Source organism: Streptosporangium sp. NPDC023825, from assembly GCF_040639575.1.
GTDB lineage: Bacteria > Actinomycetota > Actinomycetes > Streptosporangiales > Streptosporangiaceae > Streptosporangium.
The window spans coordinates 1-57671 of sequence record NZ_JBFAAE010000012.1 but is presented as its reverse complement, the minus strand read 5'-3'; the positions used below and the strand labels follow the sequence as shown (position 1 = coordinate 57671).

Below are 57671 nucleotides of genomic sequence, written 5' to 3'. Positions count from 1 at the left end.
TTGCCGACGTCGGCGGGCACCCGCGCCTCACCGATGCCCGCGTCGACCAGGACGACGTCACAGTCGAGGGCGAGCAGCCGGTCATGGAGCCAGGCGTACTCCCATCCCTTGGTGTCCAGCGTTCCCACCAGGCCTATCGTCGGCATCTCGCGCCACGCCTCTCTGCTCGCGGACCTTCTTCGCCACGTCGATCGTGTTGACCGTCCCGGGAGACACGCGCCGGACCCGATGGACGATCCCGCGGGCGGGAGACCCGTTCCGGTTCCCGCCCCGAGAGTCCTCGTGGTCCGCGAACCGTGTCCCCGTCGCCGGCCGGCGACGCGACCGCCTGGCGGGAGGGCCCGGTGGCGGGCGGGCTCTCCCCGGCGCTGTGCCGTCTCGTCGCCGCGTGCTGTGCGGTGGTGCCGTCTCGCGTACCGGTCAGAGGGCGGCGGAGAAGGTGCCGTAGTAACCGCCCAGCTCCTGGCGGTAGACGCTCTGCCGGTATGTCGCCGCGTCGTACTCCGGCGCGTCCTGGATCTCCTGCTTGGTCCGCGAGATGTAGATCTTGCGCTCCTCGCGGTCGATCCGGGTCACCGTGCTGGCCGGGAGCACGACCTTCCTGCCGGAGAGCCAGGAGCCGACGTCGGCCACGACGTAGCTGTCGTCGGTCACGTTGCTCTCCTCCTCCACCAGACCGACCTTGCCGTCGACGGCCTCCACGTCGAAGCCGATGACGCTCATCGTCTCGTCGGGACCGTAAACGCCCTCGCGATAGCTCCACAGTCCTTCGCTCGTCATGTGCGGGCTCTCCTCGTCGCGATGTGTGTGGCCCCCCGCCTACCCGTGGCGGCCGAGGTAAACGGTGCATCGGATGGCCGTCTCGCGCCAGGAGGCGGGCCGTACAGCGGGCGAAAAGGCGGCCATGACGGCTTGACGAGCGGTACCGGCCGAGTCGCCCGCGACCACCAACCGCTGCGGGCTGACACCGGAGTCCAGCAGCTCGCGGTCAGGCCGCCAGGCAGTCGTCGGGCGCGGCCGGGAACGCGTGCTCGGGCGCCGGCCGGTAGCCGAGCGAGACCGGCCGTCCAGGTGCGGCGGTCGGGCCTGCCGCTCGGTCCTGAGCGGCCTCCGGCGCGACCTCGGACGGTCACCGCCGGGCGGTGACCACCCAGAGCTCTCCGCCCAGGCGGACGCCTTCAGGACCCGCGTAAGGCCGCAGCGCATCCTCCAGAACGGTCCGGGCGGCGTCGGCCGTCATGACCGCGTCGTCGAGGATCGCACGAACAGGGCCGGTGCCGAGAAAGAAGCCGGCGGCGCTCTCGGCGTCCTGGCCGAAGAACAGGGAAACGCCGGCGGAGGCCGCCGTGACCGTCCGGAATCCGGCCCCGTGGAGCACGTTCTCGATTCTCCCCCGGTCGGCGAGCGAGAACATCCCGGGTTCGCACGCGTTCGGGGAGGGCTCGGGAGGCCCGGTCAGAGCGGAGATCGGGATGGTGTACCACTCGCACCGGGTCATGTTCCGGGGGCACACGAAGACGAGACGGCCCGCGGGTTTCAGGGCGCGGCCGATATTGGCGAAGGCGGCCACGGGGTCGGCGAAGAACATGATTCCGAACTGGCTGACGGCCACGTCGAACTCGCCGTCGCCCAAGGGATGGACCTGGGCGTCCCCTTCCTCGAACCGGAGGTTGGTCAGCCCGGTTCGGGCCTGGTCCGCGCGGGCCCTTTCCAGCATCGGCCGGGAAAGGTCGAGACCCACGGCATATCCGCAGGACGCCTGACGAGCGGCCAGGACGGTCGTCTCGCCCGCGCCGCACCCGATGTCCAGGACCTTGTCCGTTTCCTCTATCGCCGCGGCCTCGAACAACAGCCGGTGCAAGGCGGCGTTGCGGCCCGTGGTGCGGTCAGTGCTCGCGGCCCAGTGGGTTCCTTCGGGCCCGTTCCATGAATTCGCCTGTGCGGCGTTCGGGAGGGACATGGATCTCCTTTTCGTTCGTGTTGGCCGTTCGGGGCGCCGTGGTCGCCGCCCCGGCCCAGCGGGAGACCCGGCGGGAGACGTCGGATCGCGCCCGGCCGCCACGGTCCGGCCGGGAAACCACGGGCCGAGTCGTCGCGCGGTCGCGCCGCCGGCCGCTCCGTGCCCGCCGACGACGACGATCGACTTGCCCGCGCCGGGCCACTCCCGGCGTTCGCCGGCGCTTGTGCGCATGCTGTGCCCTCGCAGTCCGGTGCCGGGAAATGCCTTCACAGTCCGGTGCCGGGAAGTGCCGAGGTTCCCAGGATCACGTGAGAGTGATATGCACACCACTGCGGATGCCTTATGGGGGACATGCGTGGCCCGCATGGCAGGCCGATCGGAGGGAGTGGCTCGCACATGCTCGATCCCTGGACGTTGCGGGTGATGGTCGAGGTGGAGGAGCGCGGGTCCTTCTCGGCGGCGGCCGAAGCCCTGTCGATGACCCAGCCGGCCGTGTCACGGCAGATCGGCGGTCTGGAGCGCAGGCTCGGCGTGTCCCTCTTCCGGCGCACCGCGCGCGGCGTCAAGGTGACGGCGGCCGGTGAGATGGTCGTCAGGCAGGCGCGGGACGTCCTGGCGCGCCTGCGGGCTCTGGAGATGCGGGTGAACGCCTTCGCCGGCGCCGAGACCGGGCATCTGCGCCTGTCGGCGTTCTCCAGCGCGAACACCTGGTTGATGCCGGAGGTCATCAGGCGTTTCAGCCGATCCCACCCCGGAGTGCGGCTGAGCCTGATGCGGGAGGACGCCGCGGGGCCGGTGGCCGCGATCAGAGAGGCCCGGCTCGACCTCACCTTGGTCACCACCTGGAGTCTGTACGCGGATCCGACGGCGGCCAAGCACGACTCGTCGGCCGAGCCCCTCGATCCCGCCGATCTCACCGGGGTCGACCTGCTGCCGTTGCTGGATGAGGAGTTCCAGGTCGCCTTGCCCGCCGGCCATCGGCTGGCCCGGCTTCGCCGGGTGCCACTGCCCGATCTGCGTGACGAGGTGTGGATCGAAGGCGGTTACCCCGACTGTCTCGGCCCGCTCCCGCAGCTCGCCGAAGCCCTGGGCCGACCCCCTCGGATCGGGTTCTTCTGCGAGGACTGGAACGGCAGGCAGGCCCTGGTCGCGGGCGGATCCGGCGTCATGCTCGTGCCCACGCTGGTGCGGGGCGCCGTACACCCGGGGGTGGTGAGGAGGCCGACCGCTCCCTCGCTCCCTTCCCGCCGGTTGTACGCGGCCTCCCTGGCGCCGCCTTTCCGCCTCCCGGCCGTGACCGCCCTGCTGGACGTGATCGCCCGCGTGAGCCGGGAGCAGGCCCGGGCCTGATCCGCCGGGCAAGGGGTGGATCTCTCAGCGTCGCAGCCGGCCGCGGTACGCGGCGCTCTTGGCTCGGGCGGTGCAGGCCGGGCCGCAGTATCGGCGCGATCCGTTGCGCGTGAGGTCGACGTAGACGGCGTCGCACCGATCGGCCGAGCACTGTCCGAAGCGGCCGGCCCCGTAGCCGTCCACGATCAGCGCCAGGGCGGTGGCGAACTCACCGCCCATCGCCTCCACGTAGGTGCCGCCCTGCCCGTGGAAGTGCAGGTGGAAGGGCTGGCCGGCGTCCTCCACCAGGTACGGTTGCGCTCCGTACCTGCGGATCATGGCGTTGATGAGCGCGGCCTGGTCCGCCGCCCGCTCCGCCAGCAGCGCCTCCCTCAGTTCCCCGGCCAGCTCGGCGAGACGTTCCCCTGCGCCGGAATCGCCCCGAAGTGCGGTCGCGGCACGGTCTCCGGCGGTGGCGGCGAACGCGGCCACCAGGTCATCGCCGCGAGGGCACGATGTGGCGACGCCGCCCCGCCGCCGAGAGGTCGCCAGATTGACCAGTTCGGTGATCAAAGGCACCTGGCGGGTGACGTTACAGGCTATTTCCACTTGACCAGTAACACCTTCTCGTGATGCGTTATGGGCTAAACAAGATTCGATGGTAACGGAGGTGTCGTGGTCACGTCCTATCGCCGCTTCCTCTCCCATCCGGGGGTCCCCTTCCTGCTCGCCGTGGAGGTGATCGCCAGACTCAGCACTCCGATGCTCGGTCTCGCGCTGCTGCTGGCCGCCGCCGGCCAGACCGGCACGTACGCGACGGCCGGGCTCGTCCTCACCGGACACGCCCTCTCCCTGGCCGGGTGCGCCCCCCTCGGCGGCCGCCTTGCCGATCGTCACGGCCCGCGCCGCACCCTCACGGCCTACCTCGGAGCCCATGCCGTCGCCTACGGGCTGCTCCTCGCCGTTCAGCGGGCCGGGCCCGCCGCGATGATCGGCGCGGCGGTCCTGCTCGGCGCGACCACACCGCCCGTCTCGGCCGTCATCAGGGCCAACTGGCCCCGGCTCGTCCCGCCCGGCTCGCTGAAGACCGCCTACGCCGTGGACAACGCCGTCAACGAGGTGACGTTCATCCTCGGCCCCCTCCTCGTCCCCGTCCTGATGCTGGCCATGCCGGCGTACGGCGTGACCGTCACGGCGGGTGCCGCCCTGCTCGCCGGCGGCGCGTTGACACTCCTCGCGCCATCCGTCCGGCAGGCCAGACCCTCGAACACGCCGGCGGCAACCGGGTCCGGGCTGACAAGACTGGCCGGGCCGCTGGCCCATCACCCGACCCTGACCCTGCTGGTGCTGGCGGCATTCGGCACCTTCACCTTCGGCTGCCTGCGCATCGCCACCGTGGCGGCGGCCACGGCATCCGGCGCACCGTCATCGGCCGGAGTGCTGATGGGCCTGCTGTCCGCCGGCGCACTCGCCGGCGCGCTCGGCTTCGGAGCCCGCGACCGGCCCGTCTCCGCCAGACGATTGCTCGTCGTGACCTCGGTGGCGGACGGCGCCGTCATGGCGACCGCCACCCAGGCCCCGAATCTCCTCGCGCTGGCCGCGCTGATCACCATGGCCGGACTGGCGACAGGACCCCGTGACGCGCTCCATCCCACCCTGCTCGCCGAACACGCTCCCACCCGCCACCGAACCGAGGTCTTCGCCTGGTTGAACACCTTCATGTGGACGGGCTACGGCCTGGGGACCGCCGTCGCGGGCCATCTGAGCGAGCCGGACACCGGCGGAGCGGCGGCGTTCACGGCGGCCTCGGTGGTCGCCCTGTCGAGCGCGATCGTCGCGGCCGTCGCCTACCGCCCGCACCACACGCCGCCGAACGAGCGGGAAACGATCCGCCCCGTTCCGGGAAACGATCCCTGAGCGTCGGATCCGTCCCAGGCCAGACCGCCGATCCTCCCGCCCGGACTCCGCCGGCGTCGTGGTGGCCCCGGCACGATCCCGCACATCGGCCGGACACATTGGCCGGACGCCACCATCACCGCCGGTCCTCCCGCGAACCCTCCGACGCGGCGCGTCCACGGTCCGCCGGGACGGAAGCCGGAGCCGGGGGCGCGCATTTCACAGGGCCACGCGTAGTTTCACAGGGCCACGCGCAGAGGGTCACGGGTAGAGGTCCACGCGTAGAGGGTCACGGGTCACGCGTAGAGGAAGTCACGGGTCACGCGTAGAGGAAGTAGTAGCGGTACCGGCCCTCCCACTTGCACGAATAGCCGTCCCACCAGCCCTGGGCGATGCCGTGGGTTCCGATCCGCTCGCATTCCGAGTGGTCCCTGAAGACTCCGGCCAGGCTCTCGGCGTGCGCCGGGGTGGCGCCGATCGTCAGCGACGCTCCGAGGATCACGACGGCCGAGACGAGAACAGCGCGTACCTTTCGCATTCGTCCTCCTGTGACTGTGAAGATCATAAAGGTGGACATTATCACTCACCGGGCGCCAGGAATATTGTCATGTCCGAATCAGTCATGGAAATGAGCCGAAACTTCCAGCGGCATTGTCGCCGGGTACGCGCCTCACGGGTATTCGCCGTCGGTAAAGCCGGTATCGCCTCCCGGATCACCCGTTCCCGGGGATCCCGGCCGTCGTCCAATTCCAGACACGGCGGCCGCGAAAGGCCTCGCAGGCGCGTATCCGACCGCCTGTGCACGCCATGGATGATCTGTAGCGCCTTCGTACCACATGATCCATAAAGTACGATTTATGTCTCTTTTTCGGTTCGGCGAAAAAGACATGCCGAAAACTTTGACCATCGTCGCTTACGTGTCATATCGTCGCCCCGCCCATATCGATGTAAGTCGCACCACTCGAGCAGGACGTTGTTCTCGCAGGCGCTACGGCCGACGTGCCGATCGCGACCGCCCCGGCACGGGAGAAGACACGGACGGTCACCGGGGAAGCGGCGATCATCCGACCCGACCGGAGTCGCACCATGCAAGCTCAAATCCGCAGGGCCATGATTGTCGGCATTGCGATGACCGTGCTGGCCGCCATCGGCCTGTCACCGGCCGTCGCGCCACCGGCTCACGCCATGCAGGTGATCACTGACATCGCTTACGCGCCCGCACAACCGGCCGGCAGCAGGGGGCATCTGCTGGACCTCCACCTGCCGTCCACCGGCATCACGCCCCGGCCGTTGATCATCTGGCACACCGGCTCGGCGTGGACGAGCGACGACGGCAAGGCCGGCGCGGACGCCATCGCGAGCATCTTCAACCCCCTGGGCTTCGCCGTGGCCGGCGTCAGCGTCCGGTCCAGCGCCCAGGCGATCTTCCCGGCGCAGGTGCACGACATCAAGGCGGCCATCCGCTGGCTGCGCGCGAACGCCGCCACCTACAACCTCGACCCCAATCGCTTCGCGATCATGGGCGACTCCTCGGGGGGCTGGCTGACGGAGATGGCCACCCTGTCCGGCGGCGTGGCGGCGATGGAGGGCACCGTCGGCACGACCGGCGTCTCCAGCGCCGTGCAGGTGGGGCTCGCCTTCTACAGCCCGACCGACTTCCTGCAGATGAACGCGCAGAACCTGCCGACCGGCGGGCTCGACCACAACTCCCCCGCCTCCCCGGAGTCCCTCCTGGTCGGCTGCCCGATCCAGACCTGCCCGGCCACGGTGGCCCAGGCCAATCCGATGACCTACGTCGACGCCAACGACCCACCGCTGCTGTTCCTGCACGGCCAGGCCGACTTCCTGGTGCCGCACGGGCAGAGCGTCCTGCTCTACAACAGGATCAAGGCCCAGTGCGGCGACGCCACGTTCGTCTCGGTACCCGCCGCGGACCACATGATGGTCCAGATCATGGACCCCGCCCAGTACGGCCTGCAGACCGTCCGCACCACCACCGACTGCGGCGAGACCGTCGGCACCGGCACGCTGAACCCCACCTGGGCCAACTTCGCGAACTTCCTGCGCGGCGGGCTCAAGATGGGCACCTCCTGCGAGGTCACCTACGCGGCCACCGGGGCCTGGAACGGGGCCTTCAACGGCAACGTGGCCGTCAGGAACACCGGCACGACCCCCGTCGACGACTGGACCCTGACGTGGGCCTGGTCGGGAAACCAGCAGATCACGACCGCCTGGAACGCCGCGGTGACCCAGACCGGCACCCAGGTGACCGCCCGCGACGTCGGCAGTAACTCCTTCATCGGCCCCGGCTCCAGCCAGAGCTTCGGATTCACGGCGACCGTCACCGGGACGAACGCCATTCCGGCCCAGTTCAAACTCAACAACACCGTCTGCACGAGAGTCCCCGCCTGAGACGACGCCGGGCCCGAGCCGAACGGCGACGGCCCGGCACCGTTCTCCCGTCGTCCGGATTATGAAAGTTTCATTCGGAGAAACCGCGGCCCGGAGCGGAAAGGCGCATTTCCAAAGCCAAACACGTTCCGTCGGACCCCGATCACGGAATGTCGCCGACCGGATTGCTCTCGTTCATATTGCTTTACCCGACGGGCCGCCCCTATTCTTGCCCCTGACGGCCCGCCGGCCCATTTTCCGTTGTTTTCATCGACCGGCCGCGGGTCGCTTGACATCCCGGCGCCCGAGATAAATCGGATAAGCCGCCTTTTCGCTGCCCGAAGACCGTTGTCCGGGACCGTCGATGAGTTGATGAGTTAGGGGACGTGTGCGTACATCCAACATGTTCGTCAGGAGTCTTGGCGTCTACGTGCCCGACAGCGTGAGCGTCGAGCAGGCGGTTCGTGAGGGCTGGTACCCGCCCGAGGAGGCCGAGAGGTTCCAGCAGATCGGCGCGGCGGTGGCCGGCGACATGCCCGCGCCCGAGATGGCGCGGCTCGCGGTCCTGGACGCGTACGACCGCTGGGGCGAGTCCTCCCCGCGCGATCTCGACCTCCTGCTCTACCCGTCGGTCTGGCACCAGGGCCCGAACGGCTGGCAGCCCCAGCACTACCTGCAGATGCACCTCCTCGGCGGGAACGTGCCGGCGTTCGAGATCCGGAGCGGCTGCGTGGGGATGATCAGCTCGCTCGAACTGGCGGCGAGCTACCTGCAGGCCGACGCGAACCGGGAGACGGCGATGATCGTCTCCTCGGACAACCACGGCACCCCGCTGGTGGACCGCTGGCGGATGACCCCCGGGGCGCTGATCGGCGACGCCGCGGCCGCGCTCCTCCTCGGCAAGGGGTACGGCATGGCCGAACTCCTGTCGGTGAACGCGACGGTGATCCCGGAGGCCGACGCGGTCAACGACGGCGCCTACCCCCTGTTCCCCCCGGACGCCACCGTCGGCAGGGGGCTGAGCTTCGGGGACCGGCACGAGGAGTTCCGCCAGAGGCTGCTCAAGGCGCATGGGACCGGGATCCACCTGACGATCCAGAAGACGATGATGCAGCAGGTCGAGCGGACCCTGGACGAGGCCGGGATCGGGCTCGCCGACATCACGCGGGTGGCGCTGCCGCACGGCCGCCGCGAGGACCTGGACGGGCAGATGTCCTGGCTGGGCATCGACGAGGACCAGACGACCTGGGACTACGGGAGGCGGGTGGGCCACTGCGGCGCGGTGGACCAGTTCATCGCCTTCGAGCATCTGCTCGCGACCGGCGGGCTCGTGGCCGGCGACCACCTGCTCATGGTCGGGTTCGGCTCCGGGACGTCCGTCGCCGCGGCGGCGTTCAGGATCCTCTCCCCCTCCCCCGTCACGGAAGGGGCACGCGCATGACCGAGCTCACGCACACGCGCACGACCGAGCTCACGCGAAGGCTGGTCGACTTCGTCCAGGAGAACCTCGTCCTGGACGGCGACGACATCGAGGTCGACGAGACGACCCCGCTCCTGCTGTCGGGTCTCCTGGACTCCCTGCGGACGGCGCGGCTGCTGAACTTCCTCCGCAAGGACGTCGGCGTCCCGATCCCCGCCGCGAGGCTCGACCCCGAGAACTTCCGGGACGTCGTGACCATCGTGGCGATGGTCAGAGAACTCGAATCCGTCTAGCCGGGGCGAGGACAGAGTCATGCGGTTGACGGACACGTACATCAGCGGAGTGGGAGCGTTCCTCCCCCGGACCGTCGTCAGCGTCGAGAAAGCCGTCGCCAAGGGCTGGTACCCGGCCGAGGAGGCCGAGCTGCACAACCTGGCCGGGGCGGTGGTGGCCGGTGACGTACCGGCTCCGGAGATGGCCCTGCACGCGGCGCGGAGCGCGCTCAAGCGCAGCGGGCGGGCGCCGGCCGACCTGGATCTCCTCCTGTACGCCTCGACCTGGCACCAGGGGCCGGACGGCTGGCCCCCGCACTCCTACCTGCAGCGTCATCTCGTCGGCGGGGACGTCCTGGCCACCGAGATCCGGCAGGGCTGCAACGGGATGTTCATCGGCCTGGAACTCGCGGCCGCCCACCTGGACGCCGCCCCCGGCCGGCAGGCCGCCCTGCTGGTCGCCGCCGACAACTACGGCACCCCGCTGATGGACCGGTGGCGAATGGGCCCCGGCTACGTCGGCGGGGACGCCGCGAGCGCGCTCGTGCTCACCAAGGAGCCGGGTTTCGCACGCCTGACGTCGGTCTGCACGACGACGGTGACCGAGGCCGAGGAACTGCACCGGGGCAGCGAGCCCCTGTTCCCCCCGGGCGTCACGGTCGGGCGCAAGATGAGCTTCGCGGCCAGGAACGAGCAGTTCCGGCAGCAGGTCATGTCCAAGGGCGAGGCCACCGCGGCGCTGTTCAAGATCCAGCGGGCGTTGATGGAGGTCGTCGAGCGGGCGCTGGCCGAGAGCGGGATCGAGGCCGGCGATCTGGCCCGGGTGGCGTTCATGAACTACTCGGAGGAGATCGTCGAACAGCGGTGCATGGCCATGCTCGACCTGCCCATGTCCCGCTCGACCTGGGACTACGGCCGCACCATCGGCCACTGCGGGGCCAGCGACCAGGTCCTTTCCCTCGACCACCTGCTCCTGGCCGGGCGGCTGGGCCCCGGCGACCACATGCTGATGCTCGGCACCGGGCCGGGGGTGACCGTCTCCAGCGCCGTGATCAAGATCATCGACAATCCTCAGTGGGCTTGACCGAAGGGAAACGAGAGCAGATGGCCGACAGCCCGCGCGGAGTCCGGGTGGAACCAGTGGCGGTGGTCGGGATCGGATGCCGCCTTCCCGGCGACGCCCGCTCACCGGACGAGTTCTGGGACCTGCTGTGCGCCGGCCGGAACACGACCCGGCCGCTACCCGCCGAACGCTGGCGCCGGTACGAGAACCGGAGCCCCGAGTACGCCGCCGCGCTGCGCGACGCCGTGCGTCACGGCAGCTTCCTGAGCGACATCGAGGGCTTCGACGCGGAGTTCTTCGGCCTGTCGCCCCGCGAGGCCGAGCTGATGGACCCGCAGCAGCGGATCCTGATGGAGACCGCGTGGGAGGCCCTGGAGCACGCCGGCCTGCCGCCGCACCGGCTGGCCGGCACCGACGCCGGGGTGTTCATGGGAGTCTGCACCGCCGACTACGGAGGCCGCCTCCTGGAGGACCTGCCCCAGATCGAGGCGTGGACCGGGATCGGCGCCGCGACCTGCGCCGTCGCCAACCGCATCTCCTACTCCCTGGACCTGCGCGGGCCCAGCATGGCGATCGACACCGCCTGCTCGGCGTCGCTGGTCGCGCTGCACCTGGCCGCGCAGAGCCTGCGGCTCGGCGAGAACGACGTCGCCCTCGCCGGCGGGGTCAACCTGCTCGTCACCCCGGGCCAGACCCTCACGCTCGGCACGGCCGGAGCCCTCGCCCCCGACGGGCGGTCCAAGTCGTTCGACGCGTCGGCCGACGGCTACGGGCGCGGCGAGGGCTGCGGCGTGGTCGTGCTCAAGCGGCTGTCCGACGCGCGGCGCGACGGCGACCGGATCCTCGCGCTCGTCGTCGGCAGCGCCGTGAACCAGGACGGGCACACCAACGGCATCATGGCGCCGTGCGGGGAGGCCCAGGAACACGTGATGGTCCGGGCCTGCCGGCAGGCGGGCGTCGAGCCGTCCACCGTCGACTACGTCGAGGCGCACGGCACCGGGACCCGGCTCGGCGACCCGCTCGAAGCCGGAGCGCTCTCCTCCGTGTACGGCACGGGGCGGCCCCCCGGTGACCCGTGCCTCATCGGCTCGGTCAAGTCCAACATCGGGCACCTCGAAGGGGCGGCCGGCATCGCCGGCGTCATCAAGGCGGTGCTCACCCTCCACCGTGGCGAGATCCCCCCGAGCGTGCTGACCAGCCTGAACCCGGCCATCCCGTGGGAGACCTCGGGCCTTCGCGTGGTGACCGAACAGTCGGCCTGGCCCGAGCGCGACCACCCCCGCCGGGCGGGCGTCTCCAGCTTCGGGTACGGCGGCACGGTCGCGCACATCGTGCTCGAGCAGGCTCCCGCCACTCAGGAGGTACCCGCGGGAGAGGTGACGGGGGAGCGGCTGTTCCCGCTGTCGGCCGCGTCGGAGCAGGCCCTGCGGCAGTACGCGGCCAAGCTCGCCGACCACCTCGGCAACGGGCTCGACCTCGCGTCGGCGGGGCACACGCTGGCGCTGCGGCGCACCCACCTGGCCCGTCGCGCCGTCGTGGTCGGGGCGGACGCGGGCGAGCTGGCGGCCGGCCTGCGCAGGCTCGCGGAGGACGTGCCGGGCGAGGCCGTCATCACCGGTGACGTGCTGCCCGAGCCCGGCCCCGGGCCGGTCTGGGTCTTCTCCGGGCAGGGCTGCCAGTGGCGCGGAATGGGACGGGAGCTGCTCGCCGTGCCGGAGTTCGCGTCCCTGGTCGACGAGGTGGAGCCGATCTTCGCCGAGGAGATCGACTTCTCCCCCCGGCGAGTCCTGGCCGACGGCGAGCTCGACACCATCGACCGCGTGCAGACCATGATCTTCGTGATGCAGCTGGGCCTGGCCAGGCTCTGGAACGCGTACGGGGTCACGCCGAAGGCCGTCATCGGCCACTCCGTCGGCGAGCTCGCGGCGGCGGTGACGGCCGGCGCGATGAGCGTCGCCGACGGCGCCCGCCTGATCTGCCGCCGTTCCCGGCTGCTGCGCCGGGCCGAGGGCAGGGGGGCCATGGTGATGGTCGACCTGTCCTTCGAGGAGGCGGCGGAGAGGCTGGCCGGCCGCAGCGACCTGGTAGCCGCGATCGCGTCGGCCCCCGGCTCCACCGTGCTGTCCGGCGACGTCGCCGCGGTCGAGGAGGTGGTGAACGAGTGGCCGGTCGAGGGCATCGTGGTGCGCCGGGTGGCGTCGGACGTCGCCTTCCACAGCCCGCACATGGATCCGCTGGCCGTCGAGCTGGCCGCCGCCGTCGCCGATCTCTCGTTCGGGGCGCCGCGCATCCCCATGTACACGACCGCGCTGGCGGACCCCCGGTCGGCGCCCGTCCTGGACGGCGCGTACTGGGCGGCGAACCTCCGTGACCCCGTGCGGCTGGTCGCGGCGACGACGGCCGCGGCGCAGGACGGCCACCGCGTGTTCCTGGAGATCTCCCCCCACCCCGTGGTCGCGCACTCGGTGACCGAGACGCTCTCGGAGAACGGGTTCGAGGACGTGTTCGTCGGCACGTCACTGCGCAGGAACCAGCCGGAGCCGCTGACCTTCCTCGTCGCGCTGGGCACCGCGCACTGTCACGGCGTCGAGGTGGACTGGAGCCGGCTGCACCCGTCCGGCGGCCTGGCCGACCTGCCGCCGTACGCCTGGCAGCACCGCCGCCACTGGCGCGAGGAGTACGTCGGGGAGGACAACCGGGGGCACGACGTGCACTCCCACGCCCTGCTCGGAGCCGTGAGCAGCCTCGCGGGCAGCCGGACCCGGGTGTGGCGGACCAGCGTGGAGGACGCCAACCGGCCCTACCCGGGCAGCCACGCCCTCAACGGGGTCGAGATCGTGCCCGCCGCCGTGCTGGTCAACACGTTCCTGAACGCGGTCGAGGACGAGGACGTCACGCTCACCGACGTGGAGATGATGCATCCGCTGATGACCGCGGAACGCAGGCAGGTCCAGGTCGTGCACGAGCCTCCGGCGGTACGGCTCGCGGCCCGCACCCCGGGCGGCCCCGACGAGCCGGAACCCGCCTGGCTGGTGCACGTCACCGCGAACGTGGCCGCTCCGGGCCAGGTGAAACCCGACGTGCTGCCGGACACCGGCGCGCTCGCCCCGATCGATCCCGGGTTCGTGCACAAGCGGCTGGCCACCGTCGGCGTGCCCTCGACGGGCTTCGACTGGACGATCGAGGCGCTGCTGGGCGGGGACGGCGCGCTGCGGGCCACTGTCCACACAGCCCGTACCGCCCGCACCGGGGAACCGGGAAGCTGGGCGCCGGCGCTGGACGCGGCGATGTCCGTGGCGCCCTGCGTGTTCCCCGGCGATCCGGTGCTGCGCATGGTCGTGCACATCGACGAGGTGGTGCTGACCGGCACGCCCCCCGCGACGGTGATCATCGACGCGTCCGTGGACCCGTCCGCCGACGACACCGTCCGGGCGCTCCTGGCAGACGTGGACGGCCGGGTGGTGGGACACCTCACGGGACTCCGCTATCCGGTGATCGACGCGCCCGCCCCGGCCGAGGAGGATCTCCAGGGGCCCGCGGAGGCGTTCGCCGGCCTGGCGCCCGAGGACCTGCGCGAGCGCGTCCTGCCCGAGATCCGCGCGGAGATCGCGGCCGTGATGAGGCTGGACCCCGAGGACCTGGCGACCCGGCGTCCCCTCGTCGAGCAGGGGCTGGACTCGGTGATGACCGTCATGGTCCGGCGGCGCCTGGAGAAGCGCTTCGGCCGCCGTCTCCCCGCGACCCTGCTGTGGCAGCAGCCCACCATCTCCGCGATCGCGGACCACCTGGCGGGGCTTCTCGCGGCTCCGAGACCGGACGCGGCGGCGGGGGCCGTTCCCGAGAGGGAGTCCGTTCCCGAGAGCGCACCCGTGATCGGGGGCTGAGGCCGCCGGCCGGGCGGCCCGAGGGTGCGATCCCCCCGGGCCGCCCGGCTGTCGCGTCCGGCCGGAGCCGGCCGCACCACCCGCCGCGTCCCAGCCGTTCGTATGGCGCTGAGGGCTCCGGGCCGGCCATCGCCGCCGGCGCTGAGTTCTCCTCGCCACGCGACGCGGCCGGCCGTCCCGGATCAAGGCGATGAACTCCTCCCCGGCTCGCCGCCCACGAGCCCCTGCCAACTTGTGTTCGGCACGCTGCTCGTCAAATGACGCGCTTCGCCGCCGACGGCGAGCGGAGCGTGGCCGTACCCCGGGCGCCCCCGAAGAAGTGGCCGCCGTCGATCTCGGCCGTCAACCGGCCATGCCGAGGAGCACGGCTGCGGTGCCCACACCCAGCGCGAGCGGATAAGCCCACCACCTGGGCGCGGGCCCGTCCTTCAGGATGCGCGTCCCCAGCGGCACCAGCGCGACGCACAAGCCGAGAGTGGCGACGATCGACATCGGACCTGTGCCCTTGAGCACGCCGATCGGCAGCACGCTCATCGATGCCAGGGCGAGGGACCTGACGATCCCCAGCACGCCTGCCCGCCATACGCCGACGGCCAGCACGACCCAGCCGAAGAAGATCGCGATCGACAACGGTTGAAGCACGTGGAACGCACCGTAGTAGCCGTCGACCGCCTTCCGCCCCGCCCCCACCCCCTGAGCGTCGGCAATCTGGAAGATCAGGTGATTGATCCCGGCGTGGAAGGCGCGGGCGAACAACCCGAGCATGACCATCACACCACCCCACAGCGCCCACCGCGGCTGGGTCGCCCACGCGCGCCGGACAAGCGCGATGACGGCAGGCCACAGCAGGACGTTCCCCGCGGCGAAGGCGCTGTAGGAGGCGGTCATCCTGCCGGGGTTTGCGGCGAACGCCGCGAGTTGCCCGGGGAAAAAGTCGTCGAAATCGACGCGGAGCAGCACTCCGGCGAGCATCAGAACCGGACCGAGGACAAGTCCGGCACCTTCAACCCAGCGGCCGGGGAATTCAAAAGAGGTCGTTGCCATGCCGTCGATCCAACCGGTGCAGCGCCCGCCGCACATTGGCGCGGGGACCAGATCCCGGGGTAGATCTGGCACTACCTCGGCTCGGCCTGCAAGTAGGCCAGGACGGCCAGGACGCGGCGGTGGCCGTCGGCGGCGGGCGGGAGATCGAGTTTGGCGAAGATGCTCGCGATGTGCTTGGCGACCGCCGCGCCGGTGACGAAAAGAGCCTGGGCTATCGAGGCGTTGGCCCGTCCTTCGGCGATCAGGGCGAGCACTTCCAGCTCCCGCGGAGTAAGGCGCCGCAGCGGATCGCGCCGCCCGCTGAGCAACTGCCGCACCACCTCGGGGTCGATGACCGTGCCGCCCTCCGCGATCCGGACGAGCGCGTCGACGAACTCGCCGACGTCCCCGATCCGCTCCTTGAGGAGGTAACCGATGCCCGTGCCACGACCGGAGCCGAGCAACTCGGCGGCGTAGGTCTGCTCGACGTACTGGCTGAGCACCAGTACGGCCAGTTCCGGGTACGTCGTGCGCAGTACGAGCGCGGCGCGCAGACCTTCGTCGGTGAAGCCGGGCGGCATCCGCACATCGACCACCACGATATCGGGCCGGTGCTCCTCCACCGCGGTGACGAGGGAGACGGCGTCGCCAACCGAGGCGGCGACCGTGTGCCCGAAGCGCTCCAGCAGGCCGACCAGGCCCTCACGGAGAAGGACGGCGTCCTCGGCGATCACTACCCGCACGGAATCTCCACTCGCATCGTTGTCGGCCCGCCGGCCGGACTGGACAGGGACAGCCTGCCGTCGACCACGGCCACCCTGTCGGCCAGTCCGATCAGACCGGTGCCGCCGGCCGGATCGGCACCGCCGACCCCGTCGTCGCGAATCTCCATGATCAGCGTATCGTCGACCAGCAGGCCGAGCACCTGGGCCCTGCCTGCCCGGCTGTGCTTGGTGATGTTCGCCAGGGCCTCGGAGACGACGTAGTAGGCGGTCACCTCCACCGCCTCGGGCAGCCGCCGCGGCAGGGAGACGTTCACATCCACCGGCACCGGAGAGCGCCCTGCCGCATCACGGGTGGCGGCGGCCAGGCCGCGGTCGGTGAGCACCTGCGGATGCACGCCGCGGATCAGCTCTCGCAGTTCGGCCAGGGCCCGCCTGGCCTCCTCATGGGCCTGCGCGACCTGCTCAGCGACCGGCGAGTCCGGCGGCAGGTCGAGCCGGGCCAAACCCAGCTTCATGCTCAGCGCGACAAGCCGCTGCTGGGCACCATCGTGCAGATCGCGCTCGATCCGGCGGCGTTCCATCTCGAACGCGTTCACCAGTCGGGCGCGTGAGCGCACCACCTCGGCCAGCTCGGTCTCGCGTGGAGCGAGCAGCGCCCTGGTCATGGCTCCGCGCGCTCCCGCCCAGGCGGTGAAGGCGTAGGCGGCCACCGGAAGCAGAAGGAGTCCAGCGGCCGAGGCCGTCAGCACGGCGGCGAGCGCCCACGTCTCCTCCATCGGCTGGAGGACGGGCGACAGGATCAGCACGACGGGACCCCCGATGGTGAAACAGACCACCACCAGGTCGATCCACCAGAGCACGAGGAGCGAGACCAACGTCAGGCCGATCTTGCGCCACAGCTCGTCAGGCGCGCGGGCGGGCGGGGCGAGGTCGACCAGCCGCAGCCGCCACCGCTCGAATCCCGTCACCGGCAAAACGAGCAGACCGGTGGCGGCCAACCCTGCGGCGACCATGAGCGGGACGAATCCCAGAGAGGAGATCGACACCACGACGATGACGACAAGGACGCCGAGCACGGCACTCGACAACAGGTACGCCAGCGATCGCCACGGCCACCGGGACCGCAGGAAGGACAGCGGATGCCGGGTGAGGGCCTGCAGAGCGGTCCGGGTGCGCACCGTTAGAAGCTAACCGCTGGAAGCCATCCATCGCGGACCCACCGAAGGCCTTGTGCGAACACCGGTCAAGGCGTTGCCCATGAGCCCCTGCCGGTTGGCGCGAGCTCTAAGAGTCAGACGGCCTGGATAGAGTTGGTGATATCTCAGGCGGGGTTGCCGAGGCGAAGGCCCGGCAACCCCACGCTGCGTCTGGAGGCAGGAGAGATGACGGACCCGGCTCAGGAGTACCCGCTTGAGGATCAGTGGGGCCTGCTGGTCGAACACCGGATCGAGTATCTCTTTCACGGGCTCTGGGTGGAGAGCGGAGACGTGGACGAGGTGAGCGCGCTTCTTCGGGTCGATCCTGACTCGCGGCGGGAGTGCGGCCTCGAGACGGCGACGGAGGCGTTCCAGACCTCATCCGGGGAAATGGTCTGGATGGGCGCGCACTCGGCCGGATGGACGCACGTTCTCGCCCACAGGCTCTACCCGTACCACCCCGCCATACGGAACCTGGGAAAGCGACGCGTCCTTGAGGTCCGCTACAACGACCATCTCAGGGAACTCGAACCGGTGAACCTCTACTACGACGGGGAACAGGTCGGCGACGTCACTCCGCCGTACGAGGAAGGCGGATACATAGATCTTCCCGACTATCGGCCGTACACGAGCGGGATCGAGCTCGGCGATGCGCTCGACCTCAGCCGGTGTGTGCACCTCATGTTGTGCATGGTCGGCCGGATCACCGGGCGCTTCCTCGACCGGGAGTGGGTCACTTCCACCAGGGCCCTCTACCGAATCCCCGAAGGGACCTGACAGGAGTCGTGGTGACGGCTCGGGGGCCGGGGACGGGAGTCACGAAGGCCGGAATGCCGCGGCCCGGCCGGCGATCTCCTGCGCAGGCAAGGTCTCCGGCGACCCGCGGCATGTGCGGAGCCGCCCGGCCGGGCGATGACGGCGCACCCGGTGGTGACCACGTACACAAACGCGGCCAAGACCATCCGGTCATCCACACGCCGCCGTCCACCGCCTTACGGCCGAGTAGTGCCGGCGGGACCACGCGCTGAAACGGCTCCCACGACTCATCAGGGACCGGCCGCCGGAGAAATGCATCTACGCCGTCCCCAACAGGTGACCGCCGAACGAGTCACGCTCCAAGCCCGGCGGTCCCCGGCCCACGCGACCCGGGATCGGCCGATTCCGGCCGAAACTATCGGAATTCTGCCGAAACTTCTGGACGGGGTACCGTGCGCGTGACGGCGTCATCCCATGATCATATTTGGGGGCCATAGCCCTCCGCCCGGCGCGCGAGCGACCTGTTCGCTACGAAAGTTTCATTCTGTGCGCCGGGAGCCGGCACGAACCTTCCCTGGCCAGCACGCACGTGGGCACTCCTCGCGGGCCAGGCGTCCGGGGCTGCGAAGCAAGTTGCTTGACATCCTCAATCAGGTCGTATTTGCTCCCTTGCATTACACCCATACAGCGCGCAAACGGCATACCGATAAGTCCTGATGAACGTTGGCGCTCACACCGCGATTCCGGTTTCGCAGCGCCGGGCATTCGATGCCGCTGATGGAGAGGAACGCAGAAGATGTCTTTATCGTCGGCCCGGTCCCCACAGTCAGAGGGAATCGCAAATGTTGAAGCATAGGTCCGTCCTCGGGGCCGTGGCGCTCGCGGCGGCTTTCGTCCTGGTGACGGGGCATGCGGCGATGAGCAGCGGCAGCGGCACAGGAGCCTCGGCGTCCACCGCCGCCGCGCTCGCAGGAACCGCAGGATGCGGAAAGAACCCGACGCTGAGCAGCGGAACACACACCATTCAGTCCAGCGGAAAGAATCGCAGCTTCATCCTGCGGATTCCCGCGAACTACAACAACAACAACCCCTATCGCCTGATCTTCGGCATCCACTGGCTGAACGGCACCATGAACGACGTCGACTCCGGTGGAAGCAGCGGGGCCTCCTGGTCCTACTACGGACAGCGGCAGCTGTCGAACAACACCGCGATCTTCATCTCGCCGCAGGGCCTCAACAACGGCTGGGCCAACTCCAACGGCGAGGACGTCACCCTCTTCGACGACATCATGCGGCGGGTGGAGGCGGATCTCTGCGTCGACCCCTCGCTGCGTTTCGCCATGGGGTTCAGCTACGGCGGCGGCATGAGCTTCTCCCTCGCGTGCAGCCGCGCGACGGTCTTCCGCGCGGTCGCGGTGTTCGCCGGCGCGCAGCTCAGCGGATGCAGCGGCGGCAACGAGCCCATCGCCTACATGGGACTGCACGGCATCACCGACAGCGTCCTCAACATCTCGCAGGGACGGGCGTTGCGGGACAGGTTCGTCCGCAACAACGGCTGCACCGCGCAGAACCCGCCCGAGCCCGGCCAGGGCAGCCGGGGTCACATCGTCACCGCCTACTCGGGATGCCGCGCCGGGTACCCGGTCGTCTGGGCCGCGTACGACAACGGTCACACGCCCGCCCCGGTGGACGGGACCTACACCGAGAACGGCGCCCAGACCTGGACCAAGGGAGAGGTGTGGAAGTTCATCTCCCAGTTCCAGAGCACCTCCACGCCCAACCCGACGCCCACCCCGACCGTCACCCCGACGGTCACCCCGACCCCGACGGTCACCCCGACCCCGACGACCAGCTTCCGCCTGCGCAACGAGGGCGCCGGGCGCTGTGTCGACTCCCCCAACAGCGCCAGCGCCAACGGCACCCTGTTGCAGATCTACGACTGCCACACGGGCGCCAACCAGCTCTTCAGCTACAACTCCGGCAGGCTCCAGACCCTTGGCAAGTGCCTGGACTCCCCCACGAACGCCGGCTCCGGCACCCGCGTGCAACTGTGGGACTGCCACACCAACAGCAACCAGCAGTGGACCTTCAACTCCAACGGCACCGTGACCAGCGGCGCCGGCAACCTCTGCCTCAACGTCACCGGCACCGGCAACAGCTCCACCGTGACCGTCGCCACGTGCAACGGCCAGGCCACCCAGAGATGGACCAGGGCATGACCACCTGCTAGCCGATGGCAGACGTCGGGTCCGGGCGACTTCGCCCGGACCCGACGTGTTTCGTCGCCCGACGCACGGGCGCGCACCCGAACGCCACAACGTCACCCGGCGTTCCCCCCAGGGCGTGGACACCCGGTTTCATTTCCAGGAGGCGCCGAACCCCGGCGGCGGCTGCCGCCGGGCGCAGCCGGTGGTGGCCACGTGGACGATCGCCGCAAGAATCACCAGATCGTCCACCCACTAATCGTCCTGGGGTAAACATCTGACGTGCCACGAAAACAAGAGCGACCTCCCCGCCTCCCGATGAGAGACGGCACCGCGGTCAGGGCCGAGAGAGCGGGCCGGATATGGCGGTCCGAGCGGGAAATGATTTCCCCGGCACGGGAGGCGATCCCCCGCCTGACCTCGCCCGATATGGCTGGACCGAGGAAGTGCCGGCCCGAGGCCGGAAAAAGAGGAATCTGAGCACCGCCTGACGTCTTGACGCCAACAATGGCGCTCCTTAGCCTTCTTTCACCGATATAAGGAGCGGGACGATCGATGACGAATCCCGATATGACACTCGAGCCGATAATTCAGCCGAATGCCATATCGGCGTACGTCTCGACGGCAACCGTGACGGGCGCTAGGGATCGGGCTTGAACGAGCCGTCCGGCCGCGGCGGGCGCTGCCGGCGCGGCGGTCGACTCGTCGGGCCCGTCGCTCCCGGCCGGACCACACGTCAGTGATTCTCGGGGAAGCACGCGCCAGGGTCTCGTGGGGTCCCCGTGCGAGGCGGACCGCGATGACCGGTGGTGGTCGGAGGTGAATGACCTGAAGGTCCGCTTCTCGGGTCCCCGGTCGGGGCGGTGGCCCATGACGGTCGGCCAGAAGAACGTGCTGGAGTGGATCAGTCCGGACCTGCCGGGGCCGGCCGACATCCTGTCGACGATGGTGCGCGTGCCCCGGGGAAGCACCATGGACGCGGTCGGCGCGGCCCTGGGCACGCTGATCGGTCGCCAGGAGGCGCTGCGGACCCTGTTGCGGGACGGCGAGCAGTTCGTGCACGCTTCGGGAACGCTCGTCGCGGAGGTGGTCGAGGCCACGGGCACCGGCCAGGGCTGGTTCCCGCCCGGCCGGGCCTTCGATCCCGCCGTCGACTTCCCGGTGAGGGCCGGCGTGGTGACCCGGTCGGGAGCTCCGTTCCTGGTCGTCCTGCACGTGTCGCACGTGGCGGCGGACCTGTCGGCGATGACGGTTCTGCGCGCCGAACTCGCCGCCCTGCTGGCGGGCCGGCCGCTTCCTCCCGCCGCGTACCACCCCGCCGACCGTGCCACCTACGAACGCACCCCGGCCGGGCGGCGCCGGCTGGAGGACTCGGTCAGGTACTGGGCCCGCCAGGTGGCCGAGAAGCCGTTGTGCGCGCTCGGCCTGCCCTTCCGTTTTCCCGGCGCCCGCGGCCATCATCACCTCCTGCTGGGTTCCCGGCCCGCCGCGGAGGCGCTGGCCCACGTCGCGGCGGACACCGGCGTGCGGCCGCCGGCGGTCGTGATGGCCGCGTTCGCGTCGCTCCTGACGAGCTGGACCGGATCCCCGGGGTGCCAGCTGAACTGCCTGTGCAACAACCGTTTCTCCCCGGAGCTGCGCGACTACGTCGGCACGGTGGCCCAGGAGACGATCATTCCCTTCACCGCGTCGTCCTCGTTCCTGCGGTCGGTCTCCCAGACGAACACCGCGGCCCTGGCGGCGTACAAGTACGGCAGGTACGACCCGGCCCGGCTCTCCGAGGCGAAGGCCGAGGCGGAACGGGCCCGCGGCATGCGCTGCCACCGGGACGTGGTCGTCAACAACACGACCGGCCACTCGCGTGCGATCCTGCCGGGATCCGGCGTGGAACCCGGCATGGGCGACCGCGTGTTCGGCGCCCCCGCGGAGCTCGACATCTACCGGCTGGACGGCACGCTCGGCTGCGGGCTCGCCCTCGATGCCCGCCTGGCCACCGCCGACGAGACCGCCGCCGTCCTCGGCGGGGTCGAGCGGCTCATCGTCGCCGCCGCCGACGGCGACGTCGATCCGGCCGGCTTCGGCCTCCCCCCGGCGGAACGGGGGCCGGGCTGGGTACGTGCCCGCTCGTGCTGGGTCGACCTCGCCGGCGTCCAGGCCGCGGCGGACCTGGCCCTCGGCCCCGGCGTCGCGCGGATCGAGGCCGTCGGCGACGAGCTCATCGCCCACGTCGGGCGCGACACCGACGTCTCCGCGGCCGCCAGGGCGATGGTCGAGGCGGTCCTGCGCGAAGAACGCCACGGCGTGGTCGCACCCGGCGACTACGTGCGCGCCGTCGGCTGAGAACGATCGGCACGACGACCCTCCGCCCCCGGACACGATACGCGTGCCCGGTTCTCACCCGCCGGAGCGCGTCCGCCGGCCGGACGACGCCGGTTCCGGCAAGCGCGAACCGCGCCGGGGTACGTCACCGGCTCCCTCGGGCCCGGGGCAGATCATCCCGCCCGCGAGACACGCGGTACGGGCGAGGACCACTAGAATGCAATTCTAGGATTGGCCGGTCTTCCGGCCCCGACCGCGAGGAGCCCACGTGCACGACGTCTCACCGGAGCTCCGGGCACTTCGGGAACTCGGGGCCGTCTTCGACCACACCGCCGTCGCGGCACCGCGGATCAGGGATCTCCTGCCGGTCTATCGTGACCTGCTGGGCGGGACCTTCCACCGTGGCGGCGACAACCAGCTCGGCGGCTACCGGGCCGTGCAGTTCACCTATCCCGGCGGCGGCAAGATCGAGCTGATGGAGCCGCTCGAGGGCTCCACCTTCTTCGACAGCTTCTTCGAGCTGACGCGCGGCCGGGGCGGCGTGCACCACCTCAACTTCCACGTGGCCGACATCGACCTGGCGGTCTCCCTGCTCACCGAGCGCGGCTACCGCCTGCACGGCCTCAACCTGGGCGACCCGAGGTGGCGTGAGGTGTTCCTGCACCCCAAGGAGGCCCACGGCGTGCTGGTCCAGCTCGCGCAGCCGGGTCCGCGCGACTCCGTACCCGTCCCCTCCCTCGACGACGTGCTGGCCGGACGCGGATTCCGCGGCAACGGGATTCCCAGCCCCGCCTGAACACGGAACCATCATCGGACAGGAGGGGGTTCCGGGGCCTTTCCGTCCGGCGGACGACGGAGAGGCACATGACACGCAAGCCAGGCGCCTGGGAGTGGAGCCGCACGGCGCAGACTCGTACGAGCATGCTCAGGGCCGCCAGGGAGGTCTTCACCGAGCACGGTTTCACCGACGCCGGGGTGGCCGACGTCGTCGAGCGCGCCGGGCTGAGCATCGGCAGCCTCTACCACCACTTCGGCGGCAAGACCGAGCTGTTCCTCGCGCTGTGGGAGAAACACCAGGCCGAGCACGAGAAGAACGCGGCCTGCGCGGTGTCCAAGGCCCGCCAGTCGGGCACCCACGACCCCCTGGAACTGTTCGTCGCCGGTGCCCGCGCCTTTCTCGAGGGGTCGTGGGAACGACGGGATCTGGCCCGGCTGTTCATGGACGGGGGCGGGCCCCCGGGGTTCGAGCTGATGCGCCGCACGCGCGGCCGCGAGTGGGTACGGCAGAACGGTGTCCTGCTCGGCGCGGGCGGCACCTCCCTCGACCGCCTGACGGTCGCCGTCCTGACGTCGGTCATCGGCGAGGCGGGCCGTGAGGTGGCGACCTGCGACAGCGAGGCGGAGGCGGAGCGGATCATCGAGGCGGCGATCGAGCTGATCCGCCGCCTCGACCCGCTGCGCGCCCCCGCGGCGGAGCGGGATCTGGGCTGATCGGCGCCCGCGCCCTACGGCCTCACCTCGATGACGTCGACGCCGACCAGGTCGGCGACCGCGCGCAGGTCGGCGATCCGGTGGCCGGTGCCCAGCGCCCAGTGGTGAGAGATGCCGGTCGCGCTCCACGCGTCGGTCCACTCCCCCGGGTCGCACCCGAAGTCCACCCGCGAGGTGGTGTTGCCGATCCGCAGCTGCGGCAGCAGGCCGGGGAACTGCGGCCAGTAGACTCCCAGTCCCCCGGCCACGAGGCCCACCTTCGTGCGCGGGGCGGTCACCCGGTCGAGCGCGGCGGTCATGACGTTCTCCTCGCACCCCGGCTTCGCGAAGGGTGCCGGGCGCGGGGACATCAGGCGCGGGAGCGCCGGGCGCGGGGGCATCAGGCGCCCCAGCCCGCCTGGGCGCCGCCGACCCGGTCCGCGGCGATCTTCTCGAAATAGCCCGACCTGGCGTACGCCGCCATCGGGTCGGGGTCCAGCCCCAGCTCGGCGCGCACCTCGGCCAGCAGGGGCCGCACGTCGGTGTTGTAGGCGTCCATGACGACCGCGTTGGCCCCGAGCACGTCCCCGGCCGACTGCGCCTTCGCCAGCGCCTCCCGGTCCACCAGCAGCGCCTTGGCCGTGGCCTCCTGCACGTTCATCACCGACCGGATCTGCCCGGCGATCTTCGGCTCGATGTTGTGGCACTGGTCCAGCATGAACGCGACGTCCTCGGTGAACCCGCCCCCGCCGATCACCTCGACCATGATGCGGAACAACTGGAACGGGTCGGCCGCCCCCGCCATCAGGTCGTCGTCGGCGTAGAAGCGGGAGTTGAAGTCGAAGCCGCCCAGCTTGCCCTCGCGCAGCAGGAACGCCACGATGAACTCGATGTTGGTGCCCGGCGCGTGGTGTCCGGTGTCGACCACCACCTGCGCCTTGGGGCCCAGCTTCAGGCAGTGCGCGTACGCCGTCCCCCAGTCGGGCACGTCGGTGGCGTAGAACGCGGGCTCGAACAGCTTGTACTCCAGCAGGAAGCGCTGGTTGTCGCCCAGCCGCTCGTACACCCGGCCCAGCGCCTCGGCCAGCCGGTCCTGGCGGGCGCGGATGTCGTCCTGGCCGGGGTAGTTGATCCCGTCGGAGAACCACAGCTTCAGCGTGCCGGAACCGGTGGCGTCCATGATGTCCACGCAGTCCAGCAGGTGCGCGAGGGCCTTGGCCCGCACCCGCGCGTCCGGGTGGGTCACGCTGCCCAGCATGTAGTCGTCGTCCTGGAACACGTTGGAGTTGATCGCCCCGATCCGCACGCCCAGTTCCGACGCGTGCGCGGCCAGCGCGGCGTAGTCGTCGACCCGGTCCCACGGGATGTGCAGCGCCACCTGCGGCGCCACCCCGGTGAACGCGTGCACCTGCGCGGCGTCCGCGAGCTTCTCGAACGGGTCCCTCGGCACCCCCCGCTGCGCGAACACCTTGAACCGCGTGCCCGAGTTGCCGTACGCCCACGACGGGGTCTCGATGACCTGCCCCCGCAGCGAATCCTTGATCATGAATCGGTCCCCGATCAGTTGAGGTGGAAGACTTCCTCGAGCGCGACCATGCCCTCGTCGGGACGGCCGTCGAGGCTCTCGAAGAACGGCGCCATCTCGGCCTGCCACCGGGCGTTGACCTCGGTCGCGGCCATGGCCTCGCGGGCGGCCTCGAAGTCCTCGGTCTCCAGGTAGCCGACCAGCAGCCCGTCCTGGCGCAGGAAGAGCGAGTAGTTGTGCCAGCCGGTGGCGCTCAGGGCCTCGAGCATCTCCGGCCACACGGCGCGGTGGCGCTCGCGGTACTCCGCCAGGCGCTCGGGCCGCACCTTCAGCAGGAAGCAGACACGCTGCATGGAATGGCCTTTCTCGGGTGCGGCCCGCGTCCTTCCGGGCGCGGGCCGCACCAGGACGTCAGAAGTCGAACTGGTCGATGTTGGAGGCGTCGAAGGTGAACGGCGGGCCGAGGATGATCTCCCCGTCCTTGCCGATCGTCCGCTCGCCGAGCTTGCCTGCCTTGAGCACCTCGCCCTCGGCCCCGGTGATCTGCCCCGAGGCGAGCGCCGCCGCCGCGTAGGAGGCCAGGTAGCCCAGGTCCTTGGGGTTCCACAGCGCGAACTTCTCGACCGTCTTGTCCTTGACGAACTGGCGCATCTGGTTGGGGGTGCCCAGCCCGGTCAGCACGACCTCGCCCTTGTACTTCGAGCCGGAGATGTAGCGCGCCGCCGCCGAGATGCCGACCGTGGTCGGCGAGATGATCCCCTTCAGGTCCGGGTACGCCTGCAGCAGGCCCTGGGTCTCCTGGAAGGACTTCTGGTCGTCGTCGTCGCCGTAGGCGACCTTGACCAGCTTCATGTCCTTGTACTCGGGCTTGCCAAGCTCGTCCTTCATGAACTCGATCCAGGTGTTCTGGTTGGTCGCGTTCGCCGTCGCCGACAGGATCGCCACCTCACCCTTGCCGCCGATCAGCTCCGACAGGAGCTTCACCTGGCTGCGGCCGATCTCCTCGGAGTCGGCCTGGTTGATGAACAGGTCACGGCACTCCTTGGAGGCGTCGGAATCGTAGGAAACGATCTTCGTCCCCTTCGCCCGCGCCTGCTGCAACGGCCCGCACACCGCGTTGGCGTCGTTGGCCGCGATCAGGATCGCGTCGTGCCCCTGCTGGGTCAGCGTGTTGATGTACGACACCTGCGAGGAGGCCGACGCGTCGGAGGGGCCGACCTCCTTGGCCTCCGCCTTGAACTCCGCGGCCGCCTCGATCCCGGCCTTGTCCACGATCGCCTCGTACGGGTTGTTGATCTGCTTCGGCAGGAAGGCGATCTTCAGCCCTTCCTTGATCGGCGCGTTCGGGTCGGCCTTCGCCGGGGCGGAGGACGCCGGGGCCGCCGGGGCCGCGGAACCCGCCGAGTCCTTGGTGGTGCCGCCACCGCAGGCCGCGAGCGCGATCGCCAGCAGACCGGCCACCATCGCGGCGGGAACGGACCTTCGCGAAACAGTGAACATGAGCGCTTCCTCAGGAAGTGGGGGGTGGTTGGACTCCTATGAAAAAACGATTTAACCGGTTGAGCTGGACAGTAGAACCAAGCTCCACCAGGTGTCAATGGCACACGAACGTGCCGTTTCCTTAGCGTTACACGACATCCACCGCGGGCGGCCCGGCTCCCCCGGGCAAAACCGCCGGGCCCCGCCGGGTCCACGACCCGGCAGCAGGGCCGCCATCCGTTGCCACGTTTTAATCTTCCCGGCACCCGGCGGGGCGTGGCACGGCCGGGAACTCCCCGTTCGCGGCACACCGCCACGAGATTCGCGGCACACCGCCATGAGGTTCGCCGCACACCGTGAGGAGAGAACCCTCACCCCCGCTCCGTGCGATAGATGAGATGTGAGCCTTTTCTCCCCATGGCGGCGGGACCCTCCCCCCGTCACCGCCGAGAGCGACGACGCGGAACTGATCGCCGCGATCGCCGCCGAGAGCATGGTCGCGTTGCGCATCCTGCACCGGCGGCACGCCCCCTGGTTGCGGGCGCGCCTGGCACGCCGCTGTGCCGACCTCGACGCGGTCGACGACGCTCTTCAGGACACCTTCATGGCCGTCTGGCGGTCCGCCGCGCGCTTCAGCCCGACCGGCGACGACGCCGCCGGGTGGCTCTGGACGATCGCGATGCGCAGGCTGGTCTCGGTGCTGCGCGGCCGCGGGGCGCGCTGGATCGGCCAGGGCCACGACCTCGACGAGGCGCGGAGCACCGTCGAGTCGGCCGAGGACCTGGTCCTGGTCCGCGTGGAGCACGGCGACCTCGACACGGCGATCCGCAGGCTCACGCCCGAGCTCCGCGCGGTCATCCAGGCCACCGTGCTCGACGGCCTCACCGTCAGGGAGGCCGCTCGGCTCCTCGGTATCCCCGAGGGCACCGTCAAGACCCGCGCGATGCGCGCGAGGGCGCGTCTGCGAAAGGACCTGGCATGAGCGGGTACGGCGAGCCCGGAGAGGCCGGCGGCCGATGAGCACCTGGCACATCCCCGGCGATCTGCTGGACGGCTATCTGGCCGGGGAACTGGACCCGGTGCGGGCCATGTCGGTCGACGCGCACCTCGGAGGCTGCCCGGTCTGCCGGGCGGCCGTCCCGTACGAGCGGGAGTGGCTCGAAGGCTCCTGGCAGCGCCTTGAGGACCGGGCGGGCCGGCCCAGGCCGCGTCCGGCCGAGCGGCTGCTGCGCCTCGTCGGGCTTCCCGGCCACGTGGCGCGGCTGGTGACGGTGACGCCGACGCCCGGCAGGGCGTGGCCGGTCGCCGTACTCGCCGTGCTCGCCTTCGGCGTGCTCGCCGCGAGGAACACGGCCGGCGCCCTGCCGTTCTTCCTGGTGACCGCTCCGGTGCTGCCGCTGGCCGGTATCGCCGCCGCCTACGGCCCGCGCGTCGACCCCGCCCACGAGCTGCTGGCCGCCACCCCCCTGTCGGGACCGCGGCTGCTGCTCGTCCGTTCGACCGCCGTCCTCACGGTGGCGTTCGTGCTGGCCGGTCTCGCCTCGCCACTGCTGCCCGCCCCGCCGGGGCTGAGCGCCGCGTGGCTGCTGCCCTCGCTCGTGGCGACCTCGGGCTGCCTGGCGCTGTCCACCCGGCTGCCCGTACCGGTCGCCGCGCTCATCACGGGCGGGCTGTGGCTGGCCGGTGTCGCCGTCGCGGCCGAGGTCGGCGGCGGCTGGCGGGTCCCGTTCCAGCCGGGCGCGCAGGTCCTGTACGGCTGCGCCGCCGCCCTTCTCACCGCACTCGTCTACCGGCGGCGCAGCCGCCTCGACCCGGGGGAGCCCCGTTGAGCATCACCGTGAAGGGCTTGGTCAAGCGCTATGGCCGCAACCGTGTCCTGGACGGCCTCGACCTGGCCGTCACGCCGGGCGTCACCGGCCTGCTCGGGCCGAACGGAGCGGGCAAGACGACGCTGCTGCGCTGCCTGGCCACCACGCTCGCTCCCGACTCGGGCACCGTCGAGGTCCTCGGCCTGGACCCCGGGGACCGGGTCCAGCGGACCGCGTTGCGCCGGAGGCTCGGCTACCTGCCGCAGGATCCCGGCTACTACCCGCAGTTCACCGCGTTCGACCTGGTCGACTACGTGGCGATCCTGAAGGAGATCACCGATCGGCGCGAGCGTCACCGTGAGGTGCGCCGGGTGCTGGCGGAGGTGGGGCTGTCGGACCAGGCGGGGGTGCGCACGCGCAAGCTGTCGGGTGGCATGCGCCGGCGCCTGGCGCTCGCGCAGGCGCTGCTGGGCGAGCCGGACGTGCTGATCCTGGACGAGCCGACCGTGGGACTCGACCCCGAGCAGCGGATGCGGTTCAGGGCGCTGGTGTCGAAGGTCGGCGAGAGCCGCACCGTGCTGCTGTCCACCCACCAGACCGAGGACGTCGCGGCGTTGTGCGAGCGGGTGGTGACCGTGGACGGGGGCCGGGTGGTCTTCGACGGGACGCCCGGCGAGCTCGCCGCGACGGCGGCAGGACGGGTGTGGCTGTCCGAGCGGCCTCCTGCCGGGCCGCACCTGTTCTGGCGCACGGCCGGCGGCCGCTACCGTACCCTCGGCGACAGGCCGGAGGACGGCGTGCCGGTGGAGCCGGGGGTCGAGGACGGTTACCTGCTCCTGCTCGGCGACCGCGGGCGGGCGGCGGTGGCATGACCGGCCACACGGCCGGAAGCGTGACCGGTCGCGACGCCGGACGCGGTACGGCGGGCCGCGAGGAGGAGCGGGGCGCGGGCGACGGGGCCGTCCGCGCTCTCTCCCTTCGCGGAACGTCAGGGGAGCTGTTCGTCTTCGAGACACTCCGCCTGACGCGGAATCCGGTCCTGTGGGGCACCGCGGCGCTCGTCCTGGCGGTGCAGACGTACCTGAGCCGCGACCAGCAGCCGGACATGAACATCGATCCGATCGCCGCGACGGGCGTGGCGTCCTGCCTGGCCGGAGCCGTACTGCTCGTGGCGAACCTCGCCGCCTCCCGTGACGGCCGGCACGGCATGCCGGAGAGTCTCGCCGGGCTGCCCGCCGGCGCCGAGCACCGGACGAGGGCCGTGCTGTTCGCGGCGCCGCTGGTCGGCGGCCTGTCGACGGCCGTGGTGCTCGGCCTCTATCTCGTCGTCCGCCTCCTGGCGGGGCCCGTCGCCGGGACGCTGGACCCGTACGAGCCGCTGACCGCGGTGGCCGCCTCGGCGTTCGCGGCCGCGCTGGGAGTGGCGGTGGGCCGATGGCTGCCCTCGCTGATCGCCGGACCGCTGGTCATCGCGGCGCTCGGATTCATGATCTTCCAGAACCCGTCCATCATGCCGTCCGGCTGGTGGCTGCCGGTGATGCAGCACCACTATCCCGACTGGCCCGATCGGCCCTCCGGCACGCACCTGGTCTACGTGCTGGCCCTGGTCGTCCTGGCCGGCGGGGTCGCGTCGCTGAGGTACGGGCTCCGGCGGCGGCCCCTGGTCGCGGTGGTCGCGGCCGTCGCCGTGGCGGTGCCCGCGGGGGCCACCGCGACGGCGGCACGGCCGGTCGCCGCGATCCGTTCCGGCTGGGTGGGCGCGGACGACGTCGATCCACGCGTCCGGGACCGCTTCTTCGGGCCGCACGCGTACCGGTGTGAGGAGCGCGGCGGGGTCACCTACTGCGCCTATCCCGAGTACGTGCCGTGGATCCCGCTGTGGGAGGAGGCCGCCGGGCCGGTGGTGCGGGCCGTACCGCCGGAGCGGAGGCATCTGGTGCCGCAGGTCCGGCAGATGACCTCGGCCTGGTTCTTCGGCGAGGACACCGAGGCATACGCCGTGCGGCCGGGCATGTCCTGGGGTCATCCCGACCAGCGGAAACGGCTCGCCGAGGACCTGTCGTTCCACGTCGCGGGATTCCGCCTCCCGTGCGACGCCCGCGGGCAGGCGCGCACCCTGGTGGCGCTCTGGCTGGCCGGGCAGGCCGCTCCGGTCACACGGCCCGAGTCGCTTCGGGTCGACAGCCGGCTGAGCGTGAGAAGGCTGGTCGGCTACGGCGACACCGAGATCGGTTACGCCAGGCGGCTGCTCGCCTCCCCCGGCGCGCGTGAGCGCGTCCGGGCCCACTGGGACACGCTCATGAGGCCCTCCACCACGCTCGAACGGGCGCTGCCGCTGCTGGGCCTGGACCGGGAGTTCCCCGTCTCGAGACCGGAGGGCACGCCATGTCGCTGACGATCGGAGCGCGGGGGCGGGAGCGGCGGGCGGCCGGGAGCGGTGCTCCCCCGGCGGGCTCCGGCGAGCCCCGGGCCCGGCGGACGCGTGCGGCCCTCCTCCTGGTCGGGCCGCTCGCGCGGGCGATCGACTGGGCACCGCTCGCGGCCGTCGCCGTTTTCACCGCGGCCCTGGTCTCGCTGGTCGAGGCGGGGAACGAGCTCCCGGCCGGCACCGCGCTCGACCTGATGCGGATCGGCGGCGTCCTGCTCGGAGGAGCGGCGGCGTTCGCGCTGGTCGACCCCGTGGCCGCGAACGCGGGACCGGCCCCCGTGCCCCGCTGGGTCCGGCAGGGGCTGCGCTGCCTGCTCGCCGGCGCCGTCGCGGCGGTCGTCTGGCTGGGCGCCTTCGCCGTCGTCGTCTCCCGCCTTCCCCCGGGTCGGCTGTTCCCGCTGTCCGACCTGCTGGTCGAGGCCGTCGTGTGCCTGGGGGCCGGGCTCGCCGCCTCGGCGACCGCCGTCCGGTTCACCTCGGGGAGGCAGGCCGCCGTCGCCGCCGTCGCCGTCCAGCTCATGCTCGTCCTGGCCACCGTGCTCCTGCCCGCGGGGCTCCAGCTGTGGCCGCCGACGTGCGGGTACGGCCACTGGTACGAGGCGCATCGTTTCTGGCTGGTCATGTCGCCGCTCCCGCTGCTGTGGCTGGTGGCGGCGAACAGGGACGTCCGCTGACCGGAGGCCCGTCCTCGAAGAGGCGGCGCGAGGTTTCCCGCGCCCGGAGCCGAACCCGTGATCCGAATGGTCCGGGACAGGACGGAACGAGGAATTCCTCGCCGCCATTCGACGGGCCGGAGAACCGGCCGCCGACCGGGCGGCGGAAATCATCCGCCCGGCGGATTTCCCCCGCCGGGCCATGTGAGCACTACGACGCAGACGGCCGCCCGAATGGCCGCTTACATAAAGGGCGTCAGCAGTTCACAGATCAGAGAGGCATCACCATCATGTCGCGTAAGCGTCGCAACATCACCGCCCTGGCACTGACGCTGGCCGGGCTGGCGACCACCGCCGTCCTCGCGTCCCCCGCCCACGCGGCCGGGGCCACCGTGACGGTGGGGTCGTTCGGGAACATGTCCGTCGTGGGCACGACCGGGAACGACAGCATCGACATCAACCTGTTCAACGGCAAGATCAACGTGACCTCCAGCCTGCACTCGGTGACCGCGGGCGCCGGATGCACCCAGCAGGGGCCCAGCACGGTCTCCTGCTCCGGGGTCTCGACCATCATGGTCAACGTCAGGTCCGGCGACGACACCGTGCGCAACAACACCTCCCTGTTCACCGAGATCTTCGGCTCGGCCGGCGTCGACCGCCTCTCCGGCGGGTCCGGCCGCGACATCCTCGTCGGCGGCACCGGCAACGACGTCCTGACCGGCAACGGTGGCAACGACACCACCGACGGCGGGCCCGACGTCGACACCTGCAACGGAGAGACCGAGGAGAACTGCGAGCTGTAGCGCAGGTCACCTGGCCGCACGGGAGCAGGCCAGGCCGGGGGGTGGGCGGCGGCACCGCGGGGGCGGTGCCGCCACCCGCCCCGGGACCGTGACACGCGGGACCGGTGCCGTCACGCGGCCCGGCACGTCCCCCCGCGGCCGGGGCGCGCCGGGGCCGCGGGGGGACGCTATTTTCCGAACATGACGATCGCCCGTTCACTGCTGTTGTTCGCGCTGGCGGCCGTCGCCGAGATCGGCGGCGCCTGGCTGGTCTGGCAGGGGGTCCGTGAGCAGCGGGGGCTGCTGTGGATCGCCGCGGGGGTCGTCGCGCTGGGGGCCTACGGGTTCGTCGCCGCGTTCCAGCCCGACGCGAACTTCGGCCGGGTCCTGGCCGCCTACGGCGGGGTGTTCATCGCCGGATCCCTGCTGTGGGGGATGCTGGCCGACGGCTTCCGTCCCGACCGGTGGGACCTGATCGGCGCGGGCGTGTGCCTGGCGGGGGTCGCTCTCATCATGTACGTCCCACGCGGGTGAACCGGGAGAGAGGCCGTCGCGAAAGGGCCGCAGGAAAGGCGGGCGTGGGCGAACCCGGAGAGAAAGGCGAATCCACCGGCAGTTTCACCTACCATTTCTGATATATCCCTCATATCGGGAAAGTCTTTCCGGTTACCCTTGGGCCGTGCCCGTCTACGTGGCCGTGGATCTCGGACCTGAGAGCGGCCGGGTATTGACCGGCGAATTCGATGGTGAACGGCTCTCGGTGCGGGAGGTGCACCGCTTCGCCAACCGGCCCGTCCGCGTTCTCGACGGCCTGTACTGGGACGTGCTGGGACTTCTCACCCAGGCGCGCGGGGGCATCGCGCTGGCCGCCTCCCGCGGCCGCCTCACCAGCGTGGGCGTGACCGCATGGGGCGGTGACTTCGCGCTCCTCGACCGCGCCGGGCGGCTGCTGGCCAACCCCCGCCACCACCTCGACCCCTACACCTCCGGCCTGGCGGGTCTCGTCTCCTGGCAGGACCACTACGAGCTGACCGGTGTGCGCCCCGGACCCGGCACCACGGCCTGCCAGCTGCTGGCGCACGCCGGGTCCCCGCTCCTGGAGGCGGCCGACCACCTGGTGATGATGCCGGACCTGTTCACGCTCTGGCTGAGCGGCGAGATGCTCGCCGAGCGGACGGTCGCGAGCACCAGCCAGCTGCTGGACGCCAGGACCGGCCGGTGGGCGGACAGCATCGTCACCCGCCTGGGCCTGCCCGGCCACCTGTTCGCCCACCGGCTCGCCGAGCCCGGCACGGTCGCCGGGCCGCTGCGCGGCGGGAGCGGCGAGGGCGGGCGGATCAGCCGGAACGGGAGAGGTCCCGGCGCGACCGTGGTCGTCGCGGTGGCCGGCCACGACGCCGCCTCCGCGGCCGCGGCGCTTCCCGTCTCCTCCGGCTCGGTCGGCCACATCTCCTGCGGCCCCCGCTCGCTGGCGGGGTTGGAGCTCGACGCGCCGGTCACCAGCCGGGCGGCCAGGCTGGCGGGCTTCACCAACGAGGGCGGCGTCATGGGGACCGTGCGCTTCACCCGCGCCCTCAACGGCCTGATGCTGCTCCAGGAGTGCCGCAGGGCATGGGGGGTGCGCGTCTCGTACGCGGATCTGGTCGCCGAGGCCGCCGCGGCGCCCGCGTTCGGCCCCCTGATCGACCCCGGCCACCCGTGGTTCCTCGAACCGGGTGACATGCCGGCCAGGATCGCGGCCTACTGCCGGTCGACCGGCCAGGCACCGCCCGAGGGCCGCGCGCAGACGGTGCGCTGCGTCCTGGAGAGCCTCGCGTGCTCCTACCGGTGGGCCCTGGAGCAGGCCGAGTCCCTCAGCGACCGGCGGGTGGAGGCCGTGCACCTCGTGGGGGGCGGGGCCGCCAGCGCCACGCTCTGCGGGCTCGTCGCCGACTTCGCCGGGCGGCCGGTGCTCGCGGGTCCGGTGGAGGCGACCGCCGTGGGAAACCTGCTGGTCCAGGCGATGGCCGACGGCCGCCTCGGCTCCCTCACCGAGCTGCGCGAGGTGGTCCGCCGCTCGTTCAGGCCCCGGCCGTTCCCGCCCTGCGCGCAGCGGGAGCCGTACGAGATCGCCTACTCCCGCTACCGGCGGCTGGCCGGCGTCGACGGGTTCTGGAACGGCGCGGAGCCCGGGCCGGACACCGGGCACCGGGCGCACCGGGCTCGCCCGGCCCGCCACGCGGGGCCGGCGGAGCCGGCGGCCTCAGTGGGACTCGCGGGCGACCGCGTCGCCGCTGGAGCCGACGAGGAAGTCGAGGTCGGCACCCCGGTGGGCCTGCATCACGTGGTCGACGTAGAGGCGTTCCCAGCCCCGTGACGGCGCGGCGAAGGCCGCCCGCATCGCCTCCGAGGGGTGACGCCTGGCCAGGTCCTCCGGCGGGATGTCGAGGTCCAGGCGCCTGGCCTTGACGTCCAGGACGATCGGGTCGCCGGTCCGCACCAGGCCGAGCGGGCCGCCCGCCGCGGCCTCGGGCGCCACGTGCAGGACCACCGTGCCGTACGCCGTGCCGCTCATCCGGCCATCGCAGATCCGCACCATGTCGCGCACCCCGCGTTCCAGGAGCTTGGCCGGCATGGGCATGTTGGCCACCTCCGGCATGCCCGGGTAGCCCTTGGGGCCGCACCCGCGCAGCACGAGCACCGAGGAGGCGTCCACGTCGAGGCCGGGGTCGTCGATCCGCGCGTGCATGTCCTCGACGCTGTCGAAGACCAGGGCCCGGCCCCGGTGGCGCATCAGCTCGGGCGAGGCGGCGGCGGGCTTGATGACGGCCCCGGACGGCGCCAGGTCGCCGTACAGGACGGCGATGCCCGCGGCCTCCTGCAGCGGCTGCTCGCGCGGGCGGATGACGGTCTCGTCCCAGATCCGCGCGTCGTCCAGGTGGTCGGCGAGGGGCCTGCCGGTCACCGTCAGCGCGTCCGGGTCCAGCAGGTCGCGCACCTCGCGCAGCACGGCCAGCAGCCCGCCCGCGCGGTGGAGGTCCTCCATCAGGTGGCGGCCCGCCGGTTGCAGGTCGACCAGGAGCGGCACCCCCGCGCCGGTGCGGTCGAAGTCGTCGAGGGAGAGCTCGACGCCGAGCCGGCCCGCGATGGCCAGCAGGTGCACCACCGCGTTGGTGGATCCGCCGACGGCGGCCAGCGCCACGATGGCGTTGAGGAAGGATCCCCTGGTCAGCAGGGCGCTGGGGCGCAGGTCCCGCTCGACGAGCTCGACGGCGAGCCGCCCGGTCTCGTGAGCGCCCTCCAGCAGGCGGCTGTCGGGGGCGGGCGTGCCCGCCAGGCCGGGAAGGGTGGTGCCGAGCGCCTCGGCGACGCAGGCCATGGTGGAGGCGGTGCCCATGGTGTTGCAGTGGCCCCTGCTGCGGATCATCGACGACTCCGAGCGCAGGAACGCCTGCTCGCTCAGGGTGCCCGCGCGAACCTCCTCGCTGAGCCTCCACACGTCCGTGCCGCAGCCCAGCTGCACGCCGCGGAAGGTGCCGGTGAGCATGGGCCCCCCGGGGAGCACCACGGCGGGCAGGTCGACCGAGGCCGCGGCCATCAGCAGGGACGGGATGGTCTTGTCACAGCCGCCCAGCAGCACCACGCCGTCGATCGGGTTGGCCCGCAGCATCTCCTCGGTCGCCATCGCGGCCATGTTGCGCCACAGCATCGCGGTGGGCCTGACCAGCGTCTCCCCCAGCGAGACGACCGGCAGGTTCATCGGGACGCCACCGGCCTCCCAGACGCCCCGCTTGACGCTCTCGGCCACCTCGTCGAGATGGGAGTTGCACGGGGTGAGATCGGAGGCGGTGTTGGCGATCGCGATGTGCGGCCGGCCGTCGAAGGCGTGCGAGGGCAGCCCTCTCCGCATCCAGGCCCGGTGGATGTAGGCGTTGCGGTCGGTTCCCGCGTACCACTGCGAACTACGCCGGTCCGCCGTCACGTTCTCAGCCTCATTTGCCGAACGGTAGTCTACGGAACCCGATTCTTGTACCTCCCGCCTCGCCCGGCGGCGCCTGGAAGGTTCCACCCGTGAGAGCGTTCGTCGTGACCGGGCCCCGCCGCTTCGCCGTGCTGGACGTCGAGCCACCGGTTCCCGGTCCCGGGCAGGTCGTGGTCGACGTGGAGCGGGCCGGGGTGTGCGGCACCGACATGGAGTTCTTCAGCGGCGAGATGGCCTACATCGAGGAGGACAACGCCCGCTATCCCATGCGGCTCGGCCACGAGTGGTGCGGGACGGTCTCCGCCGTCGGCGAGGGCGTCGACGGCGGCTGGATCGGCACCCGCGTCACCGGCGACACCATGCTCGGCTGCGGCAGGTGCCGCCGCTGCCTGGGCGGGCTGCAGCACGTGTGCGAGGACCGCTTCGAGATCGGCATCCGGGGCGGGTGGCCGGGCGCCCTGGCCGAGCGGCTTCCCGTGCCGGTCACGGCGCTGCACGTCCTGCCGGACGCGGTCGACGCGGTGGCCGGGGCGATGGTCGAGCCGGGCGGCAACGCGCTGCGGGCCGTCGAGGCCGCGAACCTCGCCCCCGGCGACCGGCTGCTGGTGATGGGGCCGGGGACGATCGGCCTGCTCGCCGCCCGGTTCGCCCTGGCGCACGGGGCCGAGGTCCACATCCTGGGCCTGTCGGAGCCGTCGCTGGAGTTCGCCCGCACCCTCGGGGCGCACGGGGCGTGGACCTCGGACCGGCTTCCCGATCTCCCGTACGACGCCGTCATCGACGCCTCCAACGGCCCCGGCCTGCCCTCCCTCGCCGCCGACCTGGTGGAGCCGGGCAAGCGGGTGGTCTACATCGGCCTGGCGCCGACCGCCAGCGCCGTCGACACCCGCGTGCTGGTGCTCAAGGACGTCACGGCCGTCGGCATCCTGAGCGCCTCGCCCGGCCTGGCGGGGGCGATCGAGCACTACGCCTCCGGCTCGGTGGACCCCCGGCCGCTGGTGGCGGCCGTCGTCGGGCTCGACGAGGTGGGCGAGATCCTCTCCGGCTCCCGCCCCGCGGGAGCCGGCCCCGGCCCCAAGATCCACGTCGACCCCCGGGTCTGATCCGGTCCCGCCGGGATCTCCCCTCCCGGCCATGTTTCGACGGTGGCGAAACGGCTGTCCAGCCATCCTGGCCCTGTCAGTCCCAGGATGACCAGGACACTTCCTGGCCATACACGGCCGGCGGACACTTCGAGGTGACCGGATGCCCCGGCCCGCCGACCCGATGGCGGCCCACGACCGTGCGGCGGGACCACCTGCGGCGAGGAACGGCCGTGGCGAGCGGGCGACGATCGGCTCCGGGCTCCGGCGCGCGGCCGAATCCCGCGCGCGAAGACCGCGAAGATCATGAAAACCGTCGAGAGGACCGACAATGCCGACGTCACTACCGGGCGGAGACCTGAAGCTCGCCGAAGACCTCACCCTCAGCCGGATGGGCTACGGGGCCATGCGGCTCGCGGGCCCCGGCGTGTGGGGACCCCCGCGGGACCGCGAGGAGGCGATCGCGGTGCTGAGGGAGGCGGTCGAGCTGGGGATCACCCACATCGACACCAGCGACTACTACGGCCCGTACGTCGTCAACGAGATCATCCGTGAGGCTCTGCACCCCTATCCGGACGACCTGCGCATCGTGACGAAGGTCGGGGCCCGGCGTGCCCCCGACAAGTCCTGGCCGCCGGCGCTGTCGCGCGAGGAGCTGACCACCGCCGTCCACGAGAACCTCGAACGTCTCGGGCTCGACGCGCTCGACGTCGTCAACCTCCGGGTCGGCGGGATGACGGACCCCGTCCCCGGTTCGATCGCCGAACCGTTCACCGTGCTCGCGGAGCTGCGGGAGCAGGGCCTCATCCGGCATCTCGGCGTCAGCGGCGTGTCACCGGAGCAGCTCGCCGAGGCGCGGTCGATCGCCCCGGTCGTGTCGGTGCAGAACTTCTACAACCTGGCCCACCGCACCGACGACGAGCTCGTCGACCACTGCGCCCGCGAGGGAATCGCCTACACGCCCTTCTTCCCCCTCGGCGGGTTCAGCCCCCTGCAGTCCGGTGTCCTGGACGGCGTCGCCGCCCGGCTCGGCGCGACTCCCTTCCAGGTCGCCCTCGCCTGGCTGCTGCACCGCTCGCCCACCGTCCTCCTCATCCCCGGTACGTCGTCGGTGGCCCATCTCCGGGAGAACGTCGCGGCAGCCGGTGTCGAGCTGCCCGCCGACGCCCTCAAGGAGCTCGACGCGATCGGCGGGTGACCGCCGCCGCGCCGCCGGAGGAGGTTCTCATCCCTTCAGGCCGGTGTGGGCCAGGCCCTCGACGAACTGCCGCTGCGCGAGCACGAACACCACCAGCACCGGCAGGGCGGTCATCGAGGCGGCGGCGAGCTGGACGTTCCACATCGGCCCGCCGTAGGCGTCGACGAACTGGGTCAGCGCCTGCGGGAGGGTGAACCTCTCCGGCGTGGAGAGGTACACGATGGGTTCCAGGTAGAGATTCCAGCTGTGCAGGAACGTGAAGATCGCGACAGCGCCGAGCGCGGGCCGGGCCAGCGGCAGCGCGACCCTGTAGAACGTGCCGAACCGGCCGAGCCCGTCCACCCGGGCGGCCTCCTCCAGCTCGCCGGGCAGGCTGACGAAGAACTGCCTCATGATGAAGGTGGCCAGCACCCCGGGCGCGCCGAGGATCGGCACCAGGATCAGCGGCCAGTGGGTGTCGGTCAGCCCAAGCCCGTGGAACATCTGGAACAGCGGGACGATCGTGACCTCGCTCGGGATGAGCAGCCCGAGCAGCACGACGACGAAGAGCACGTTCTGGCCGGGGAAGCGGATGCGCGCGAAGGCGTACCCGGCCATGGCGGCCACCGCCATCGTGCCGGCCGTGACGACCAGGGCGATGTAGAGGCTGTTGAAGTACTGGCCCGCGAAGGGCTGCAGCTCGAAGACCTGCCCGTAGGCCGAGAAGTCCCAGTCGGCGGGCAGCAGTCTTGGCGGGAGGGCGAAGATCTCGCCGACCGGTTTGAGCGACGAGGTCACCATCCACCAGGTCGGGAAGACGAACGGCACGCACAACACGCACAGCAGGCCGTACAGGAGCGTCTTCAGCCGTACCGGTATCTCACGTTTCATGGAAGACCCACCTTCTGCGCATCCGCCACTGCACGACGGTGAGCAGCGCCACGATCGCGAACAGCAGGACCGACAGCGTCGCGCCGTACCCGAAGTGATGGAACTGGAAAGCCTGCTGGTACAGGTAGTAGACGAGGACGGTCGTCGACATGCCGGGGCCGCCCTGGGTGAGCACCGCGATCTGCGCGAACACCTGCAGCGACCCCACCACGGTGATGATCGAGGTGAGCAGGATGGTCGGGCTGATCAGGGGGACGGTGATCCGCAGGAAGCGGGTCCAGGCCCCGGCGCCGTCCAGCTCGGCGGCCTCGTAGAGCTGGCCCGGCACCCCCTGGAGGGCGGCCAGGAACAGCACCATGTTGAGGCCGACGTTCTTGAGGACCTGGACGACGACCACCGAGAGCATCGCCGTGCCCTCGCCGCGCAGCCAGTTGGGGCCGTCGACCCCGGCGGTGGCGAGCAGGCCGTTGAGGCCGCCGTCGTCCTGCAGGAGGAACTGCCACACGATCGTCCAGGCGACCAGTGAGACCACCACGGGCGAGAAGAACACCGTGCGGAAGAAGATGGTCCCGCGCAGCCGCTGGTTGAGCAGGATCGCCAGGACGAGGGCGAGGCCGAGGTTGAGCACGACCAGGCCGACGGAGAACAGGGCAGTTCCCCCCAGCACCTCGCGCAGGTTGGGGTCGGCGAGCAGCCTGTCGTAGTTCTCCCCGCCGACGAACTCGAAGGTCCCGGCCAGCACGTTCCACTCGTGGAGGCTGTACCACAGGACGAGACCGAGCGGCAGGAGCACGAACAGCAGGCTGCCGAGGAGCTGCGGGGCGACGAGCAGGTATCCGACCAGGTTGTCGCGGCGGCGCAGGGTCCAGAACGCCCGGCCCCCGCCGTTTTCGGAAACCCGGCGAACCGGGCCGGCGCCCCCCGCGGCCGGCCTGCCGGGGGCCGGCCGGGCATCGGCCCGGCCGGTCACCGCGGATCCGGGGTGTGACGCGGCCACGTCACGCGCCCAGCATCGGCTGGATCTTGGCGCACACGCCGCCCAGCACGGCCTTGACGTCGGCGCCGGGCTGCCAGAGCGGGTCGAGCGCGGCCCGCACGGTCTGCGACAGCTCCGCCTGGCCGGTGTGGTTGGGCTTGACGACGCCCTTCTCGATGCCGCTGATCACGACCTTCTGCAGCTGGTCGGGCTTGAGCAGCGGGTTGCTCTTGGCCATGGTGTCCGCGGTGAGCTGGGAGGCCCGGGGCGGCGGGAAGTAGGCGGCGAGCTTGGCCGAGTTGACGGGGTTGGTGAAGAAGGCGAGGAAGTCGGTGGCCGCCGCGGCGTTGGCGGACTTCTTGAAGACGCCCAGGCCCGCCTGGCCGATCACCGAGTACTCGCCCTTGGGCCCGGCGGGCAGCGGGACGAGGTCCCAGCCGAACTTCGCGTCCTGCAGGAGCGAGGCGCGGGAGATCTGCGTGATGGTCATCGCCGAGTCGCCCGCGAAGAAGTCGGCCGTGGTGCCGGGGCCTGGGAAGGCCTTGTCAGTGAAGATCGACTTGTGCAGGAACGTCATCGCCTCGACCATCTCGGGGCTGTCGAACCCGCAGCTCTTGCCGTCCTCGCTCCAGGCCCGGGCGCCCCAGCCGCCCCACACCGTGGCGAGGTTGTCCCAGCCCTTGTAGTCGAAGTCGCGGACGACCATGCCCGCCTTGCCGGTCTCGGAGGCGACCGCGGCGTTCTGGGCGGTGACCTTCTCCCAGGTCCAGGTGCCATCCTTGATCATCTCGGCGGGGGTCTTCTGGCCCGCCTTCTTGAGCAGGTCGGTGTTGACGAACACGCCGAACGGCGAGGTGGAGAACGGGTAGGCGTACAGCTTGCCCTCTGCCTGCCAGAGCTTGACCGCCGAGGGGGTGAGGTCGTCGAACCCGTACCCCTGGGCCTTGCGCAGCGTGTCGTCGAGCGGCGCCAGCGCGCCGGAGGAGACGAAGTCGGGCGCGGAGCTCTCCAGGATCCAGGCCAGGTCGGGGGCGTTGCCTCCGGCGATCTGGGTGGTCAGGGTGGTGGTGTAGCTCTCGAAGGGGATGGGGTCGAACTTGATCTCGCCGACGTCGGGATGCGTCTTCCGGTACTCGGCGGCGATCTCGTCGAACAGCTTCAGGTGGGCCTCGTTGGAGGTCCAGATCGTCATGCGCAGCGGCTGCGGGCCCTGCGCGGCGGGGGTGGCCCCGCCTCCCGCGCCTCCCCCGCCGCACGCCGTCAGGGTGAGCAGCGCCGCCAGCGCGACGGCCGCGGGCTTTGCGAATGGTTTCATGATCCGATCTCCTTGCTGGGAATCCCCCGGCGGTCGTGGTGGGTGACCGGTCGCCCGGCCGGTGCCGCTCGTGCTGCAGGTGACCGGTCAGTAACCGGTCACCTGCGGCCAGCGCAGCTCGACGCCGTCGCGGGTGAGCCGCCGCTGGAAGTCGGCGAGCAGGCCCTCGTCCTCGCGTACGGCGTGCGGGGTGGTGGCGTTGTCCAGGCAGAAGGCGGCGAGGGCGCCCGCGGCCTCGCCGACGTTCCACTCCACCGGGTGCAGCCGGTAGGCCCCGTTGGTGATGTGGGTGGTGCCGATGTTCTTGGACGCGGGCAGCAGGTTGGTCATCCGCTGCGGGACGAGCGCGCCGAGGGGGATCTCGAACGGCGAGCTCGCCACGTCGATGTAGTTGTCGCCCCCGGTGGAGGGGTGCAGGTCGATGCGGTACATCCCCACCCCGACGGAGTCGGCGTAGCTCACCGCGCCCTTGTCGCCGCGCACCGCGAGCGACAGGTCCTGCTCGGCCACGGTGTACAGGGCGCGGACGCGGCGCGACTCGCGGATGTAGGGGGCCTGGGCCAGGCCGCCCTCGCCGCCGCCGGTGACGTCGCCGCGCAGGCGCAGGCCGGGAAAACCGGTCCCGCCGTCGGCGCGCGGCGCCTCGGTCTGCATCCAGTACAGCACCGAGCGCGACAGCTCCCGGGCGGCGGCCACGTGCGCGGCGGCGTCCGGCACGTCGATGACCGGACCCTCCAGGTAGTCGATCATCGGCCAGTTGACCAGGGTGATGTCGCTGGCGTAGGCGCCGTCGGCGAAGTTGCGCCGCGCGGCGATCCTGCGGAACGTCCACAGGTTCGCGTCGCCGGGGTTGAGCCGCTGGTCGGCCTCCACCAGCAGCGGGTCGTCGTCCGGGTTGGGGGTGAAGGAACGTTCCACGATCTCCAGCGTCCTGGGGTGCGGGCAGCGCCAGGACAGCAGCCGGTCGCCCCAGAAGTCGGGCTGGTAGCTCTTCCAGAACTCGTAGGCGGCGGGCCTGTCGATGGTGTGGTCGCCGTCGACGTGGTCGATCGCGAAGCACACCGAGACGGCCTGCATGTTCATCGGCTGGGCCTCGGCGGGCGCGCTCGGCTCGCCGGTGTCGCCCTGCGACTCGAACCCCGTCACGTACTCGGTGCCGGTCAGCGGCAGCAACTCGCCCGTCTCGGTGGCGTCCAGCACGTACGGCGCGACGGCCGTGACCTCCCCGCCCCCGTCCCGGTGCTCCAGGCGCACGGCCCGCACCCGGTCGCCGTCGACCTCCGCGCCGACCGGCCGGTACGGCTGCAGCACGCGCAGCCGCCCCGAACCCCGGTACGGCGCGAGCATGGCCTCGATCACCGCGACCGCGACGCGCGGCTCGTGACACAGGCGGCTCACGTGCCCGGCGCCCGGGTTCAGCTCCCGCCAGGCCCGCGACCGCGCGGTCAGCGGGTAGTGGTCGCGGTAGTAGCCGCGGATGCCGTCGCGCAGCGCCCGGTAGGAGGCCGTGACGCCGAACCGCTCCACCCAGGAGTGCTCGTCGGGCGGCACGGCCTGGCTGGTCAGCTGCCCGCCGAGCCAGTCGTACTCCTCGGTCAGGATCACGGTGCGCCCGGCCCGCAACAGCGCCAGGGCGGCGGCGACGCCGCCCAGCCCTCCGCCGACGACCACCGCGTCCGCCGAAATCTCCACCACGTCGGGGGTCTCTCCCATCATCGTCGTTCTCACTGCCTTCTCGCCGTTCCCGGCACTCTTGTCGGTCTCACTGTCAGGTCAGCTCCGGGCCGGCGCGAGCGTGCATCCCTCGACCAGCTCGCAGGCCAGTAACTCCTGCGGCGTCCCCCCGCCGCCCTCCAGCACCTCCGCCAGCAGCTCGACGGCCCTGCGGCCCATCTCCTGCCGGGGGATGCGGAAGCCGGTGAGGTCGACGTCGACGCGGACGGGCCTGGTCGGCGCGCCCAGCGCGAGGATCGACAGGTCGCCGGGGACCGTGAGACCCCGCTCGCCCGCCGCGTGCATGATCGCCACAGCGTCGGCGGGCTCCTCGACGAAGGCCGCGGTCACCCCGGTGGCCGACAGCTCCCCCAGGATCTCCTCGGGAGTCCTGCCGGTCACCGGCACGTGTGACCCCTCCGCCCCGACGGCGGCCACCGCCTCGCGGAAGCCGCGCATGCGGTCGGCCGGCGACTCGGCGCCCGCCCCGGTGCCGACGTAGGCCAGCCTCCGGTGGCCGAGCCCCGCCGCCCGGTCGACCAGGGCCCGCACCGCGGGCGAGTAGTCGGCGCCCACGTACGGAACCGGGCCGCCCGCGTCGTCGCGGCGGCCGATGGAGACGAAGGGGATGCCCTCCGCCAGCAGCCGGGCCAGGTCGTCACGGTCGACGGTGCGCCCGAGGAGCACGCAGCCGTCGGCCAGCCGCACCCGGCTGTCCTCGTTGAAGATCCGGCGCCGCTCCCCCGCGGCCCTGGCGCTGGTGAACAGCAGCAGGTCGCAGCCCATCTCCTCGGCGCACTCCTCGATGCCGAGCAGGAAGGGGTGGTAGAAGTCGGCGCTCGCGGTCGGGAAGACCGCCTCGTAGGTGAAGACGCCCAGGATGCGGTTGCGCCGCTCGGCGAGCCGCCGGGCGATCGGGTCGGCGACGTATCCGGTCTCCCTGATCACCCTCAGCACCCGCTCGCGCGTCTCCGGGGCGATGCGGACCTCGGCGTCGGTCCGGTTGTTGAGGACGAGCGACACCGTCGTCTGGCTCACCCCCGCGATGCGGGCGATGTCCTGCTGGGTGAGTCGGCGGCCGGGGGAGGTCACGATCCGTAGCGTCCCATCTGGTGATAATGCGCATTATCGAGGTTGGGACGTCATCCTGCAATCAGCCACCGGATCCTGTCAAGAGCCGGAGGCCGAGATCATGAAATGGAAATTTCGCCGGTGATAATTCGTATTAGCACCTTGACGGGCGAGCGTGTCCGGCCGAACCTTTGCGATCAGAGAGATGTCCTCACCATCACTCACGGTGAAAGTTGTCGCGAAGGGACGGTCAATGTCTGAACCCCTCCTGGACCGCCGCGGACTCCTGCGCGCGGCGGTCGGCGCCGGTGTGGCCGGCGGTCTCGGGCTCGCCCTCCCCGGGACGGCCACGGCGGCGATCGCGGAGACGTCCGCGCCGGCCGGCACGGCGGCCGCGCCGGGACCCGCCGGCTTCCCCACGTACCAGTACGTCGGCACGCCGTTCGACAAGGCGAGCCTGCGCTACAACCCGACCAACGAGCTGATCTTCCCCTGCATCCGGGGCATGTACGACAAGATCGCCGGCCCGCTGGGGCGCTACTACCTCTACTACGCCCCGCACGACGCTCCCGGCGGCATCTGCCTGGCCTACGGCGACTCGCTCGGCGGCCCGTTCACCGAGTATCCGAACAACCCGATCATCTCCAACACCTGGTCACCGCACTACTCGGTGAGCCACGTCTCGTCGCCGCACGTCATCTGGAACGCCGCCGAGCGGCGGTTCCACATGTACTTCCACGGCGAGAACACCACCACCCGGATGGCCTGGTCGACCGACGGCGTGCGCTTCACCTACCACGGCACGGTGCTGACCACCGCGATGATCCCCGGGTCGACGGAGACCTCCTACGCCCGGGTCTTCGAGCACGCGGTCCCGGGGCTGGGCAACAGGTACGTCATGCTCTTCATGGGCGTCACCGGCGGCTCCCGGAAGATCTTCTGGGGCTGGTCGTCCGACGGCGGGGACTGGCGGTTCGACCCGGTCCCGCTGGTCTCGCCGGGTCCCGACGGGCAGAGCGACCTGTCCGGGCCGCACCTGCTCAAGCGCAACGGCACCGCGTACGTCGTCTACCACGGAAACAGCGGGAACATGTTCCTCACCGAGGTGGGCAACGCCTTCGACCGGGAGATCCACCTCGGCGTCTTCCACCGGCCCCTGACCGGCGCCCCCGACAGGGGGCGCAGCGCGGCGCCCTCCTTCGGCACCGACGGCGGCGTGGAGTACATGTTCTACGAGGCGGGCCAGCGGAGCGGGTCGACGATCGCCGTCGCCCGCGCCGTCTAGGAACCCGCGCTCCCGAACGGCACACTCCCGGACAGCGCGCTCCCGGACGGCGCCCCCTGCGGAGCCGGCCGGGCCGGGCTCGCGCGGCCCGGCGCGGGACCCGCGGAACCCGCCGGACGCCACGCGGCCCGAGGCGCGAGCCGCCGGCCCCCCGGGAAGGGGACCTTCCCGGGGGGCCGGTGGGAGCATGGAGGGATGAACGTGGTGGTGCTGTCCGACACCCACGCGCCCCGGCGGTGGAAGTCGTGCCCGCCGGCCGTGGCCGAGCATCTGCGGGGCGCGGACCTGATCCTGCACGCGGGCGACGTCTGCGTCGCCGGGGTGCTGGACGAGCTCGCCGCCTACGCCCCGGTGCGCGCGGTCAAGGGCAACAACGACGGGCCGGACGTGGTGGCCCCCGAGACGCTGGAGCTGGATCTCGGCGGGCTGCGCGTGGCGATGATCCACGACAGCGGCGCGGCCCAGGGGCGGCTGGCCCGGATGCGGCGCCGGTTCCCCGGGGCCGACCTGGTGGTGTTCGGGCACTCCCACATACCGCTGGACCACGGCGAGGACGGGTTTCGCATCTTCAACCCGGGATCGCCCACCGACCGCCGCCGCCAGCCCCACGGCACCCTGGGCACCTTGCGCGTCGAGGGGGGCCGTCTCGTCGAGGCGAGGATCGTCCCCGTCACCTGACCCGCCGGTGGCGCGGGGACCGCGAGCGGCCTCCGGGAGGCGGGGCCTGACCGGCCGAACCGCCCGGCCCTGCCGAACCAACCGGTCCTGCCGAACCAACCGGTCCTGCCGAACCAACCGACCCGCCCGGCCGGCCAGGCGGCGAGACGAAATATCCGGCGCCCACCTGCGCCACCTTCGCCGGGCGGCCGTTCGCCACCTTCCATCAGGGTGCGCGGCACGATATACACGTGTTACGCACCGGTTAATTGCTGTTGGAGACAAATAAAGCACCGAGCACCACGGCAACCAGCGCGGCGGCGCGCGCCTTGCCTGACTTATCCCCCAGGTCAGGAAAGGAACCCCATGTCACAACGTTCTCGGCTCTGGAGTCGGCCGCTCTCCACGACACCCTCGATCGCGGACGACAGCGCGGCGGCTCCGGCGGCTCAGGCACGGCGATCCCCAGGAAGGACGGCCGGGCGGAGGGTCGTCCGAAGCGGCCTGGCGGCCTCCGTGGCCGCGATGGCCGGCGCGGCCATGTTCGTCCCCACCGCGGCCCAGGCCGCCGACCCCGCCTACCAGGTGCTGGTCTTCTCCAAGACGGCCGGCTTCCGGCACGACTCGATCCCCGCGGGCCTCCAGGCGATCCGCGACCTGGGCTCGGCCAACGACTTCACCGTCACCGCCACCGAGGACGCGGGAGCCTTCACCGCGTCCAACCTGGCGCGTTTCAAGGCGGTGGTGTTCCTCAGCACCACCGGCGACGTGCTCAACGGCACCCAGCAGACCGCCTTCGAGTCCTACGTCAACGGGGGCGGCGGCTACGTCGGCATCCACGCCGCCGCCGACACCGAGTACGACTGGCCGTACTACGGCAACCTGGCGGGCGCCTGGTTCAAGGGGCACCCGGCCATCCAGCAGGCGACGGTCAGGACCGAGGACCGCGCGCACGCGGCCACCGCCCACCTGGGTCCGGCCTGGTCGAGAAGCGACGAGTGGTACAACTACCGCACCAACCCGCGCAACAGCGCGCGAGTGCTGCAGAACCTCGACGAGGGCAGCTACAGCGGCGGCGACATGGGCGACCACCCGATCACCTGGTGCCGCCCGATGGCGTCCGGCCGCTCGTTCTACACCGGGCTCGGGCACACGGCGAGCTCGTACACCGAGACGGGCTTCCGCTCGCTGCTGCTCGGCGGCATCCGGTACGCGGCCGGGATGGCCAGGGCCGACTGCCGCCCGGAGACCGGCTACACGAGCCTGTACAACGGCTCGACCACCGGATGGACGCAGAGCGGCCCGGGCGGTTTCACCAACACCGACGCCACCCTCACCTCCACCGGAGGCATGGGCGTGCTGTGGTACTCGGCGAAGAAGTACTTCTCCTACTCGCTGAAGCTGGACTGGCGGGTCGCCGGGGACGACAACTCGGGCGTCTTCGTGGGCATGTCGGCCTCCGACCCCACGAACACCTCCAAGGGGTACGAGGTCCAGATCGACGCCACCGACGCCGCCGACCGCACCACCGGGTCCGTCTACGCGGTCAAGTCCGCCGACATCGCGGCCCGCGACGCGGCCCTGAACCCGCCGGGCACGTGGAACACCTACGAGCTCCTCGTCCAGGGCGAGCGGCTCCAGGTCTTCCTCAACGGCGTCAGGATCAACGACTTCACCAACACCGACCCGGCCCGCAGCATCCGCGAGGGGCACATCGGCATCCAGAACCACGGCACGGGCGACGACGTCTCCTTCCGCAACGTCCGGATCAAGGAGCTGGGCGGCACCGGCCCGATCCAGACCACGGCCGAGGCGGAGTCCTACACCTCGAACTCGGGCGTGCAGATCGCCGACCACGGCCCGGCCAGCGGCGGCAGGACGGCCGGGTTCATCGAGAACGGCGACTGGGCCGGCTACTCCTCGATCGGCACGGCCGGCGCCACCGCCTTCGGCGCCCGCGTCTCCTCCGCCGGATCCGGCGGCACCATCCAGATCCGCTCGGGGTCGGCCACCGGGACCGTCCTCGGCTCGGTGGCCGTGCCGAACACCGGAGGATGGGAGACCTTCCAGAACGTCTCCACCCCCCTGACCGGATCGGCCTCGGGACCGCTGTTCCTCACCTTCACCGGCGGCGGCGGGTTCCTGTTCGACGTCGACACCCTCACCCTCACCAGGTGAACCGCGGCCCGTGGCGCGCCGGGCCGGCGCGCCACGGGCCCTGCCCGGCCGGAAAGACCCCAGGCCGGAAAGACTCCCGGCCGGAAAGACCCCGGAACCCGGCGATCCACCCGGCCGGAGGCGCCGGTAGAAGGCCGGGAAAGCCCCTCCCCGGCCGTCCGCCGTGACCGTCAGACGACCAGGCCGGCGAGGCGGTCGACCTGGTCGGCGTCACGGGCCCAGCAGTAGAGCATCACCTCGTCGGCGCCGAGGTCCGTGAACGCGGCGATCACGTCGCGGATCCGCTCCGGCGTGGTGAGCATGTTCTCGACGACCCGGGTGGTGTCGCCCAGGAAGCCGTAGTAGGAGGTGATCGCCTCCGTGGCGTCCCGGACGGTGTCCTCGGGGCCGAGGGCGACGTTGACCTGCGCGACCATGCGAGGCCGCCCGTGCCGTCCCGCCTGGGTCCACGACCTCTCGACGTCGCGCATGAGCCCGCCGGCCATGCCGGCGGGCACGGCGCACAGGTACCCGTCCCCCCATCGGGCGACGCGCTCCATCGCGGCGGGGGCGAAGGCACCGATCAGGATCTCCGGGCCGCCCTCAAGGACGGGGGCCGGGCCGATCGGGCCGACCTCCTCGCTGTAGGGCTCGCCGGACCAGACGCGCCGCAGCGTCGCCAGCTGCCGGTCGAGCCGGTGCCCGCGACCCCGGACGTCGACTCCCGCGGCGAGGTAGTCGTCCTGGCGGGTCCCGATCCCGATCCCGAGGGTGAAACGGCCGCCGGACATGCGGTCCAGGGTCGCGACCTGCTTGGCGAGCAGCGCCGACTCGCGAAGGGGACCGAGCAGCACCTCGGTCTGCACGCGGATCCTCGAGGTGGCCCCCGCGACGGCCGCCAGCGTGATCAGGGGCTCGGGGTTCGAGTAGACGAGACGGTCGAGCAGGCCAAGGGTGGTGAAGGGGCCGGCGTCGGCACGCCGGGCCCAGGAAAGCAGCGACAAAGGATCGCCGATGGGCAGGCCAAGACCTACGTTCATGGAATCCAACCTCCAGAAGGGCACGCGAGAACAACTGCCGCCCCTCCAGCACCGGGCACGGTCACCGTGCGCGGCACGCTCCCGTACTGCGACGTCTTTCCGGGGAGCGCGATCCTTGGAGTTCCACCATTCTACCCACCGCCCCTCCCCGAGCTCAGGCCCGCCCGGGATGCACGGTCATTCCACCACCTTCGCGTCGTGCCCGTGATCGTCCTCATCGTCCTTCCTGGCGATGATCTGCCGGAACCCGCCGACGATCGTGAGGACCGCTGCCGCGCCGGCCGCTCCCGGCCGGCGAGGACGCCCCTGGAGCCGGCCGCCAGGGGCGGACCGGCTCCAGGGTCGCGTCACGTCGTGGTCATCCCCGGGTCCACTTCTGGTTGTTGGCGCCCAGGCAGGTCCAGATGTGCACCTTGGTGCCGTTGGCGGTGCCGTTGCCGGACACGTCCAGGCACTTGCCGCTGCCGATCGCGGTGATGGTGTTGTCGGAGTTCAGGCGCCACTTCTGGTTGTTCTGGCCGTTGCAGTCCCAGATGAGCACCGCGGTGCCGTTGGCGGTCCCGCCCCCGTTCACGTCCAGGCACTTGTTGCCGTACACCCGCAGCTCACCCGACGCGGTCGAGGTCCACTGCTGGTTGGATCGGCCGTTGCAGTCCCAGATCTGCACCGCGGCCCCGTTGGCCTGCGAGGCGCCGGAGACGTCCAGGCACCGGCCCGACGCCACGCCCCGCAACGCGCTCGTGTTGGCGGTCGGGGTCGGCGTCGGGGTGGGGGTCGGGGTCGGGGTCACGCCGCCCAGTTCCTTGATGCGGATGTTGCGGAACGACGCCACGTCGGGGGACCCGTGGTTCTGGATGCCGATGTAGCCCTGCTGCAGCGAGCGGACCGGGTCGGTGTTGGTGAAGTCGTTGATCTTCACGCCGTTCAGGAACACCTGCAGCCGCTCACCTTCCACCAGCAGCTCGTAGGTGTTCCACTGACCCGGCGGGTTCAGCGCCGCGTCGCGTGCGGCGATGTCCGCCGCCTTGAAGCCGTAGATCGCGCCCGTCGTCTTGTCCGCGCTGTCGGTCGCGTCGATCTGCACCTCGTGCCCGGTGTTGAGCGCCGTGTTCGGGTCACCGGTGGCCGGGAACCCGACGATCACCCCGGAGTTGGAGTCGCCGTTCACCCTCCAGTCGAGCTTGAGCGAGTAGGAGCCGAACTCCTTGGCGTTGTACCAGAGCATGCCCATGCCGCCCTGGGAGCTCAGCGTGGCGGAGCTGTTGGTGAACGACCCCGGCCCGGCCTGCGTCCAGCCCGTCGTCGACCCGTTGTACAACGTCGTGTAGCCGGTCTCCGGGCGGCAGTCGGCGTTGGTCGCCTTGGCCGCGTACCGGATCCCGCCCAGCAGGAGCGTGCGGAAGTTCGAGTCCGCGTACGACTCCTGGGTGTGCCCCAGGCCGGTGTAGAACGAGCGGCCGGACGCCATCGGGCGGCACCAGGTGATCGGGTGGTCGCCCATGCCGCCGCCGCTGTAGGTGCTCTCGTCCAGGTTCTGCAGGACCCGCACGTTCGGACGGGGGTTGCTCCGGAAGCTGTACCACTCGTCGGTCCGCGTCCAGGTCGGCCCCAGGTGGGCGGTCGCGGCGTGCGCCCGGTTCTCGTTGCGCACCGTGGCCTGCTGGATCGCCGGGTGGCTGTTGAACCAGGCGCCCACCAGCTGCCCGTAGTACGGCCAGTTGTACTCGGTGTCGGCGGCCGAGTGCACGCCCACGTAACCGCCGCCGCCGTCCACGTACGACTGGAAGGCGTTCTGCTGGCTGTCGTTCAGCACGTCACCGGTGGTGTTGAGGAACACCACCGCCTTGTACCGGGCGAGGTTGGACGTGTTGAAGACACTGGCGTCCTCGGTGGCCGTGACGGCGAAGTCGTTGGCGGACCCCAGGTCGCGGATGGTCTGGATCCCGGCGGGGATCGCGTCGTGCCGGAACCCGGCCGTCTTGGAGAAGACCAGCACCTCGAAGGCGGCGGCCTGGGCGGGAAGCGCGGAGATCACGGTCGTGGCGGCGGCGGCGCTGAGCGCCAGCGCGGCCACCGACAGGCGTCGCAGCACGGAGGTCCTCCGGCCGCCACCCCCGGTGCGCCCGAGCGCGGCGGGGGTCAGATGTCGAAGCATGGGTGTCCTTCCGTCGTGGCGCCCGGTGCGGCCCTTCCGGTGATGAGCCGGGCCGCGCCGGGCGCCACATCGATGACGTGCTCGTGGTGTGGTCGGGGTCGCGTGGTGTGGCGGATCGCCTAGACGCGGGTCCACTTCTGGTTGTTGGCACCCAGGCAGGTCCAGATGTAGACCTTGGTGCCGTTGGCGGTGCCGTTGCCGGACACGTCCAGGCACTTGCCGCTGCCGATCGCGGTGATGGTGCCGTCGGAGTTGAAGCGCCACTTCTGGTTGTTCTGGCCGTTGCAGTCCCAGATGAGCACCGCGGTGCCGTCGGCGGTCCCGGCCCCGCTCACGTCCAGGCACTTGTTGCCGTACACCCGCAGCTCACCCGAGCTGTTGGAGGTCCACCGCTGGTTGGTGCCCCCGTTGCAGTCCCAGATGTTCACCGTGGCGCCGTTGGCCTGCGAGGCGCCGGAGACGTCCAGGCACCGGTTCGACGCCACTCCCCGCAACGCGCTCGTGTCACCCGAGGGCGTCGGCGTCGGGCTCGGCGTCGGTGACGTGCCGGTGTCGAAGGTGTAGGCGTCCAGGTCGAACAGGTAGCCCTGGCCGGTCGCGCCGCGGAAGACGAGGTACAGCGTCGTGGCGCCGCTCGGCGCGCCGCTCAGGCTCGCCGAGACGTTGGCGAAGGTCTCCCAGCTGCCGGTGCTCCCGACGTTGACCGTGCTCAGCAGCGTGCCCGTGGCCGAGCCCGCGCGGACCTCGATCCGGCCGCCCACGCCCGCCGAGGACACCCGCGCGGTGAACCTGTTGGCGCTGCTCAGGTTGTACGGCGTGAAGGAGACCCAGTCGCCGTCGTCGACGAAGCCCACGGTCTTGCCGCCCTCGGCGCTGGCGTGGTCGGCCGTCTGCACGCCCTGCTGGGCGCCGAAGTGCTCGGCCTGCCGGTGCCGTGGCTGCAGCGTCCGGCTGCTGGTGGCGGTCAGGCCGCCCGCGTCGGTGTAGGAGGCCACGAAGACGCCGTAGATGTTCGCCGCGGTGTCGTGCTCGCCGTCGACCGGTACCGCGATGGAGCCGCTGCAGCCGGTCTTGGAGGTGATCTCGTGGGCGTGGCTGTCATGGCCCAGCGAGTAGGTCACCTTCACCTTGGAGCAGTCGATCGTGCCGTCCTCCGGGTCGCTCACGGTGACCTGGAACGGCACGGTGTCCCCGAAGGAGAACAGCTGGCCGTTGCCGGGGTTCGTGAGCGTGACGGACGGGGCGGTGTTGCCGACGGACACGGCGACGCTCGAGCCTCCGGGCAGCCCCTGCGGGTCGCGGACGGTGAGCGTGGCGGTGTACGAGCCGTTGGTGGTGTAGGTCTTGGTCGGGTTGGCGGCGGTGGAGGTGGTGCCGTCGCCGAAGTTCCACGAGTACGACAGCGCGCCGCCCTCGGGGTCGGAGCTGCCCGCCGAGGAGAAGTTCACCGTGAGCGGAGCCGGTCCCGAGGTCTTGTCGGCCGAGGCCTTGGCGATCGGGTTGCGGTTGGCGGCCTGGCCGATGTACTCGATCCGGTACAGCGCCTGGTTGTTGCTTCCGGTGCCGTAGTCCAGCACGTACAGCGCCCCGTCGGGGCCGAAGGCCATGTCCATCACCTGCGTGCCCGACCAGGGGAACGCGGAGATCTCCCCGTAGCCGCCGTCGCTCTTCACCTCGATGGCCTTGATCCAGCGGCGGCCGTACTCGCCGGCGAAGAACCGTCCGTCGAGCACCTGGGGGAACTTGACGCTGGAGCTCGAGTTCGCGTCGAACCGGTAGACCGGGCCGCCCATCGGCGACTCCGAGCCGCTGCCGAACTCCGGCGGCGAGCCGGAGTCACCGGCGTACCTGATCCAGGCCGGCTTGGCGGGGGGCAGCGTGGTCAGGCCGGTGTTGCGGAAGGAGTTGTTGGTCGGGCCGCCCGAGCAGTTGTACTTCGGGCCGGTGCTGTTGGAGGCGAAGTTCCACTCGTTGTAGGTCTCGTTGGTGGAGTTGGAACCCGTGCAGTACGGCCAGCCGTAGTTGCCGGCGCTGGTGATGCGGTTGAACTCCACCTGCCCGCTCGGACCCCGGCTGGAGTTGGTCGACCCCGCGTCCGGCCCGTAGTCGCCCAGGTAGACGACGCCGGTCGCCTTGTCGACGCTCATCCGGAACGGGTTGCGCAGGCCCATCGCGTAGATCTCCGGCCGCGTCCTCGCCGTACCCTGCGCGAACAGGTTGCCGCTGGGGATCGTGTAGGTGCCGTCCGCCTGCGGCTTGATCCGCAGGAGCTTGCCGCGCAGGTCGTTGGTGTTGCCGGCCGAGCGCTGCGCGTCGTACTGCGGGTTGCGGTTGGTCCGCTCGTCGATCGGGGAGTAGCCCGCCGACTCGAAGGGGTTGGTGTCGTCGCCGGTGGTCAGGTACAGGTTGCCCTGGGCGTCGAAGTCGATGTCGCCGCCCGCGTGGCAGCACTGGCCGCGGTCGTTGGCGACCCGCAGGACCACCTTCTCGCTGGCCGTGTCGAGCGTCTCGTCCGACTTGAGGGTGAAGCGCGACAGGTAGAACTCGCCCTTCCACTGGTCGAACTGCGCCTGGGTGCCGGTGGCCGGGGCGTCGCCGGTCGGCGTGCTCAGCCGGGGCGAGTAGTACAGCCAGACGTGCCGGTTCGTGGCGAAGCCCGGATCGACCGCCACCCCCTGGAGGCCCTCCTCGTCGTGGGCGTAGACGTTGAGCCTGGCGGCCACCTTCGTGTTGCCGCCGGCGTCGGTCACGCGCAGCGTGCCGTCGCGGGACGTGTGGAGGACCGACCGGTTCGGCAGCACGGCCAGTGACATCGCCTCACCCAGTTCGCCGCCGCCCGTCGCGAGCGGCACCTGCTGGTAGTCGGACGCCGGGATGTTCAGCGCGAGCGCCTGGGATTGCGCACCCGCCCCGCCGGCGCCGGACGACGCGTGCAGGGCGGGGGTGGCGGCGAGGGTGGAGGTGGCCGGGGCGACGATGGCGAACGCCGCGGCCATCGCCGCGGCGACGATGCCGGTCAGGACCGGTCTGCGCGCCACGGCGGGCGAAGGTGGTTGCACGGTGGTTCCTTTGGGGGGTGGGGATGCGGGTCAGGTCACGCCTTCCTCAGGGGGGTGACGCCCTCCCGAGGTGGAGACCGTGGAGGGCGCGGTGAGGCGAGGCTGTGGACGACGACACGGCCGGCCACGACGCGGAGTGCCGCGAAGCGCCTCCACATCCCGTTCATGTGATCCAGCCGCGGAGGCACCGGAGGGATCGCCCCCGGGACCTCACTACCAATTACGTTCCGACCACTTATCCCAGTCAAGGCCTTAAGCCTACTTATTTCACAATATGCACACCGCGATTCTGGCCACGGTTAGCCGCTTAACGCTGCTATCTGCGGTGATGTCCGGAACGAGGTTTCCTGCACCAAAACTTCCCGTATGAAACGTTCAGATGTATCGTACTGATCGAGCCCCGCACGATCCGCCGCGAAGGCGACCCCGACGATCGCCGCGGCGAGATCCGGCAGCGCCCCTTTTCCCGGCCTCCGGCCGCAGCCGCATCCGAACCGGTTCGACCTCGAGGCGTTCGGGCGGATCGCGAGCAGGCGGGCGGGACGAACGGACGTTCCTTCTGGCCCGGCTCCCGGCCACGTGCGAGCATCGCCGACGAGAGCCGACCAGGAGGAGAATCCGGCAGGCAGCCGGGCAGGACTGAGTCTTGACAAGCGGTCCGACCGTCGTATGTGCTTCGCTGTACACCACCGCCCGCTCCTCCCCGGTGGGTTCAGAACCCTGTCGAATCGATTCGCATTCGTAGTGGCGACCGGCTTCCCGACGAGCCTCGCGGTCTTCCCAGCGCGCCTTTCTCCGCCAGGCTCTACTCCCAAGGAGCACGACATGCAGGATTCACCCGTTCCCTTATCGGTCCGTACGACCCGTGGACGGCGCTCTCGAACGGCCGTCATCGCCTCTGTCGTAACGGTGCTGACGACCCTCCTGGCCACCGGCCTGACCTGGTGGGCACCGGCCTCGGCGGCGACCACGCCACTGGTGGGCACGGCGTCGGGCCGGTGCCTGGACGTCAGCGGCGCCTCGCAGGCAAACGGCGCCGCGGTCAACATCTGGGACTGCAACGGACAGTCCAACCAGCAGTGGACCACGACCGCCTCGGACGAGCTGCGGGTGTACGGCGGCAAATGCCTGGACGCCTACGGCGGGGGCACCGCCGACGGCACCGCGGTGATCATCTGGGACTGCAACGGCCAGAACAACCAGAAGTGGCGCCTGAACTCCGACGGCACCGTCACCGCGGTCGGCAGCGGCAAGTGCCTGGACGTGTCCGGCTACGGCACCGCCAACGGCACCAAGGTGCACATCTGGACCTGCCACGGCGGCACCAACCAGAAATGGTCCACCGGAACCCAGCCCAGCCCGTCGCCGACCGTGACCCCGACGCCGCCCCCGCCCGGCGCGCGCCCGTGCGACATCTACGCCTCGGGCGGCACGCCGTGCGTGGCCGCGCACAGCACGACCCGTGCGCTCTACGGCGCCTACAGTGGCAACCTGTACCAGGTCAGGCGCTCCTCCGACAGCACGACCCGGAACATCGGCGTCCTGACCGCGGGCGGCGTCGCCAACGCCGCGGCGCAGGACTCGTTCTGCACCGGCACCACATGCGTCATCACGGTCCTGTACGACCAGTCCGGCCGGGGCAACGACCTGTGGTACCAGGGATCCAGCGTGGTCCCCGGCTCCCCCCAGAGCAGGCCCGCGACCGCGACCACCGAGTCGCTCACCGTCGGCGGCAACAAGGCCTACTCCCTCTACATCAACCCCGGCAACAGCTACTGGCGGGACGGCCACCTGACCGGCGTCCCCACGGGCAGCGCACCCGAGGGCATGTACATGGTGACCAGTGGCACCCACGTCAACAGCGGCTGCTGCTTCGACTACGGCAACAGCGAGACCACCAGGAAGGCCGACGCCGCCGGCGCCATGGACGCCATCAACTTCAGCACCCAGTGCTGGTTCGGCGGCTGCTCCGGGACCGGCCCCTGGGTCCAGGCCGACCTGGAATGGGGCCTGTTCCCCGGCGGCAGCCAGGCGTGGAACCCCAACCAGCGGGCCTTCCCCCACAAGTTCGTCACCGCCACGCTGAAGAACAACGGCACGACCCGGTTCGCGATCAAGGGCAGCAACGCCCAGTCCGGCAGCCTGTACACCCTGTACGACGGCCAGCTCCCCAACGGCTACAGCCCGATGAAGAAGCAGGGAGCCATCATCCTGGGCAGCGGCGGCGACTGCTGCAAGCCCGACGGCGGCGCCAACCTCAGCGCCGGCACCTTCTACGAAGGGGCCATGGTCGCCGGCTACCCCACCGACGCCACCGAGAACGCCGTCCAGGCCAACGTGGTCACCGCCGGCTACCGCTGACCGGTCCCGGCATACGCAGGATCGATTCGGGGGCACTGCGGCACCCCTTCCTTCCACGGCCACCGGGCCGCCCCGCGTCGGGGGCGGCCCGGTCGGCTCAGTACTGGCGGGTGGGCAGGGCTTCCTTGGCCTGCTCCTGGGTGAAGGTGGTCTCCTCGGTCACCACGCGGGCCGGCACCTGCTCGCCC

At 71.2% G+C, this 57671-nt stretch carries 47 protein-coding genes and 1 pseudogene (1 of these 48 running past the window's edge); 26 read left to right on the top strand and 22 right to left on the bottom strand.

Annotation, left to right across the window (positions count from 1 at the left end; all coding sequences use genetic code 11):
- From AB0G15_RS13775 to AB0G15_RS13765, 3 genes are all read right to left on the bottom strand, one after another.
- A protein-coding gene (locus AB0G15_RS13775; RefSeq protein ID WP_362838663.1) for a Tm-1-like ATP-binding domain-containing protein crosses the window boundary here: on the bottom strand, nt 1-146 show its 5' portion. Its footprint begins 1075 nt before the window's first position; 146 of the gene's 1221 nt are visible here — the first part of the coding sequence; its start codon is at nt 144-146; its stop codon lies beyond the left edge, outside the window.
- 274 nt (nt 147-420) lie between these two features.
- Nucleotides 421-780 carry a PRC-barrel domain containing protein gene (locus AB0G15_RS13770; protein ID WP_362838660.1) on the bottom strand — a complete coding sequence of 120 codons (360 nt, stop codon included), beginning with the start codon at nt 778-780 and terminating at the stop codon, nt 421-423.
- A gap of 349 nt (nt 781-1129) precedes the next feature.
- Nucleotides 1130-1960 carry a class I SAM-dependent methyltransferase gene (locus AB0G15_RS13765; protein ID WP_362838657.1) on the bottom strand — a complete coding sequence of 277 codons (831 nt, stop codon included), beginning with the start codon at nt 1958-1960 and terminating at the stop codon, nt 1130-1132.
- A gap of 396 nt (nt 1961-2356) precedes the next feature.
- On the opposite strand from AB0G15_RS13765, the gene AB0G15_RS13760 reads away from it, so the two are divergent.
- Nucleotides 2357-3310 carry a LysR family transcriptional regulator gene (locus AB0G15_RS13760; protein WP_362838654.1) on the top strand — a complete coding sequence of 318 codons (954 nt, stop codon included), beginning with the start codon at nt 2357-2359 and terminating at the stop codon, nt 3308-3310.
- 24 nt (nt 3311-3334) lie between these two features.
- On the opposite strand, the gene AB0G15_RS13755 is transcribed toward AB0G15_RS13760, so the two are convergent.
- Entirely contained in the window at nt 3335-3868 is a 534-nt protein-coding gene (locus AB0G15_RS13755) for a CGNR zinc finger domain-containing protein (RefSeq protein WP_362838651.1), read from the bottom strand.
- A 96-nt stretch (nt 3869-3964) separates the two neighbouring features.
- On the opposite strand from AB0G15_RS13755, the gene AB0G15_RS13750 reads away from it, so the two are divergent.
- A complete protein-coding gene (locus AB0G15_RS13750; protein ID WP_362838648.1) occupies nt 3965-5206 on the top strand; it encodes an MFS transporter in 1242 nt (413 codons plus the stop codon).
- Nucleotides 5207-5504: 298 nt separating this feature from the next.
- On the opposite strand, the gene AB0G15_RS13745 is transcribed toward AB0G15_RS13750, so the two are convergent.
- Nucleotides 5505-5723 (bottom strand): hypothetical protein, encoded by a 219-nt coding sequence (locus AB0G15_RS13745; RefSeq protein WP_362838645.1) that lies wholly within the window; start codon nt 5721-5723, stop codon nt 5505-5507.
- A 572-nt stretch (nt 5724-6295) separates the two neighbouring features.
- Between AB0G15_RS13745 and AB0G15_RS13740 the strand changes: the two genes are divergently transcribed.
- The 5 genes from AB0G15_RS13740 (at nt 6296) to AB0G15_RS13720 (ending at nt 14215) form a co-directional block, all read left to right on the top strand.
- Entirely contained in the window at nt 6296-7597 is a 1302-nt protein-coding gene (locus AB0G15_RS13740; RefSeq protein WP_362838642.1) for a cellulose binding domain-containing protein, read from the top strand.
- 367 nt (nt 7598-7964) lie between these two features.
- The gene (locus AB0G15_RS13735; RefSeq protein ID WP_362838639.1) at nt 7965-9017 is read left to right on the top strand and encodes a ketoacyl-ACP synthase III family protein; all 1053 of its coding nucleotides are present in this window, start codon (nt 7965-7967) and stop codon (nt 9015-9017) included.
- On the top strand, nt 9014-9289 hold the full coding sequence (locus tag AB0G15_RS13730) for a phosphopantetheine-binding protein (RefSeq protein ID WP_362838636.1): 276 nt from the start codon (nt 9014-9016) through the stop codon (nt 9287-9289). The genes AB0G15_RS13735 and AB0G15_RS13730 overlap by 4 nt, the downstream gene beginning before the upstream one ends.
- Before the next feature lie 19 nt (nt 9290-9308).
- Nucleotides 9309-10352 carry a ketoacyl-ACP synthase III family protein gene (locus AB0G15_RS13725; RefSeq protein ID WP_362838633.1) on the top strand — a complete coding sequence of 348 codons (1044 nt, stop codon included), beginning with the start codon at nt 9309-9311 and terminating at the stop codon, nt 10350-10352.
- 47 nt (nt 10353-10399) lie between these two features.
- Entirely contained in the window at nt 10400-14215 is a 3816-nt protein-coding gene (locus AB0G15_RS13720) for a beta-ketoacyl synthase N-terminal-like domain-containing protein (protein ID WP_362838630.1), read from the top strand.
- Nucleotides 14216-14557: 342 nt separating this feature from the next.
- Here the strand turns inward: AB0G15_RS13720 and AB0G15_RS13715 are convergent, their stop codons facing one another.
- The 3 genes from AB0G15_RS13715 to AB0G15_RS13705 all read right to left on the bottom strand — a co-directional run bounded on the left by AB0G15_RS13715 (nt 14558) and on the right by AB0G15_RS13705 (nt 17141).
- Nucleotides 14558-15259 carry a hypothetical protein gene (locus tag AB0G15_RS13715; RefSeq protein ID WP_362838627.1) on the bottom strand — a complete coding sequence of 234 codons (702 nt, stop codon included), beginning with the start codon at nt 15257-15259 and terminating at the stop codon, nt 14558-14560.
- 71 nt (nt 15260-15330) lie between these two features.
- Nucleotides 15331-15981 (bottom strand): response regulator transcription factor, encoded by a 651-nt coding sequence (locus tag AB0G15_RS13710; RefSeq protein ID WP_362838625.1) that lies wholly within the window; start codon nt 15979-15981, stop codon nt 15331-15333.
- Nucleotides 15972-17141, bottom strand: a complete 1170-nt coding sequence (locus tag AB0G15_RS13705) for a histidine kinase (RefSeq protein WP_362838622.1) — start codon at nt 17139-17141, stop codon at nt 15972-15974. Before AB0G15_RS13705 ends, AB0G15_RS13710 begins: the two co-directional genes overlap by 10 nt.
- 204 nt (nt 17142-17345) lie before the next feature.
- Between AB0G15_RS13705 and AB0G15_RS13700 the strand changes: the two genes are divergently transcribed.
- Complete coding sequence (locus AB0G15_RS13700) at nt 17346-17936, top strand: hypothetical protein (RefSeq protein WP_362838619.1); 591 nt, start codon at nt 17346-17348, stop codon at nt 17934-17936.
- 143 nt (nt 17937-18079) lie between these two features.
- Here AB0G15_RS13700 and AB0G15_RS13695 read toward each other — a convergent pair.
- Nucleotides 18080-18231: pseudogene (locus AB0G15_RS13695) on the bottom strand (transposase); the annotation flags it as partial.
- 526 nt (nt 18232-18757) lie between these two features.
- Between AB0G15_RS13695 and AB0G15_RS13690 the strand changes: the two are divergent.
- The 4 genes from AB0G15_RS13690 (at nt 18758) to AB0G15_RS13675 (ending at nt 23929) form a co-directional block, all read left to right on the top strand.
- Nucleotides 18758-20134, top strand: coding sequence for a ricin-type beta-trefoil lectin domain protein (locus tag AB0G15_RS13690; protein ID WP_362838616.1), 1377 nt, complete (start codon nt 18758-18760; stop codon nt 20132-20134).
- Nucleotides 20135-20938: 804 nt separating this feature from the next.
- The gene (locus tag AB0G15_RS13685) at nt 20939-22459 is read left to right on the top strand and encodes a condensation domain-containing protein (protein WP_362838614.1); all 1521 of its coding nucleotides are present in this window, start codon (nt 20939-20941) and stop codon (nt 22457-22459) included.
- A gap of 247 nt (nt 22460-22706) precedes the next feature.
- A complete protein-coding gene (locus AB0G15_RS13680) occupies nt 22707-23234 on the top strand; it encodes a VOC family protein (RefSeq protein ID WP_362838611.1) in 528 nt (175 codons plus the stop codon).
- A 68-nt stretch (nt 23235-23302) separates the two neighbouring features.
- Nucleotides 23303-23929 carry a helix-turn-helix domain-containing protein gene (locus tag AB0G15_RS13675; RefSeq protein WP_362838609.1) on the top strand — a complete coding sequence of 209 codons (627 nt, stop codon included), beginning with the start codon at nt 23303-23305 and terminating at the stop codon, nt 23927-23929.
- Nucleotides 23930-23943: 14 nt separating this feature from the next.
- Here AB0G15_RS13675 and AB0G15_RS13670 read toward each other — a convergent pair whose 3' ends face one another.
- The 4 genes from AB0G15_RS13670 to rhaS form a co-directional block, all read right to left on the bottom strand.
- Entirely contained in the window at nt 23944-24228 is a 285-nt protein-coding gene (locus tag AB0G15_RS13670; RefSeq protein WP_362838606.1) for a hypothetical protein, read from the bottom strand.
- 80 nt (nt 24229-24308) lie between these two features.
- The gene (gene rhaI, locus AB0G15_RS13665) at nt 24309-25454 is read right to left on the bottom strand and encodes an L-rhamnose isomerase (RefSeq protein ID WP_362838604.1); all 1146 of its coding nucleotides are present in this window, start codon (nt 25452-25454) and stop codon (nt 24309-24311) included.
- Between the two features lie 14 nt (nt 25455-25468).
- Nucleotides 25469-25786 (bottom strand): L-rhamnose mutarotase, encoded by a 318-nt coding sequence (locus AB0G15_RS13660; protein ID WP_362694577.1) that lies wholly within the window; start codon nt 25784-25786, stop codon nt 25469-25471.
- A 58-nt stretch (nt 25787-25844) separates the two neighbouring features.
- Complete coding sequence (rhaS, locus tag AB0G15_RS13655; protein ID WP_362838601.1) at nt 25845-26933, bottom strand: rhamnose ABC transporter substrate-binding protein; 1089 nt, start codon at nt 26931-26933, stop codon at nt 25845-25847.
- 379 nt (nt 26934-27312) lie between these two features.
- Between rhaS and AB0G15_RS13650 the strand changes: the two genes are divergently transcribed.
- The 8 genes from AB0G15_RS13650 (at nt 27313) to AB0G15_RS13615 (ending at nt 34939) form a co-directional block, all read left to right on the top strand.
- Nucleotides 27313-27894, top strand: coding sequence for a sigma-70 family RNA polymerase sigma factor (locus AB0G15_RS13650; RefSeq protein ID WP_362838598.1), 582 nt, complete (start codon nt 27313-27315; stop codon nt 27892-27894).
- Nucleotides 27895-27928: 34 nt separating this feature from the next.
- On the top strand, nt 27929-28741 hold the full coding sequence (locus AB0G15_RS13645) for a zf-HC2 domain-containing protein (RefSeq protein WP_362838596.1): 813 nt from the start codon (nt 27929-27931) through the stop codon (nt 28739-28741).
- Complete coding sequence (locus AB0G15_RS13640) at nt 28738-29592, top strand: ATP-binding cassette domain-containing protein (RefSeq protein WP_362838593.1); 855 nt, start codon at nt 28738-28740, stop codon at nt 29590-29592. The genes AB0G15_RS13645 and AB0G15_RS13640 overlap by 4 nt, the downstream gene beginning before the upstream one ends.
- A gap of 20 nt (nt 29593-29612) precedes the next feature.
- Nucleotides 29613-31115, top strand: a complete 1503-nt coding sequence (locus AB0G15_RS13635; protein ID WP_362838590.1) for a hypothetical protein — start codon at nt 29613-29615, stop codon at nt 31113-31115.
- Complete coding sequence (locus tag AB0G15_RS13630; RefSeq protein WP_362838587.1) at nt 31106-31822, top strand: hypothetical protein; 717 nt, start codon at nt 31106-31108, stop codon at nt 31820-31822. The genes AB0G15_RS13635 and AB0G15_RS13630 overlap by 10 nt, the downstream gene beginning before the upstream one ends.
- Before the next feature lie 269 nt (nt 31823-32091).
- Nucleotides 32092-32604, top strand: coding sequence for a hypothetical protein (locus AB0G15_RS13625; RefSeq protein WP_362838585.1), 513 nt, complete (start codon nt 32092-32094; stop codon nt 32602-32604).
- Between the two features lie 180 nt (nt 32605-32784).
- Complete coding sequence (locus AB0G15_RS13620) at nt 32785-33117, top strand: YnfA family protein (RefSeq protein WP_362694554.1); 333 nt, start codon at nt 32785-32787, stop codon at nt 33115-33117.
- Between the two features lie 145 nt (nt 33118-33262).
- Nucleotides 33263-34939: an FGGY-family carbohydrate kinase gene (locus tag AB0G15_RS13615; RefSeq protein WP_362838582.1), complete on the top strand. Its 1677-nt coding sequence runs from the start codon at nt 33263-33265 to the stop codon at nt 34937-34939.
- Here the strand turns inward: AB0G15_RS13615 and AB0G15_RS13610 are convergent.
- The gene (locus AB0G15_RS13610; protein WP_362838579.1) at nt 34826-36544 is read right to left on the bottom strand and encodes an IlvD/Edd family dehydratase; all 1719 of its coding nucleotides are present in this window, start codon (nt 36542-36544) and stop codon (nt 34826-34828) included. The genes AB0G15_RS13615 and AB0G15_RS13610 overlap by 114 nt on opposite strands.
- 89 nt (nt 36545-36633) lie before the next feature.
- On the opposite strand from AB0G15_RS13610, the gene AB0G15_RS13605 reads away from it, so the two are divergent.
- Nucleotides 36634-37647 carry an alcohol dehydrogenase catalytic domain-containing protein gene (locus AB0G15_RS13605; RefSeq protein ID WP_362838576.1) on the top strand — a complete coding sequence of 338 codons (1014 nt, stop codon included), beginning with the start codon at nt 36634-36636 and terminating at the stop codon, nt 37645-37647.
- Nucleotides 37648-37957: 310 nt separating this feature from the next.
- Entirely contained in the window at nt 37958-38824 is an 867-nt protein-coding gene (locus tag AB0G15_RS13600) for an oxidoreductase (RefSeq protein WP_362838572.1), read from the top strand.
- Nucleotides 38825-38851: 27 nt separating this feature from the next.
- On the opposite strand, the gene AB0G15_RS13595 is transcribed toward AB0G15_RS13600, so the two are convergent.
- The 5 genes from AB0G15_RS13595 to AB0G15_RS13575 form a co-directional block, all read right to left on the bottom strand.
- Nucleotides 38852-39694 (bottom strand): carbohydrate ABC transporter permease, encoded by an 843-nt coding sequence (locus tag AB0G15_RS13595; RefSeq protein ID WP_362838569.1) that lies wholly within the window; start codon nt 39692-39694, stop codon nt 38852-38854.
- Nucleotides 39684-40691 (bottom strand): sugar ABC transporter permease, encoded by a 1008-nt coding sequence (locus AB0G15_RS13590; protein WP_362838566.1) that lies wholly within the window; start codon nt 40689-40691, stop codon nt 39684-39686. The genes AB0G15_RS13595 and AB0G15_RS13590 overlap by 11 nt, the downstream gene beginning before the upstream one ends.
- A 1-nt stretch (nt 40692) precedes the next feature.
- Nucleotides 40693-41985: a sugar ABC transporter substrate-binding protein gene (locus AB0G15_RS13585; protein ID WP_362838563.1), complete on the bottom strand. Its 1293-nt coding sequence runs from the start codon at nt 41983-41985 to the stop codon at nt 40693-40695.
- Nucleotides 41986-42072: 87 nt separating this feature from the next.
- Nucleotides 42073-43713 carry an FAD-dependent oxidoreductase gene (locus AB0G15_RS13580; RefSeq protein WP_362838560.1) on the bottom strand — a complete coding sequence of 547 codons (1641 nt, stop codon included), beginning with the start codon at nt 43711-43713 and terminating at the stop codon, nt 42073-42075.
- Nucleotides 43714-43758: 45 nt separating this feature from the next.
- Entirely contained in the window at nt 43759-44790 is a 1032-nt protein-coding gene (locus tag AB0G15_RS13575) for a LacI family DNA-binding transcriptional regulator (protein ID WP_362838557.1), read from the bottom strand.
- Nucleotides 44791-45022: 232 nt separating this feature from the next.
- On the opposite strand from AB0G15_RS13575, the gene AB0G15_RS13570 reads away from it, so the two are divergent.
- From AB0G15_RS13570 to AB0G15_RS13560, 3 genes are all read left to right on the top strand, one after another.
- Entirely contained in the window at nt 45023-46054 is a 1032-nt protein-coding gene (locus AB0G15_RS13570; RefSeq protein WP_362838554.1) for a hypothetical protein, read from the top strand.
- 195 nt (nt 46055-46249) lie between these two features.
- Nucleotides 46250-46732 (top strand): metallophosphoesterase family protein, encoded by a 483-nt coding sequence (locus tag AB0G15_RS13565; protein WP_362838551.1) that lies wholly within the window; start codon nt 46250-46252, stop codon nt 46730-46732.
- Nucleotides 46733-47236: 504 nt separating this feature from the next.
- Nucleotides 47237-48889 carry a ThuA domain-containing protein gene (locus AB0G15_RS13560; protein WP_362838953.1) on the top strand — a complete coding sequence of 551 codons (1653 nt, stop codon included), beginning with the start codon at nt 47237-47239 and terminating at the stop codon, nt 48887-48889.
- Between the two features lie 170 nt (nt 48890-49059).
- On the opposite strand, the gene AB0G15_RS13555 is transcribed toward AB0G15_RS13560, so the two are convergent.
- The 3 genes from AB0G15_RS13555 to AB0G15_RS13545 all read right to left on the bottom strand — a co-directional run bounded on the left by AB0G15_RS13555 (nt 49060) and on the right by AB0G15_RS13545 (nt 55122).
- Nucleotides 49060-49908, bottom strand: a complete 849-nt coding sequence (locus AB0G15_RS13555) for an LLM class flavin-dependent oxidoreductase (protein ID WP_362838548.1) — start codon at nt 49906-49908, stop codon at nt 49060-49062.
- Nucleotides 49909-50266: 358 nt separating this feature from the next.
- Nucleotides 50267-52063: a lectin gene (locus tag AB0G15_RS13550; protein ID WP_362838545.1), complete on the bottom strand. Its 1797-nt coding sequence runs from the start codon at nt 52061-52063 to the stop codon at nt 50267-50269.
- 119 nt (nt 52064-52182) lie between these two features.
- Nucleotides 52183-55122 (bottom strand): lectin, encoded by a 2940-nt coding sequence (locus AB0G15_RS13545; protein WP_362838543.1) that lies wholly within the window; start codon nt 55120-55122, stop codon nt 52183-52185.
- A gap of 909 nt (nt 55123-56031) precedes the next feature.
- Between AB0G15_RS13545 and AB0G15_RS13540 the strand changes: the two genes are divergently transcribed.
- Nucleotides 56032-57483 carry an arabinofuranosidase catalytic domain-containing protein gene (locus AB0G15_RS13540; RefSeq protein ID WP_362838540.1) on the top strand — a complete coding sequence of 484 codons (1452 nt, stop codon included), beginning with the start codon at nt 56032-56034 and terminating at the stop codon, nt 57481-57483.
- The last annotated feature ends 188 nt before the right edge of the window (nt 57484-57671 follow it).

What these genes read in the sequence shown, in the direction of transcription:
- AB0G15_RS13760 (WP_362838654.1), top strand. Translation starts at nt 2,357, where the DNA reads ATGCTCGATCCCTGGACGTTGCGGGTGATGGTCGAGGTGGAGGAGCGC.
- AB0G15_RS13745 (WP_362838645.1), bottom strand. Translation starts at nt 5,723, where the DNA reads ATGCGAAAGGTACGCGCTGTTCTCGTCTCGGCCGTCGTGATCCTCGGA.
- AB0G15_RS13600 (WP_362838572.1), top strand. Translation starts at nt 37,958, where the DNA reads ATGCCGACGTCACTACCGGGCGGAGACCTGAAGCTCGCCGAAGACCTC.
- AB0G15_RS13630 (WP_362838587.1), top strand. Translation starts at nt 31,106, where the DNA reads ATGTCGCTGACGATCGGAGCGCGGGGGCGGGAGCGGCGGGCGGCCGGG.
- AB0G15_RS13700 (WP_362838619.1), top strand. Translation starts at nt 17,346, where the DNA reads ATGACGGACCCGGCTCAGGAGTACCCGCTTGAGGATCAGTGGGGCCTG.
- AB0G15_RS13555 (WP_362838548.1), bottom strand. Translation starts at nt 49,908, where the DNA reads ATGAACGTAGGTCTTGGCCTGCCCATCGGCGATCCTTTGTCGCTGCTT.
- AB0G15_RS13625 (WP_362838585.1), top strand. Translation starts at nt 32,092, where the DNA reads ATGTCGCGTAAGCGTCGCAACATCACCGCCCTGGCACTGACGCTGGCC.
- AB0G15_RS13570 (WP_362838554.1), top strand. Translation starts at nt 45,023, where the DNA reads ATGTCTGAACCCCTCCTGGACCGCCGCGGACTCCTGCGCGCGGCGGTC.
- AB0G15_RS13725 (WP_362838633.1), top strand. Translation starts at nt 9,309, where the DNA reads ATGCGGTTGACGGACACGTACATCAGCGGAGTGGGAGCGTTCCTCCCC.
- AB0G15_RS13675 (WP_362838609.1), top strand. Translation starts at nt 23,303, where the DNA reads ATGACACGCAAGCCAGGCGCCTGGGAGTGGAGCCGCACGGCGCAGACT.
- AB0G15_RS13645 (WP_362838596.1), top strand. Translation starts at nt 27,929, where the DNA reads ATGAGCACCTGGCACATCCCCGGCGATCTGCTGGACGGCTATCTGGCC.
- AB0G15_RS13550 (WP_362838545.1), bottom strand. Translation starts at nt 52,063, where the DNA reads ATGCTTCGACATCTGACCCCCGCCGCGCTCGGGCGCACCGGGGGTGGC.
- AB0G15_RS13585 (WP_362838563.1), bottom strand. Translation starts at nt 41,985, where the DNA reads ATGAAACCATTCGCAAAGCCCGCGGCCGTCGCGCTGGCGGCGCTGCTC.
- AB0G15_RS13690 (WP_362838616.1), top strand. Translation starts at nt 18,758, where the DNA reads ATGTTGAAGCATAGGTCCGTCCTCGGGGCCGTGGCGCTCGCGGCGGCT.
- AB0G15_RS13620 (WP_362694554.1), top strand. Translation starts at nt 32,785, where the DNA reads ATGACGATCGCCCGTTCACTGCTGTTGTTCGCGCTGGCGGCCGTCGCC.
- rhaI (WP_362838604.1), bottom strand. Translation starts at nt 25,454, where the DNA reads ATGATCAAGGATTCGCTGCGGGGGCAGGTCATCGAGACCCCGTCGTGG.
- AB0G15_RS13660 (WP_362694577.1), bottom strand. Translation starts at nt 25,786, where the DNA reads ATGCAGCGTGTCTGCTTCCTGCTGAAGGTGCGGCCCGAGCGCCTGGCG.
- AB0G15_RS13565 (WP_362838551.1), top strand. Translation starts at nt 46,250, where the DNA reads ATGAACGTGGTGGTGCTGTCCGACACCCACGCGCCCCGGCGGTGGAAG.
- AB0G15_RS13560 (WP_362838953.1), top strand. Translation starts at nt 47,237, where the DNA reads ATGGCCGGCGCGGCCATGTTCGTCCCCACCGCGGCCCAGGCCGCCGAC.
- AB0G15_RS13740 (WP_362838642.1), top strand. Translation starts at nt 6,296, where the DNA reads ATGATTGTCGGCATTGCGATGACCGTGCTGGCCGCCATCGGCCTGTCA.
- AB0G15_RS13765 (WP_362838657.1), bottom strand. Translation starts at nt 1,960, where the DNA reads ATGTCCCTCCCGAACGCCGCACAGGCGAATTCATGGAACGGGCCCGAA.
- AB0G15_RS13670 (WP_362838606.1), bottom strand. Translation starts at nt 24,228, where the DNA reads ATGACCGCCGCGCTCGACCGGGTGACCGCCCCGCGCACGAAGGTGGGC.
- rhaS (WP_362838601.1), bottom strand. Translation starts at nt 26,933, where the DNA reads ATGTTCACTGTTTCGCGAAGGTCCGTTCCCGCCGCGATGGTGGCCGGT.
- AB0G15_RS13730 (WP_362838636.1), top strand. Translation starts at nt 9,014, where the DNA reads ATGACCGAGCTCACGCACACGCGCACGACCGAGCTCACGCGAAGGCTG.
- AB0G15_RS13715 (WP_362838627.1), bottom strand. Translation starts at nt 15,259, where the DNA reads ATGGCAACGACCTCTTTTGAATTCCCCGGCCGCTGGGTTGAAGGTGCC.
- AB0G15_RS13595 (WP_362838569.1), bottom strand. Translation starts at nt 39,694, where the DNA reads ATGAAACGTGAGATACCGGTACGGCTGAAGACGCTCCTGTACGGCCTG.
- AB0G15_RS13770 (WP_362838660.1), bottom strand. Translation starts at nt 780, where the DNA reads ATGACGAGCGAAGGACTGTGGAGCTATCGCGAGGGCGTTTACGGTCCC.